The organism is uncultured Treponema sp. (assembly GCF_934725225.1).
Taxonomy (GTDB): domain Bacteria; phylum Spirochaetota; class Spirochaetia; order Treponematales; family Treponemataceae; genus Treponema_D.
Genome location: NZ_CAKVAM010000003.1, coordinates 228,331 through 286,001, shown reverse-complemented (window position 1 = coordinate 286,001; position 57,671 = coordinate 228,331). Strand labels below are relative to the sequence as shown.

52 protein-coding genes, 1 tRNA gene and 1 pseudogene are annotated in these 57,671 nt (G+C 37.8%); 18 read left to right on the top strand and 36 right to left on the bottom strand.

Features of this window, described 5'->3' with window-relative positions; translation table 11 throughout:
• Positions 1-23 precede the first annotated feature (23 nt).
• From Q0H92_RS06255 to Q0H92_RS06235, 5 genes are read left to right on the top strand one after another with little or no spacing between them, the layout of a single operon-like run.
• Positions 24-953 carry a metal ABC transporter substrate-binding protein gene (locus tag Q0H92_RS06255; RefSeq protein WP_296013005.1) on the top strand — a complete coding sequence of 310 codons (930 nt, stop codon included), beginning with the start codon at positions 24-26 and terminating at the stop codon, positions 951-953.
• Positions 953-1,786, top strand: a complete 834-nt coding sequence (locus Q0H92_RS06250) for a metal ABC transporter ATP-binding protein (RefSeq protein ID WP_296013003.1) — start codon at positions 953-955, stop codon at positions 1,784-1,786. Before Q0H92_RS06255 ends, Q0H92_RS06250 begins: the two co-directional genes overlap by 1 nt.
• 6 nt (positions 1,787-1,792) lie before the next feature.
• Positions 1,793-2,638 carry a metal ABC transporter permease gene (locus tag Q0H92_RS06245; protein WP_296013002.1) on the top strand — a complete coding sequence of 282 codons (846 nt, stop codon included), beginning with the start codon at positions 1,793-1,795 and terminating at the stop codon, positions 2,636-2,638.
• Between the two features lies 1 nt (position 2,639).
• Positions 2,640-3,287, top strand: a complete 648-nt coding sequence (locus tag Q0H92_RS06240; RefSeq protein ID WP_296013000.1) for an HAD-IA family hydrolase — start codon at positions 2,640-2,642, stop codon at positions 3,285-3,287.
• A complete protein-coding gene (locus Q0H92_RS06235; RefSeq protein ID WP_296012998.1) occupies positions 3,284-5,863 on the top strand; it encodes a Smr/MutS family protein in 2,580 nt (859 codons plus the stop codon). The genes Q0H92_RS06240 and Q0H92_RS06235 overlap by 4 nt, the downstream gene beginning before the upstream one ends.
• On the opposite strand, the gene Q0H92_RS06230 is transcribed toward Q0H92_RS06235, so the two are convergent.
• Positions 5,860-6,330, bottom strand: coding sequence for an ArgR family transcriptional regulator (locus Q0H92_RS06230; protein ID WP_295796983.1), 471 nt, complete (start codon positions 6,328-6,330; stop codon positions 5,860-5,862). The two genes, Q0H92_RS06235 and Q0H92_RS06230, sit on opposite strands and share 4 nt — an antisense overlap.
• Before the next feature lie 60 nt (positions 6,331-6,390).
• Positions 6,391-8,784: a hypothetical protein gene (locus Q0H92_RS06225; RefSeq protein WP_296012997.1), complete on the bottom strand. Its 2,394-nt coding sequence runs from the start codon at positions 8,782-8,784 to the stop codon at positions 6,391-6,393.
• A gap of 130 nt (positions 8,785-8,914) precedes the next feature.
• Here Q0H92_RS06225 and Q0H92_RS06220 point away from each other — a divergent pair, with 130 nt between their 5' ends.
• Complete coding sequence (locus Q0H92_RS06220) at positions 8,915-10,495, top strand: glucose-6-phosphate isomerase (RefSeq protein ID WP_296013223.1); 1,581 nt, start codon at positions 8,915-8,917, stop codon at positions 10,493-10,495.
• 61 nt (positions 10,496-10,556) lie between these two features.
• Here the strand turns inward: Q0H92_RS06220 and Q0H92_RS06215 are convergent, their stop codons facing one another.
• The 12 genes from Q0H92_RS06215 to rpsP all read right to left on the bottom strand — a co-directional run bounded on the left by Q0H92_RS06215 (position 10,557) and on the right by rpsP (position 16,517).
• Positions 10,557-11,450, bottom strand: a complete 894-nt coding sequence (locus Q0H92_RS06215; RefSeq protein ID WP_296012996.1) for a TatD family hydrolase — start codon at positions 11,448-11,450, stop codon at positions 10,557-10,559.
• A gap of 52 nt (positions 11,451-11,502) precedes the next feature.
• Positions 11,503-11,590 (bottom strand) — tRNA-Leu (locus Q0H92_RS06210).
• Between the two features lie 75 nt (positions 11,591-11,665).
• Positions 11,666-12,157, bottom strand: a complete 492-nt coding sequence (locus Q0H92_RS06205) for a hypothetical protein (RefSeq protein ID WP_296012994.1) — start codon at positions 12,155-12,157, stop codon at positions 11,666-11,668.
• A 19-nt stretch (positions 12,158-12,176) separates the two neighbouring features.
• On the bottom strand, positions 12,177-12,341 hold the full coding sequence (locus tag Q0H92_RS06200) for a hypothetical protein (protein ID WP_013701199.1): 165 nt from the start codon (positions 12,339-12,341) through the stop codon (positions 12,177-12,179).
• Positions 12,342-12,344: 3 nt separating this feature from the next.
• A complete protein-coding gene (locus Q0H92_RS06195; RefSeq protein ID WP_296012991.1) occupies positions 12,345-12,707 on the bottom strand; it encodes a YraN family protein in 363 nt (120 codons plus the stop codon).
• Positions 12,704-12,967: an EscU/YscU/HrcU family type III secretion system export apparatus switch protein gene (locus Q0H92_RS06190; protein WP_296012989.1), complete on the bottom strand. Its 264-nt coding sequence runs from the start codon at positions 12,965-12,967 to the stop codon at positions 12,704-12,706. Before Q0H92_RS06190 ends, Q0H92_RS06195 begins: the two co-directional genes overlap by 4 nt.
• Entirely contained in the window at positions 12,964-13,998 is a 1,035-nt protein-coding gene (locus tag Q0H92_RS06185; RefSeq protein ID WP_296012987.1) for a hypothetical protein, read from the bottom strand. Before Q0H92_RS06185 ends, Q0H92_RS06190 begins: the two co-directional genes overlap by 4 nt.
• Positions 13,999-14,093: 95 nt before the next feature.
• On the bottom strand, positions 14,094-14,567 hold the full coding sequence (gene rplS, locus Q0H92_RS06180; protein ID WP_294014909.1) for a 50S ribosomal protein L19: 474 nt from the start codon (positions 14,565-14,567) through the stop codon (positions 14,094-14,096).
• 9 nt (positions 14,568-14,576) lie between these two features.
• Positions 14,577-15,389, bottom strand: a complete 813-nt coding sequence (gene trmD / locus Q0H92_RS06175) for a tRNA (guanosine(37)-N1)-methyltransferase TrmD (RefSeq protein WP_296012985.1) — start codon at positions 15,387-15,389, stop codon at positions 14,577-14,579.
• Between the two features lie 5 nt (positions 15,390-15,394).
• Positions 15,395-16,000: a ribosome maturation factor RimM gene (rimM, locus tag Q0H92_RS06170; protein WP_296012984.1), complete on the bottom strand. Its 606-nt coding sequence runs from the start codon at positions 15,998-16,000 to the stop codon at positions 15,395-15,397.
• Positions 16,000-16,233, bottom strand: coding sequence for a KH domain-containing protein (locus tag Q0H92_RS06165; protein ID WP_013701206.1), 234 nt, complete (start codon positions 16,231-16,233; stop codon positions 16,000-16,002). The genes rimM and Q0H92_RS06165 overlap by 1 nt, the downstream gene beginning before the upstream one ends.
• A 17-nt stretch (positions 16,234-16,250) precedes the next feature.
• Entirely contained in the window at positions 16,251-16,517 is a 267-nt protein-coding gene (gene rpsP, locus Q0H92_RS06160; RefSeq protein ID WP_013701207.1) for a 30S ribosomal protein S16, read from the bottom strand.
• Between the two features lie 276 nt (positions 16,518-16,793).
• Between rpsP and Q0H92_RS06155 the strand changes: the two genes are divergently transcribed.
• The 3 genes from Q0H92_RS06155 (at position 16,794) to Q0H92_RS06145 (ending at position 21,017) form a co-directional block, all read left to right on the top strand.
• Positions 16,794-17,978 carry a galactokinase gene (locus Q0H92_RS06155; protein WP_296012982.1) on the top strand — a complete coding sequence of 395 codons (1,185 nt, stop codon included), beginning with the start codon at positions 16,794-16,796 and terminating at the stop codon, positions 17,976-17,978.
• 216 nt (positions 17,979-18,194) lie between these two features.
• Positions 18,195-19,724 carry a ribonuclease Y gene (gene rny / locus Q0H92_RS06150; protein WP_296013222.1) on the top strand — a complete coding sequence of 510 codons (1,530 nt, stop codon included), beginning with the start codon at positions 18,195-18,197 and terminating at the stop codon, positions 19,722-19,724.
• Between the two features lie 99 nt (positions 19,725-19,823).
• Entirely contained in the window at positions 19,824-21,017 is a 1,194-nt protein-coding gene (locus Q0H92_RS06145) for a hypothetical protein (protein WP_296012980.1), read from the top strand.
• A gap of 169 nt (positions 21,018-21,186) precedes the next feature.
• Here the strand turns inward: Q0H92_RS06145 and Q0H92_RS06140 are convergent, their stop codons facing one another.
• The 3 genes from Q0H92_RS06140 to aepX form a co-directional block, all read right to left on the bottom strand.
• Positions 21,187-23,022 carry a 2-aminoethylphosphonate aminotransferase gene (locus tag Q0H92_RS06140; protein WP_296012978.1) on the bottom strand — a complete coding sequence of 612 codons (1,836 nt, stop codon included), beginning with the start codon at positions 23,020-23,022 and terminating at the stop codon, positions 21,187-21,189.
• Positions 23,022-24,161 (bottom strand): phosphonopyruvate decarboxylase, encoded by a 1,140-nt coding sequence (gene aepY, locus Q0H92_RS06135; RefSeq protein ID WP_296012975.1) that lies wholly within the window; start codon positions 24,159-24,161, stop codon positions 23,022-23,024. Before aepY ends, Q0H92_RS06140 begins: the two co-directional genes overlap by 1 nt.
• A gap of 206 nt (positions 24,162-24,367) precedes the next feature.
• Positions 24,368-25,669 (bottom strand): phosphoenolpyruvate mutase, encoded by a 1,302-nt coding sequence (gene aepX, locus Q0H92_RS06130; RefSeq protein ID WP_296012974.1) that lies wholly within the window; start codon positions 25,667-25,669, stop codon positions 24,368-24,370.
• A gap of 322 nt (positions 25,670-25,991) precedes the next feature.
• On the opposite strand from aepX, the gene Q0H92_RS06125 reads away from it, so the two are divergent.
• From Q0H92_RS06125 to Q0H92_RS06110, 4 genes are all read left to right on the top strand, one after another.
• Positions 25,992-26,879, top strand: coding sequence for an NTP transferase domain-containing protein (locus Q0H92_RS06125; RefSeq protein ID WP_296012972.1), 888 nt, complete (start codon positions 25,992-25,994; stop codon positions 26,877-26,879).
• Positions 26,880-26,906: 27 nt separating this feature from the next.
• Entirely contained in the window at positions 26,907-27,650 is a 744-nt protein-coding gene (locus Q0H92_RS06120; protein ID WP_296012971.1) for an ABC transporter ATP-binding protein, read from the top strand.
• Positions 27,651-27,695: 45 nt separating this feature from the next.
• Entirely contained in the window at positions 27,696-29,336 is a 1,641-nt protein-coding gene (locus Q0H92_RS06115) for an ABC transporter permease subunit (RefSeq protein ID WP_296012968.1), read from the top strand.
• Positions 29,337-29,437: 101 nt separating this feature from the next.
• A complete protein-coding gene (locus Q0H92_RS06110; RefSeq protein WP_296012966.1) occupies positions 29,438-30,412 on the top strand; it encodes an extracellular solute-binding protein in 975 nt (324 codons plus the stop codon).
• A gap of 174 nt (positions 30,413-30,586) precedes the next feature.
• Here the strand turns inward: Q0H92_RS06110 and Q0H92_RS06105 are convergent, their stop codons facing one another.
• Positions 30,587-32,179 carry a hypothetical protein gene (locus Q0H92_RS06105; RefSeq protein WP_296012964.1) on the bottom strand — a complete coding sequence of 531 codons (1,593 nt, stop codon included), beginning with the start codon at positions 32,177-32,179 and terminating at the stop codon, positions 30,587-30,589.
• A 205-nt stretch (positions 32,180-32,384) separates the two neighbouring features.
• On the opposite strand from Q0H92_RS06105, the gene Q0H92_RS06100 reads away from it, so the two are divergent.
• Positions 32,385-32,675: a hypothetical protein gene (locus Q0H92_RS06100; protein ID WP_296012963.1), complete on the top strand. Its 291-nt coding sequence runs from the start codon at positions 32,385-32,387 to the stop codon at positions 32,673-32,675.
• Between the two features lie 14 nt (positions 32,676-32,689).
• On the opposite strand, the pseudogene Q0H92_RS11325 reads toward Q0H92_RS06100, so the two are convergent.
• From Q0H92_RS11325 to yidC (Q0H92_RS06085), 4 genes and pseudogenes are all read right to left on the bottom strand, one after another.
• Positions 32,690-32,863 (bottom strand): annotated as a pseudogene (locus Q0H92_RS11325) (hypothetical protein); the annotation flags it as partial.
• A gap of 38 nt (positions 32,864-32,901) precedes the next feature.
• Positions 32,902-33,309, bottom strand: a complete 408-nt coding sequence (locus Q0H92_RS06095) for a hypothetical protein (RefSeq protein ID WP_296012961.1) — start codon at positions 33,307-33,309, stop codon at positions 32,902-32,904.
• Positions 33,306-34,559: a CDP-glycerol glycerophosphotransferase family protein gene (locus tag Q0H92_RS06090; protein ID WP_296012960.1), complete on the bottom strand. Its 1,254-nt coding sequence runs from the start codon at positions 34,557-34,559 to the stop codon at positions 33,306-33,308. Before Q0H92_RS06090 ends, Q0H92_RS06095 begins: the two co-directional genes overlap by 4 nt.
• A 28-nt stretch (positions 34,560-34,587) precedes the next feature.
• Complete coding sequence (gene yidC / locus Q0H92_RS06085) at positions 34,588-37,296, bottom strand: membrane protein insertase YidC (protein ID WP_296012959.1); 2,709 nt, start codon at positions 37,294-37,296, stop codon at positions 34,588-34,590.
• Between the two features lie 176 nt (positions 37,297-37,472).
• Here yidC (Q0H92_RS06085) and Q0H92_RS06080 point away from each other — a divergent pair, with 176 nt between their 5' ends.
• The 3 genes from Q0H92_RS06080 to Q0H92_RS06070 all read left to right on the top strand — a co-directional run bounded on the left by Q0H92_RS06080 (position 37,473) and on the right by Q0H92_RS06070 (position 41,042).
• On the top strand, positions 37,473-38,423 hold the full coding sequence (locus Q0H92_RS06080) for a TAXI family TRAP transporter solute-binding subunit (protein ID WP_296012957.1): 951 nt from the start codon (positions 37,473-37,475) through the stop codon (positions 38,421-38,423).
• A gap of 137 nt (positions 38,424-38,560) precedes the next feature.
• Positions 38,561-38,953 (top strand): DUF1850 domain-containing protein, encoded by a 393-nt coding sequence (locus tag Q0H92_RS06075; RefSeq protein ID WP_296012954.1) that lies wholly within the window; start codon positions 38,561-38,563, stop codon positions 38,951-38,953.
• Positions 38,954-38,987: 34 nt separating this feature from the next.
• A complete protein-coding gene (locus Q0H92_RS06070; protein ID WP_296012952.1) occupies positions 38,988-41,042 on the top strand; it encodes a TRAP transporter permease in 2,055 nt (684 codons plus the stop codon).
• A 352-nt stretch (positions 41,043-41,394) separates the two neighbouring features.
• Here Q0H92_RS06070 and yidC (Q0H92_RS06065) read toward each other — a convergent pair whose 3' ends face one another.
• From yidC (Q0H92_RS06065) to Q0H92_RS06030, 8 genes are all read right to left on the bottom strand, one after another.
• Complete coding sequence (gene yidC / locus Q0H92_RS06065; protein ID WP_296012950.1) at positions 41,395-44,097, bottom strand: membrane protein insertase YidC; 2,703 nt, start codon at positions 44,095-44,097, stop codon at positions 41,395-41,397.
• Positions 44,098-44,197: 100 nt separating this feature from the next.
• On the bottom strand, positions 44,198-45,142 hold the full coding sequence (locus tag Q0H92_RS06060; RefSeq protein WP_296013220.1) for a glycosyltransferase: 945 nt from the start codon (positions 45,140-45,142) through the stop codon (positions 44,198-44,200).
• A gap of 115 nt (positions 45,143-45,257) precedes the next feature.
• Positions 45,258-45,602: an EamA family transporter gene (locus tag Q0H92_RS06055; RefSeq protein ID WP_296012948.1), complete on the bottom strand. Its 345-nt coding sequence runs from the start codon at positions 45,600-45,602 to the stop codon at positions 45,258-45,260.
• Positions 45,603-45,606: 4 nt separating this feature from the next.
• On the bottom strand, positions 45,607-45,969 hold the full coding sequence (locus Q0H92_RS06050; RefSeq protein ID WP_296012946.1) for an EamA family transporter: 363 nt from the start codon (positions 45,967-45,969) through the stop codon (positions 45,607-45,609).
• Positions 45,962-46,384 (bottom strand): FdtA/QdtA family cupin domain-containing protein, encoded by a 423-nt coding sequence (locus Q0H92_RS06045; RefSeq protein ID WP_296012944.1) that lies wholly within the window; start codon positions 46,382-46,384, stop codon positions 45,962-45,964. Before Q0H92_RS06045 ends, Q0H92_RS06050 begins: the two co-directional genes overlap by 8 nt.
• A gap of 4 nt (positions 46,385-46,388) precedes the next feature.
• Complete coding sequence (locus Q0H92_RS06040; RefSeq protein WP_296012941.1) at positions 46,389-47,318, bottom strand: glycosyltransferase family 2 protein; 930 nt, start codon at positions 47,316-47,318, stop codon at positions 46,389-46,391.
• Between the two features lie 9 nt (positions 47,319-47,327).
• Positions 47,328-48,461: a DegT/DnrJ/EryC1/StrS family aminotransferase gene (locus Q0H92_RS06035; protein ID WP_296012938.1), complete on the bottom strand. Its 1,134-nt coding sequence runs from the start codon at positions 48,459-48,461 to the stop codon at positions 47,328-47,330.
• Positions 48,446-49,093 carry a hypothetical protein gene (locus Q0H92_RS06030; RefSeq protein ID WP_296012936.1) on the bottom strand — a complete coding sequence of 216 codons (648 nt, stop codon included), beginning with the start codon at positions 49,091-49,093 and terminating at the stop codon, positions 48,446-48,448. Before Q0H92_RS06030 ends, Q0H92_RS06035 begins: the two co-directional genes overlap by 16 nt.
• Positions 49,094-50,365: 1,272 nt before the next feature.
• Between Q0H92_RS06030 and Q0H92_RS06025 the strand changes: the two genes are divergently transcribed.
• Positions 50,366-51,397 (top strand): acyltransferase family protein, encoded by a 1,032-nt coding sequence (locus Q0H92_RS06025; RefSeq protein ID WP_296013218.1) that lies wholly within the window; start codon positions 50,366-50,368, stop codon positions 51,395-51,397.
• Between the two features lie 100 nt (positions 51,398-51,497).
• Here Q0H92_RS06025 and Q0H92_RS06020 read toward each other — a convergent pair whose 3' ends face one another.
• The 6 genes from Q0H92_RS06020 to Q0H92_RS05995 all read right to left on the bottom strand — a co-directional run bounded on the left by Q0H92_RS06020 (position 51,498) and on the right by Q0H92_RS05995 (position 57,547).
• Positions 51,498-53,123 carry an AAA family ATPase gene (locus Q0H92_RS06020; RefSeq protein WP_296012934.1) on the bottom strand — a complete coding sequence of 542 codons (1,626 nt, stop codon included), beginning with the start codon at positions 53,121-53,123 and terminating at the stop codon, positions 51,498-51,500.
• 103 nt (positions 53,124-53,226) lie between these two features.
• The gene (locus Q0H92_RS06015; protein WP_296012931.1) at positions 53,227-54,363 is read right to left on the bottom strand and encodes a glycosyltransferase; all 1,137 of its coding nucleotides are present in this window, start codon (positions 54,361-54,363) and stop codon (positions 53,227-53,229) included.
• A 40-nt stretch (positions 54,364-54,403) separates the two neighbouring features.
• Positions 54,404-55,408 carry a capsular polysaccharide synthesis protein gene (locus Q0H92_RS06010; protein ID WP_296012929.1) on the bottom strand — a complete coding sequence of 335 codons (1,005 nt, stop codon included), beginning with the start codon at positions 55,406-55,408 and terminating at the stop codon, positions 54,404-54,406.
• 13 nt (positions 55,409-55,421) lie between these two features.
• A complete protein-coding gene (locus Q0H92_RS06005; protein WP_296012927.1) occupies positions 55,422-55,775 on the bottom strand; it encodes a DUF2442 domain-containing protein in 354 nt (117 codons plus the stop codon).
• Between the two features lie 16 nt (positions 55,776-55,791).
• The gene (locus tag Q0H92_RS06000) at positions 55,792-56,052 is read right to left on the bottom strand and encodes a DUF4160 domain-containing protein (protein WP_296012925.1); all 261 of its coding nucleotides are present in this window, start codon (positions 56,050-56,052) and stop codon (positions 55,792-55,794) included.
• A 49-nt stretch (positions 56,053-56,101) separates the two neighbouring features.
• Positions 56,102-57,547: a flippase gene (locus Q0H92_RS05995; protein WP_296012923.1), complete on the bottom strand. Its 1,446-nt coding sequence runs from the start codon at positions 57,545-57,547 to the stop codon at positions 56,102-56,104.
• Positions 57,548-57,671: the final 124 nt, after the last annotated feature.

Sequence of the window (57,671 nt, the reverse complement as noted above, 5' to 3'; positions counted from 1 at the left end):
TTAGTTCAGATAGAATATATTTTATGGAAGAAAAAAAATCTCTTAAAATAACCTTAATTTTTACAATCTGTTTTTTTGTGTTTATTGTTTCCTTTTTTTCAGTTTGGAAAATTTCTTTGTCGGAAAAACAGGCTTCTGCTTCAGCTGATTCTGAAAAAATAAAAATAACGGCGTCTTTTTATCCGATTTACATAATGCTTTTGAATTTGACAGACGGAATTGACGATGTTGAAGTTTCGCTTTTGGCTCCTGCTGAAACTGGCTGCTTGCATGATTATCAGCTTACAACTGGCGACATGAAGCTTATTGAAAAATGCGACATTCTTGTTGTGAACGGAAGCGGAATGGAAGATTTTTTTGACAAGGCTTTTTCCATGAAGAAAGGTTCTCTTATTGTTGCTTCTGATGGTTTTGAGCTTTTGGACGGAAATCCTCATGTCTGGGTGAGCGTTTCCGGCGCAATTTACGAAGTGCAAAAAATAACGGAAGGACTTTGTTCTCTTGATTCAAAAAATTCACAAAGCTACAAAAAAAATTCTTTGGCTTACATAGAAAAATTAAATGCTCTTGAACAAAAAATGAAAACTTTCCTTGCTCCTTTCGCCGGAAAAAAAATCATAACTTTCCATGAAGCGTTTCCTTATTTTGCAAAGGAATTCGGTTTTGAAATTTCGGCAGTTATTGAGCAGGAGCCGGGAACTGTTCCGAGCGCGAAGGAGCTGGCAAAAATAATTGAAAGCATAAAATCAGTTATAAATCGAGGTGAAGATGTTGTTCTTTTTGCTGAGCCTCAGTATTCTTCCGGCGCGGCGAAAATTATTGCCAATGAAACTGGACTTTCAGTTTATGAGCTTGATCCTTGCGTGAATGGTCAGCTGGAAAAAAATGCGTATATTGAGGGCATGGAAAAAAATCTTTCGGTTTTGATGAATGCTTTTTCAGAGGAAGAATAATGCCTTGTCTTGTTGGAAAATCTCACGTCTGCTGCACACGAATCGAAAATTTAAGTGTAAAAGCTGGCGGTGAATATATTTTAAAAGATATAAATCTTCATTTGCATTGCGGCGAGCTTACTGCGATTGTTGGAAGAAACGGCGCGGGAAAAACAACTTTTATAAAAGCGTTGCTGAACACAATTCCTCATTCAGGAAATATAATTTTTGAAGGCGAAAGGTGCGCAGGAAATTGCGGAAAGGATCACACAACTGACCATGACCGTTTTTGCACTTGCCGAAAAAGAATTCCGTACACTACAACTAAGCCTGTGTTTGGTTATGTTCCTCAGACACTTTCTGTTGAGCCGGGAAGTCCTGTCTGCGTTGAAGATTTAGTTTTGGCTTGCACATCAAAAAGACCTGTCTGGTTAAAGCACAGAAAAAAAGATATTGAAGCTGCTTCTGAAATTCTTTCATGTACAAATTCACATCAGCTTTTAAAGCGCAGAGTTTGTGATTTGTCTGGCGGAGAACTTCAGCGTGTTATGCTTGCGCTTGCGATAAATCCTGTGCCGGATATTTTGCTTTTAGATGAGCCTGTTAGCGGCGTTGACAGAGTAGGACTGAAATCTTTTTACGAGCTTGTTTCTTCTATTCGCCGAGATTTTGACATAACGATTCTTTTGATAAGCCATGATTTGGATTTGGTGGCGCGCCATGCTGACAGAGTTGTTTTTATAAATAATGCTAGTGCGGTCGTTGGAACTGTAAAAGACGTTTACCGCCAAAAAGATTTTATGGAAGTTTTCGGACATATTATGCTTCCTGATGAATATGAAAAATTGGAGTGAAAATTTATGCAGCTGATTTATTCTTTTTTGAATTTTGTTTTTCCTTTTGAATGGTTGTCTCCTGCGTTTATGAAAAATGCTCTGATTGCCGTTATTATTGCAGGTCCGCTTTTTGGCGCGTTGGGAACTTATGTTGTTTCAAACAGAATGAGTTTTTTTAGCGATGCGATTGGACATTCAGCTTTGACAGGAATTGCGATTGGCGTTCTTTTGGGAATTCGCGATGTTACAGTTTCTATGGTTTTATTTTCGATGCTGCTCGGATTTTCTATAATCATGGTGAAGTCAAAAGGAAAATCTTCCAGCGACACGATTATTGGAGTTTTTTCTTCAACCTCAGTTGCATTGGGAATTGTGCTTTTATCTGCCGGCGGAAATTTTTCAAAATATCAAAAATATCTTGTGGGCGACATTCTTAGCATTCAGCCAAACGAAATTCTTTTTTTGTTTTTTTGCGCAATTGCTCTTCTTCTTGTTTGGATTTTTTTCTACAACAAAATGCTGATTGTTTCGCTTCATTCATCATTTGCAAAAAGCCGTGGAATAAAAACAATTTTCATAGAACAAGTTTTTGCTTTGCTGACAGCTGCAATTGTTTCTGTTTGCATACGTTGGACCGGGCTTCTTGTGATTAACAGCATGCTTGTGCTTCCGGCAGCTTCTGCTAGATTTGTGAGCAAAACTTCAAGACGTTATTTGGTTGTTTCAAAATTGATTTCACTTGTCGGCGGAATTGCAGGACTTTGTTTTTCGTATTATACTGGCTCGGCTAGCGGAGCTTCGATTGTTTTAGTCAATGCCGCATTTTTTTTAATTTGCTTTATAATTTCATTTTTGAAGAAGAATAGTTAAAATGACAAAAGCTGTAATTTTTGATTTGGACGGAACTCTCCTTAATACTCTTGATGATTTGGCGGACAGCTGCAATGAAACTTTGCACCAGATGAATTTTCCTTTACGTTCGATAGATGAAGTCCGGCAATTTGTAGGAAATGGAATCGCAAAACTTATGGAGCTTGCAATTCCTGATGGAAAGAAAAATCCTGAATATGAAAAATCAGTTTTATTAATGAAGGAAAATTATGCAAAAAATTGGCAGAATAAAACTCGTCCTTATGATGGAATTTTAGATTTGATTTCAACTTTAAATGAAATGAAAATAAAAACAGGAATTGTTTCAAATAAGCCAGATGCTCAAGTTAAAGAACTTGCAGAATATTATTTTTCTTCTAGCATAAAACGCGAAACTGCGGTTGGCGATTTTGAAGGCAGAAATAGAAAGCCATCTCCAGATTCGGTTTTAGAAGTTATGCGAATTCTTGAAGTGAATAGAGATGAAACAATTTATGTGGGCGATTCTGATGTCGATATAAAAACTGCAAAAAATGCGGGAATTCCTTGCATAAGTGTAACTTGGGGATTTAGAGATAAAAATTTTCTCTTGAATTCTGGAGCGCAAAAACTTGCAGACAAACCTGAAGAAATTTTAAAATATTTATGAGCGGCGAAAAAGATATTTTTTTGAAAGGGCAGGTTGCCCGCGATTTTGATTTTTATAGAATAAGAGAAAAAGTTGCTTCTCTTGCGGCAAGTGAAGAAGGCAAACTTTTTTTGCTTTCAAGGGAAAGTTCTTTTGATGTTAATGAAGTTTCAAAACTGAAATCATTAGGACGTGAATGGAATAAATATTTAAATTCACGATTTCCTTCTGCATTGAAATCTTGGCCGCCTGTAAAAGAAATTTTTTCAATACTAAAAGTTGAAGGCGCGTCTCTTTTGCATGAGCAAATTTTTGCACTTGGACTTTTTTGCACTTACACTGATGAAACTTGCAGCTGCATAAAATCTGCTTCTCTTGAACTTGAAATTCCTGAGCTTTTAAAAATTGCGCAGTCAATGCCTTCCTTGGAAAATGCTAGAAATAAAATTTTTTCTGTTATAGATATTTCAACTGGCGAAGTAAAAGATTTGCCTTCCATCAAGGAAATCAGAAAAAAAATTGCCTCGCTTCATAAAGAAATTGAATCTGCATTAAAAAAATATACTTCTGATTCAACTTTGAATTCCGCATTGCAAAATAATGTTCCGGCGTTAAAAGCTGACCGTGAGCTTCTTGCAGTCCGCTCGGATCACAGAAATTCCATAAAGGGAATTGTGCATGAAGTGAGTGCTTCCGGGCAAACTCTTTATATTGAGCCTGAAGAAATTGTGCGTGCGAACAATCAGCTTGTTCAAGAAGAATTTAATTTGCAATCTGAACTTAATAAAATTTTTAAGGAACTTTCTGACAGTTTAAGGGAATATTGTTCTGATTTTATTTTGTGCCATGATTCAATGTTGCTGCTCGATTCAACTTGTGCCGCCGCAAAATATCAATCTGAAATACATGGAGTTTTTGCTGAAAATTGTGATACTGAAAAAGAGCCGCCGTTGATTTTAAATGCTCGACATCCACTTCTGGCAGAAAAAGCTGTTCCTGTAACAATTAATTTTATGTTTGGAAAAAAAATTATGATTATTACAGGACCGAACACAGGCGGAAAAACTGTAACTTTAAAAACTGTCGCGCTTTTTTCATTGATGAATCAGGCTGGTTTTCCTATTCCTGCTGATGAAGGCACAAGACTTCCTTTTTTCAATTCGATTTTTGCCGACATTGGAGATGAGCAATCAATTGATGAATCGTTGAGCACTTTTTCTAGCCGCATGAAAAATATTGCGCTTGCCTTGGAAAATGCTGACGAAAAAAGTCTTGTGCTGCTGGACGAGCTTGGAACAGGAACTGACCCTCTTGAAGGAGGAGCGATTGCGATGGCGGTTCTTGATTCTTTGCTTGAAAAAAATTCTTTTGTTCTCGTTACAACTCATCATGGAGTTTTAAAAAATTACGGATACACGAATTCAAAATGTGTTAATGCTTCTGTTGAATTCAATCCTGAATCTTTGCGTCCGACTTATAAGCTTCTTGTTGGAATGTCGGGAGAAAGCCACGCAATTGATATAGCTTTAAATTCCGGTTTGCCGCAAAAAGTTGTTGAACAGGCAAAAAGCTATATTTCAAATCAGCAGGCAGATGTAAGCTCTTTGATAAAAGGTTTGACGGAAAAACATCTTGAACTTGAAGAGCTTATAAAAAAGCAAAATGAAAAACAGGATGAACTTTCTATAAAGGAAGCAAAAATCCATTCACGTGAAATAAAAATGCTTCAAAAAGAAATTGAGCTTAATCAGCTTGAACATTCACAAAGCACTGCGTTTTTGCAGGAAATGAGAAGCAAACTTGAAAATCTAGTTCGTGTTTTAAGGGAAGGTGAAATTACCCGTGAAAAAACTTTGAGTGTTAGAAAATTTATTTCTGATACAACAAAAGAAATTGATGAGCAGGAAAAAAATATAGAAGAGAAAAAACTTCTTTTGGAAAAAGAAAATTCTGATCTTCAAAATGAAGAAAATAAAATTCTCCAAAACGGAATGCGGCTTTCATCTTTAAAAGAAAAAAAATCACTTTCTTCCAAAAACAAAAAAGCAAAAAACAGGCTTTCAAATTCTGAAGCACTAAAAAATGCCTCTGTTTTAAAAATTGAAAATTCAAATGAAAAAAAGTTCGAAAAGGAACAACTGTTAAAAGAGGGCGCAGAAGTTCTTGCAGGAAATGAAAAACGCAAAGGCATTCTTGTTAGAAAAGTTAAAAATGAAATTTGGCAAGTTCAGTTTGGCTCTATGAAAATGAATTTTCCGCAGAGCCAAATTGTTCCTTTGGAAAACAAAATTGTTGATAGAAGTGTTTCCGTTGTGATTGAGCGTGATTCTAAAACTGAAGAAAACAATGAGGTTCCAAAGTTTGAACTTAGGCTTTTAGGAATGAGAGCGGAAGAAGCTATAAAGGCTCTTGAACATCAACTTGATTTATGCATGATTAGCAGCTTTAAAAAATTCTCAGTTATACATGGAAAGGGAAATGGAATATTGCAGCAGGCTGTAGCTGACTGTTTAAACCATTGTCCTTCTGTAAAAGAATTTTATTTTGCAAGACCGGAAGAGGGAGGCACTGGAAAAACTTATGTCGAGCTTTTTTAAACTTCAAGTTCTGGAATTTTTTCTTTTAGTTTTTCAAGGAAATTTTTTGCCTGTATGCCTTCCCTAAGGCAAGCAAAAATACAGTTTTCTCCTGCTATAGTTCCGATTATTTCATTGAGGTTCATTGCGTCAAGCGCGTTTGCAACACTGTCTCCGTGTCCGCCAAAAGTTTTTATTACAATTATATTTCCGCTAGCTTCGATGCTTACATATCCGCGTAAAAAATCCCGGATGTAAATTTGCTCACTTTCTTTTTCAATTTCATCTTCCGGGATTGTATAGACATATCCATTGTGTCCGTCGCTTATTTTTCCAACTTTCATAAGCTTTAAATCTCTGGAAAGTGTTGCCTGCGTAACTTCAAAGCCTTCATTCTGTAAATGATTTAAAAGCTCATCTTGACTTTCTATTCTGTTGTTCTTTATTAATTTTCGGATTGTTTTTAGTCTCAAAAGTCTGTCTTTCAAAATATACCTCAGAATATGCATAAGTATGAATAAATATACATTTTATGTCAAGGCGTTTTTTTACAATGTTCCTTCAAATAAAATTTTTTTTCCTGATAGAATTTTGAGCGTTTTGCCATTCCATTCAATTGTTCCTTTTTTATTGGAAATCCTTTTGAATGCCTTGTTTTCTTTTAAATCGATTTCTGAAATTTCTTCGGAAATAAATTCAACATTAAGCACTAACGGTGATGTTGAAAAATTTTTCTTGTCATCTAAGAATTCTAAAATTTTTTTTGCGCTGTTTTTTAAAACTATAGTTACAACTGTTCCGTTTTTTGTTTTTAAATAATATGCCGGCAAATACGAAACGTCGTTGAATTGCTCAATTGCAATATGTTCCATCTTCATTTTTTTAGGAAGCGAAACTTCGTCAAAATATTCTGAAAAAGAATTTTTTAAATTCGGATTTAATGTGCTGAAAATTTCATTGTTGTCAAAATCTTGAATTATTTTTTCATAGTTTTCAATTCTAAGATCAATCAGCTCTATGACTTTTCTATAAACAAAATTTCTATATTGAACAAGTTCTTCAAACGAAGAAAAATTTGTCGCAAGCAAATCTGCTCCGTAAGTTGAAAGTTGCTTTATTTTTGGAAAATTTATTTTATTCAAAAAAGTTATTGTTGTTATAAAATCCAGCCCAGAATATCCCCATCTAGCATGCCGCGCAGTTTTTTTCAGTTCTTCAAATTGCTCTAAGTCTGAGTTTAAAAGCTCTCTGTATTTTTTGTTTTCATCTATTTTGCTTTGAACAAAACTTCTTTCCTTTATTGAATAAGTTCGTCCTTGTTCAAGCAGCAAGTTTTCATTTTTGAAATCTTTTAAAAGCGGCAATGCGAATTCTGAAATTTTTGGAATTTCTTCAATTCCTTCCCGAGTCATCATAAAAATATATTTTGCAGATTTTGATGAAAATGGCTTTTTGAGCAGCTTAGGTCTTTTTGTGTTTATGCCGATTTCAAAATATTCTTTTGTGCCTTCTCCAGTAAATGCGAAGAGATTGTGATTTTTATTTTTAAAAATTTCATCTATTATTTTTTTGAATTCCCCGGAATAATTTTCAAGTTTAGATTCATCAAATTCTGCGGTTATAAAATAGTTCCTTGGAGTTCCATCGAATCCCGGATTTTTCCTTTTTGGATAAGTCCATTTTTCTAAAGGAAAAAGTGTGCACGAAAATATTTGCTCTCCATCAGTGATTTCAAAAAGGCATTTGTCTTCGCTCATCAATGAAACGCCTTTTAAAGTGCATTTGAAATTTTCTTTTGTTGAATCGCTTATTACGAGATTTCCTGCGTATGAAAATTCAGCCTCTTCTCCAAGCTCGCTTTTTGTTAAATCAAGAAAATCACTTTCTTCTAAAAAAATTTCTTTTTCAACAAATTTCCATTCAGAATCGAAAATGCTTTTTTCATAAAAACCTGTGCTGCCGTTTTTATCTGTTCCCGCAACTCTTAAAATTCTAGCTCCGTTTCCTTGACCGTTTTGCGCAATGCTTATTATTTTTGAAAGTCTGCCTTTTCCTTCAATTTGAATTTTGGGCTGCTCAAGCCAGTCTTCTGCCGGCAATGCCCAGGGCGAATAATTTGAAAAATAATTTTTGCCTTTTTTCTTTTGCTCAAGTTTGTCATAAGTGTATTGAAACCACATTGGATCGCAGCCCATTGTGTCAAAGTCTACAAGCCTTGTGTACATTGTTCCTTTTGCGCCGATTAAAAAAATTGTATCTGCGGAAGCGCTTAAGCTTTCTGAAATAAATCTTCCATTTTGCGGAACTTGAAGCTGGCGGCTAAAATCAGCAGGAAGACCGCTGTCTGTAAATCTTATGTGCAGTCCGTCTTCTGTTAAAAAATAAATTGTTTCAAGTCCCATTGTTCCGTAGTGATGTTCGTTTCCATAAATGTCCGTGTGGTACAAAACATCTTTTCTGCGGCAGCCCATTGACCAGGCTCTTTTGTTTTTTGTGAATTCATCTTGCTTTAAAAATCCGTTTTCTCCTTTTGGAAATCCAAACGCTCTTTTCCATATAAAAGGAGATTCCGGCGCGCTTCTGTCAAGGAAAGTTGTGTAAAGAATTCCGTTATTGTCAAAAACATAAAGACTGTCTCCGTCTGCGGAAATTTCTGTAACTCGCTCTGGAATCGGAAATTCGTCAAGCCCGGTTGTTTCCATTTTTGAATAGGGCAGTCCGGTTTTTAGAAAAAGCTTCCATTTTTTTTCGCTTGGTTTCTTTGCGTAAATTCTTCCGTCTACAATTGCAAAATCAAAATACTTGCAGTAAGACTGCGTCATTGTTCTAAAAAAAATTTCATCAGGAAGAAATCCGCTTGCATCTTGCGAATTTATTTTTAAAGCTGAAACTAAAAAAATCGACGTGATAAAAAATACTTTTTTTATATTGAAGAAATTCATTTTTAACTAATTCTCCAGAATCGACAATTGTTTGTTGTGAATTAAGATTTTGCCATTCTAGCATATAATTTTTTTTTTTGGTATACTTGGATTCAAACCATTTTTTTAAGAGGCTATCATCATGTCAAATATCGCATGGAATAACTTAGACACATTGGAAAGTTTTAAAAAACTTCAAGCTTTAAAAGGCTGTGTTTCAGTTGCAAAAGAGCTTTCAGGGGCAGATGCTGCAAAGCGTGTCGCTGAATATTCAATTCAGATGGCAGACGGACTTGTTTACAATTATGCGGCAAAGCAAGTCAACTCAAAAATAATTTCGATTTTTGAAGAGCTTGTAAAAGAAAGCCAGCTTTTGGAAAAATTCGAAGCGTTGTACAACGGAGACGTAATCAATACTGGAGAAAAACGAATGGTTCTTCATCAGCTTCTTCGCGGACAGCTCGGAAACGATGTTGTTGCCGACGGTGTTAACAAGCGTGATTTTTATATAAATGAACAGAAAAAAATTGCTGACTTTGCTGAAAAAGTTCATTCTGGAAAAATCGTAAACGAGAAGGGCGAAAAATTTACTTCCGTTTGCCAGATTGGTATTGGCGGTTCAGACTTGGGACCTCGCGCAATTTACCTTGCTCTTGAAAACTGGGCAAAGAAAACTGGAAATTTCAAAATGGACGCGCACTTCATTTCAAATGTTGATCCTGATGACGCGGCTTCTGTTCTTCAGTCTATCGACCTTTCAAAGACAATTTTTATTCTTGTTTCAAAAAGCGGAACAACACTTGAAACTTTGACAAATGAATCGTTTGTAAAAGACTTCTTGAAAAATGCCGGTCTCGATCCAAGCAAGCACATGATTGCTGTAACAAGCGAAACTTCTCCGCTTGCAAAAAGCCCGGATTATCTTGAAGCGTTCTTTATGGATGATTATATCGGCGGACGCTATTCTTCTTCGTCTGGAGTTGGCGGAGCAATTTTGAGCCTTGCATTTGGTCCTGAAGTTTTTGACGATTTCTTGAAAGGCGCGGCAGAAGAAGATAAACTTGCAACAGAAAAAGATGTAAGAAAAAATGCCGCGTTGATGGACGCATTGATTGGAGTTTATGAGCGCAATGTTCAGGAATATCCTTCGACAGCAGTTCTTCCGTATTCTCAGGCTCTTTCAAGATTCCCGGCTCATCTTCAGCAGCTTGATATGGAATCCAACGGAAAAAGCGTGAACCGTTTTGGCGAAAAAATAAATTATGTAACAGGTCCTGTAATTTTCGGAGAGCCTGGCACAAACGGACAGCATTCTTTTTACCAGCTGCTTCATCAGGGAACAAGCATAATTCCGCTTCAGTTTATTGCATTTAAAGAAAATCAGACTGGAAAAGATGTTGTAATTCAGAATTCCACAAGCCAGACAAAACTTTGCGCGAATGTTGTAGCTCAGATTGTTGCCTTTGCCTGCGGAAAAAATGACGAAAATCCAAATAAATTCTTTGCCGGTGAACGTCCGTCCAGCTTGATTTACGGAAAGCAGGTCAGCCCGAAAACAATCGGCGCTCTTTTGGCTCATTACGAAAACAAAGTTATGTTCCAGGGATTTCTTTGGAATGTAAACAGTTTTGATCAGGAAGGCGTTCAGCTCGGAAAAACTCTTGCAAAGTCAGTTCTTTCAGGAAAAATGGAAGGCGCGCTGAAAGCTTATGCTGAGCTTCTTATAAAGTAAAAAGTTCTGCTTAAAATTTTTTTAATGCCGGAAAAATTCAATGCGATTCTTCCGGCGTTTTTTATTTTTTCAGCCTGAAAAGCTCGCTGCAGTTGTCGTCCACGATTTTATTCAGCTTGTCCACGCTAAGCCCGATTTTTTCAGAAATAAATTCGTAAGTGTATTTTATTAAAAGCGGATTATTTTCGCTTCCGCGCATCGGAACTGGCGCAAGATATGGAGAATCTGTTTCAAGAAGAATTCTGTCTTTGGGAACGTACTGCAAAAGTTCTATAAGCTCATCCATTTTTGCTTTTTTTGTGTATGTGGTTGCGCCTCCAAATGCAAGATACCAGCCCAAGTCAAGAAATGTTTTTGCTTCGTTCAGTCCGTAAGAAAAGCAGTGGATAATTCCCCTGTTGTAGTTTGCCGCGCGGAGCACATCGACTGTGTCTTCAAATCCGTCCCGCGAATGCACAATAAACGGAAGGTCAAGTTCCTTTGCAAGTTCCAGCTGCATTTCAAAAAGCTCTTTTTCGCCAAAAAACATTTCTTTGTCAAAGTCTGATTCGTTGCGTCCGTCTGGTCCGCTTGGATTCCAATGATGGTCAATTCCGCCTTCGCCAATCGCCGCAAGATGTGAAGAAAAGCAACTTGAACTTTCCTTGAATTCTTCAATGCTTTCCCTAAGCTCTTCCAGGCAGGCTTCACGTTCTTTTATTGAATCCGGATCAGGCCAAATTCCTGCGCTGAAAAAAATCGACTTTTTCAGTTTGCTTTGCAGATTCACATCCGGAATTTCTTCCAGGCAATCCTCAAGGATTTGCGCGCGCTCAGTCAAGTCCGAGCATTTTGTGCCAACATCAAGCCCGAAATAAATTCTGTTTTTTGCCATCTGCTCAAGAATTTCAGTTCCGAATTCTTGTGAATTATTTTCAACCAGATAATGAAAGTGAAAATGCGTGTCTGAAAACATTTTAAAACCTCGAAAAAAAAAGCAGCCTGAATTTTTCAAGCTGCCTGCTGTTTGCCGGGAACCAGAATCGAACTGGCACGGCAGGTTAAATTGCCGAGGGATTTTAAGTCCCTTGTGTCTACCTATTCCACCATCCCGGCGACGCAAAATATTATATAGAATTCTAAAAGTTCTTTCAACTGCAAAAACTGATTCCGGCTGAATATATTCAAAAATTATTTGATTTTGCTGTAAAGGTCAGCCATTTCGTTGCGCCATTCAGGTTTCTTGTCTTTTTCTTCCCAGTCGATTATTTTTTTTATAGAAAAATGCTTTGTGTCGCTTGGACTTGCAAAATGCACAATTCCGAATCTGCCTTGCCCGATGTATGTGAGCTTGTCGCCTGTTTCAATTTTTTCATTTTTTGAAATAAGCTCAATTGCGCAGTCAAAGTGAATTAAAGAGTCTTCGCCTTTTTTGTTTATTGCGGTCGAAATGTCCCGGATAATTTGCCCACAGACTGTGCATACAGGCTGGTTTGCCGACTTGAATTTTTTTATGGCTTCTTCATCATGCTGAATTTGCTCTGGCGACACAGATTTTATTGTAGGACGAAAAACTGGCTTTTGCGGCTGAAAATTTTTCCGCTCTTCAAAATCCCTTCTATTATTATTGCTGTTGTTTTTCCAGTTTCCGCTGTGTCTTCTTGAATGTCTGTCTCTTCGCATGAAATGAATTATAGTTCAATTACAATTTTTTTTCTATATGAAATTCTACAATATGGCGGCTCATTATAAGCGCAATTCTGTCTACGGCTGAATTTATATAGTTTTCATCCTGAATTTTTTTCTGTAGTTCCCTTATGCGGGGAGAAAGTGCTGAATTTGGCGTTGCATTGTTTACAGCCTGCATTATTTACTCCGAAAAAGCGTTTTCAATATGATAAACCGGATCCAGCCCCGGAACATCAATTGCTATGACATCATAGCGTATGAATCTGTTATTATATTGTCGATGTTTTTGCAGGTAACATTTAGAAGTTTTAATAATCTTTTTTCTTTTTATTGAATTGAGCTCGTGCGCAAGAATTTCAACATTCCCGAGCGGAAGACTTTTGACTTCCACAAAAACTATAAAATTCTGCTTTTCCGCTATTATGTCGATTTCGCCTTCCCTGATTCTGAAATTTCTGTCAAGAATCGAATATCCGTTTTTGATTAGAAATTCTCTGGCTTTTTCTTCGCCTGTTATTCCTTTTGTCCGCGTGGATTCTTTCACTGGGCTTTTTCCGTGTTTTTTATAAAGGCGAAAATTTCTGCAATCGCTTTCCAAGTGCTTTCTGGAATGCATTCTCCAATCTGCCGCATTGAAAGAACGTTTGCCGCAATGTCGTTTTCTACAACTGGAATGTTATTTTCTTCCGCGATTTCAACCATCTTTTTTGCGAGAATTCCGCTTTCTTTTGCTGAAATAAACGGCGCGTCTGCATTTTCAGGATATTTTAAGGAAACTGCGAAAAAATTTCTTGTCGTTTTCATACAGCAGAATCCTTGAATGGCAGGGAAAGTTCTGAATCAGTGCAAAGACTGTCAGAAAAAGCCAAGGTGGAATAGGTTACTGTCACAGAATCGCCGTTCATGCCGGAACAAAGCAATTCTCCAAGCCGCTCTTCCTCAAAATGAATGTTAGAGGTCAAAAGCGACGGTAATGTACAGAACCGCACTTCCGTAACCTTGCTCTTATTTAAATATAACACAAAAAAAAATTTTTTCCACTCAAATTCGCAATTTATTTGTATTTTTTCTGTTATTTTTTTGTTAAAATCAATTAAAATTCTGATTAAGCCTTTCGCTTCGTCTTTTTCAAGCTGCCACAAAAAGGGGAGGATTATCCAGTGCTTTCCGGTTCCGTCTTTTGACTTTAAGTGGTTTGCAAGCGTAAGAATTCCGTCTTTGTTTTCTGGAATTTCCTTGTAGATTTTTTTTAGGAAGTTTTCGCTGCTTTTCGCGCTGTTCTTTTCTTTGTTGCCGGAATTTTTCCATTTTGCGGGCTCTGTTAAAAGTAAAAACTTTTCTATTAAATTTTCTTCCGGCTCGATTCCTTTTTCCATTAGCATTGCTGAAATTTCCGCCGCCTGTTTTTCTTTTCCCGGAAACAAAGCTGAAACTGATTTTGCTTTTCTGATTATCGATTTGTCAAGTTTTACGCCGCTTTGAATCATCTGCTGGACAATTTTTAGAACAACGGAATCCGCTTCAATTCCCGCCGAATTTAAAAATTCCAATAGCGTGCGCGGAAAGAAATCCGCATTTTTTTGCTCCGAAACTGTTTTTAGAATGATTTTTGAATCTGCGCCGATTTCGAGCGTGGCTTTGAATGAGCTTCCTTCTGAAAGCGGGATTTTGCTTTTTACGCTGATTTTTGCGCCTTGCAGAAAAACTGTGTAGTTTCCGTTTCCAAGATTTTTTATGACTTTTACAGAAACTTCGTCTCCTGCGGCAAGTTTTTTCTGCGGAATGTTCTGGCTTTGAATGTATGCGTTTTTTATGCTGTCGATTGCTGCGGACATTTTGGTAATTTTATAAATATTGACAAAAAAAGGGAAGACACAAAATGTATCTTCCCTTGGATTAAGCTGTAAGAATACAGGATTTATTAAAAATCTTATTTCTTTGCTTTTGCTGCTGCAGATGCTGCGGCTTCTTCTGCCTTGTGCTCTGCGTTGATTGCGGCTTCTTTCTTGTCTTCTGCTGCGTTTGCTGCCTTAGCTGCTGCAAGTTTTGCGTTTGCTTTTGGTCCGAGAAGCTCCTTAATTTTTGCAGCTTTTCCAACTTTGTCGCGAACGTAGTAAATCTTTGAGCGGCGAACTTTTCCAAGGCGGACAATTTCAACCTTGATAATGCGCGGGCTGTTTACTGGGAATACACGCTCAACGCCAACACCGTAGCTAGTCTTGCGAACTGTGAATGTCTTTGAAATTCCTGAGTTCTTGAAGCAAATAACAAGGCCTTCGTAAATCTGAATACGCTTTGTTTTTCCTTCGATGATTTCAAAGTGAACTTTTACAGTGTCTCCTACGCTGAAGTATTCTGCGTTAGGTTTCTTCTGCTGTTCTTCAATAGTCTTTATAAGATCCATTTTTATCTCCTATTTGCCGCTGTCTTTTGTTCTTGACTGAACATAACGCAGCTTGCTTTTTTGCTTGCGGTCGTTCTTGTATGTTACAAAGTCCGTAAGCGTCCCGATCATTTTTTCTGCTTCTTCTGTAAGAGTACCGTCAGCTCTTGCCTTTTGAATCAGATCAGGCCTGTTCCGCAAGGTTTTCTGAAGGCTCTTAAAAAGCCGCCACTTTCGGATTTCTTCATGGTTTCCGCTGCTTAGAACAGCCGGCACTTCCATGCCTTTGTATACATTCGGCCTTGTATACTGGGGATATTCCAAAAGGCTGCCCGAAAAACTTTCCTCATCCAAAGATTCGCTGGTTATTACGCCGTCAACAAGTCTGTAAACTGTGTCTACAATAACTGTAGCGGCAACTTCTCCGCTGGACATTACGTAATCCCCTATGGAGATTTCCTCGTCAACGTAGGAGTCAATAATCCGCTGGTCGATACCTTCATATCTTCCGCAAATCAGGACAATTTCATCTTTCCGGCTGAGTTCCTGAGCTTTTTTCTGTGTAAAAGGCTTTCCGCTTGGCGTAACATAAATAACATGCTTCGTCTTTTTGTATGCTTCTACACTGTCCAATGCCAGTCCTAGAGGTTCCGGGAGCAAAAGCTGTCCAGCGCCTCCGCCGTAGGGAGCGTCATCACAAGTGTGGTGTCTATCAAAGGCAAAATCCCTGATATTGACCAAATCGTAGGCAATAATTCCTTTCTCTACCGCTTTCGCCATGATCGAGCTTGTAAAAAAAGCGCGCGGAATTTCAGGAAATAAGGTCAGCACAGTAAATTTCATAGGAATTACTCCAGAATCCAGAGGTGCATGAGCTGCATAGTTTTATTTTCAATATCGACTTTGCCGATAAACTGGTCTTTGAATGGAACAAAAACTTTTCTTGCTCCGCCATTCTTATTCAGCTTAACCGAATCGTCCAAAAAACTGCAAGCCTCGGACAGCAAAATCTCAACGAGATAATCTGATCCGCCTTCCATTACGTTTGTGACTGTTCCAACAACTGAATTTTCGTCAATTGCCGGTGCGGTATTGCCCGCCGTTTCCTTTTTATACCATACCGAGCATCCTTTTAAATCCTCGATATACCACTCATTTTTCTGCAGTTTATGAGCATTCTTGCGCGGAACTACGATTTTCCACCTGTTGTATCTTGCAGCTTCTTCAGGTGAATTTATTCCTGCTAGTTTCATGTACAGAGTGGACGCCGCTTCCTTGGTTGATTCAACTTTGAAAGTTTTTTCAGCTGTTCCGTCTGACAAAGCGACTTCTTCCATACTTGCAAAATGCCCGTACTCGCCGGAAGTGCTTTCTACTTTGAATTCGCCCGTTATTCCATGGGAACCGCGGACAATACCAACTACAAACCGCTCTGTCATCGCATTCGATGCCATCAGTCCAGAATTTCCAGGCTGTAATGCTTTCCGTCTTTATTTGACGTTGCGCTTAAAACAGTACGCAGAGCTTTTGCAATACGACCGTATTTGCCAATAACCTTGCCAATATCACCTTGTGCAACGCTTAACTGAAGAACAGGTCCGCGCTCGCCTTCGGTTTCCGTTACAGAGACTGCATTTGGATCATCGACCAATGACTTTGCAATAAATTCAATCAGGTCTTTTTCCATGTTGTGCTCCCTGTAAGTTATTTGGTGATTTTTGTTCCGTCAGCAGCCAATCCGCCCTGTCTGAAAATCTTTTTTACGATTTCTGTAGGCTGAGCTCCAACGCTGATCCAGTATTTGGCGCGTTCTTCATTGAAAGAAGTCTGGCTTCCCTCTGCAGCGATTGGATGGTACTGTCCGATTTCTTCGATTGTTGCGCCATCACGTGGTTTTGCTGCGTCAAGGACGACAATGCGGTAGTCTGGGCGTTTTTTTGTGCCCATCTTCTTTAGTCTGATTTTGACCAATTTTTTCCTCCGATATGAGTTTTGCACACTAAACAGTGTGAACCAATATTTTAGTGAAAAGATTCAGTAAATTCAAGAGATAAAAGGGTTTATGGGCTGTTAAAGTTGAAGAATTTTGTAGGCGACTTTTTGTTTTCGTGGAAAAAGTATTTTAGATTTTCTTTGCGCAACTGATTGCTCTTTGCTTTTTCTCTTAACTTGCTAACTGAAAAATTCTTTGTTATCATAAAGACATCTTTAAGAACTCACTTTAATTTTTGAATTGCGAGGTTTAAAATGGCTGAATTGTATAATCCAAATTCGCTTCCTGCTGATTTTGTAAAAGTTTACGGCGGAACAGAAGATTCTGTAAAGATTTTTTCTTCACCGGCAAGAATCAACATTATAGGCGAGCACATTGACTACAACGGCGGAAAAGTTTTCCCTGCTGCGATAAACCGCTATCTTTATGTTGCCATCAGAAAACGCAATGACACAAAAGTTGTTTACAATGATTTGAAATTCCCAGGAAGATATGAATTTGACATCAATGACGACTTTAAATATGCCAAGGAAAACGGATATGCGAACTATCTAAACGGAATTCTTTCCCAAATGAAGGAAAAAGGCTTTAAATTTGACTGCGGATTTGAAATTCTTATGGTAAGCAATGTTCCTGCTGCCGGCGGAATTTCATCGTCTTCTGCCCTTGAATGCGGATTTGCCTATGCCGTAAGCGAAACTTTTGGATTCGGAATCGACCGTGTTGAAATTGCCAAGCTTGGCCAGATGAGCGAGCATAATTTTATGAACGTAAACTGCGGAATTATGGATCAGTTTATAATTTCCACAGGAAAAAAGAATACAGCAATTGTCCTTGACTGCAATACGCTTGAATACGAATATGTTCCGCTTGAGCTTGGAGACTACAGATTTGTTGTCATGAACACAAACAAGCAGCGCCGCCTTGCAGACAGTAAGTACAATGAGCGCAGAAGCCAGTGCGAGGAAGCTTTGAAGATTCTTCAGGACGGAGGCGTGAAAATTTCCGCGTTGTGCGAGCTTTCTCCAGAACAGTGGGAAAATTCAAAATCTTTGATAAAAGATGAACTTCTTGTCCGTCGCGCAAAGCATTGTGTCTATGAAAATCAGCGTGTAAAAGATGCCGTGAACGCATTGAAAGCCGGAAATCTTGAGAAACTCGGCAAGCTCCTGAACGAAAGCCATGAATCGCTTAAAAACGACTATGAAGTTACAGGAATTGAGCTTGACACTCTTGCGGAAACTGCCCAGAAGCAGGACGGATGTATTGGAGCAAGAATGACTGGAGCTGGCTTTGGCGGCTGCGGAATCGCTCTTGTTCATAAAGATAAAATCAATCAGTTTGTTGAAAATGTCCAGACTGAATACAAGAAAGTTGTAGGATACGAAGCTTCATTCTTTGACTGCGAAAGCGGCGACGGAGTTTCTCACTTCAACTAAAATAGTTTTGAAATTTTCCCTTGTTTTTATGTGTTTCTTTTTCAGCATATAAAAGCAGGGGATTTTTTATATCTTTTGCTGACTTCAAAATTTATTTAGCATTCTAAAGTTATTTTCTTCTATATAATAAACTATACTATTTGACATTCTCTTTCTTATATATTACTATAATAAATCAATTATTCTAACTAAATGATAGGAGAAAATGAAATGTCAATGAATTTGATATTGTTCATTGTTCTCCCTGTAGCAGGAATACTTCTTGGATGGACAATTCGCTGGGTTTATGCCAGATTTCAACTTTCCGCCTCGGAGCAAAAAGCCGAGCGCGTTAAACAAGATGCAATAAAAGAAGCGGAAGCTCAGAAAAAAGAGATTCTTCTTCAGGCAAAAGAACAACTCATTCAGGACCGTAATCAGCAGGAAAGGGAGAACCGTGAACGCCGTACAGAACTGCAGCGTTATGAAAGCCGTGTAAACAAAAAAGAAGAGCTTTTGGAGCAACGGAATCAGGAGTTTGAAAAGCGCGACAAGGAATTTGCTTTAAATGTAGCGGAACTTCACAAGCGCGAGGCTGTTCTTTCGGAGGAAGAAGGAAAGCTTCGGGTTGAGCTTGAAAGAATTTCGGGGCTTACCGCGGAAGAAGCAAAGGCTCTTATAATCAAGAACCTTGAAAATGACGCCCGCCATGACGCTCAGTCTTTGCTGAACAAGATTGATCAGGAAGCTCAGCTTAATGCAGAAAAGAAAGCGCAGGAAATTCTTGTTTCCGCCATTCAGCGCATTGCCACAGAAACTACAAGCGAAATCACAGTCGCAACAGTTTCTCTTCCGAGCGATGAAATGAAGGGTCGCATTATTGGACGTGAAGGCCGCAATATCCGTTCTTTGGAAACTTTGACTGGCGTTGACATTATTATTGACGACACACCGGAAGCTGTTGTTATAAGCTGTTTCGATCCTGTAAGAAAAGAAATTGCGCGTGTGGCTTTGGAGCGTCTTATTATCGACGGAAGAATTCACCCGGCGCGAATTGAAGAGATTGTTCAGAAAGTTACACGCGAGATTCAGCAGAAGATTTATGAAGAAGGCGAAAAGGCTTTGTTTGAGCTTGGCTTGCATAGCATGAGCCAGGAAGCAATAAGAGCTATCGGTCGTCTTTACTTTAGGACAAGCTACGGACAGAATGTTCTTACTCATTCAAAGGAAGTTGCAGAGCTTGCAAGTCTTCTTGCCGCTGAAGTTGGAGCGAACAGGGAACTTGCAAAACGTGCGGCTTTGCTCCATGACATTGGAAAAGGCGCGGAAAATGACAGCGACCAGAACCATGCCGAAGTTGGTGCGGAAATGGCACGCAAGATGGGCGAAGATCCTCGTGTAGTCAATGCGATTGAAGCGCACCATAATGACTGCGAGCCTCAGACAATAGAAGCTGTTATTGTTCAGGTTGCCGATGCGATAAGCGCAGCCCGCCCTGGAGCAAGACGAGAAACTGTGGACAATTACGTTAAACGTCTTGAAAATCTTGAGGAAACTGCAAAGAAATTCCACGGAGTAGAGCAGGCCTATGCAATTCAAGCTGGACGTGAGCTTCGCATTCTTGTAAACAATGACAAAATCCCGGATGATCAGGTAAAAGATCTTGCAAAACAGATTGCAAAGCAGATTGAAACTGACTTGCGTTATCCTGGAAGAATCAAAATTACAATGATCCGCGAAACCCGCATTATTGAATACGCAAGATAATTTTTAAGCCCTGGAAAATTCCGGGGCTTTTTTCTTGTGTTCTTGAACGCTCAAAATAATTTGTTTGACAAAATGCGTTTTAGGGTACAGGATTTTATTATGACAGATGTTGAAAATCTTGAAAAAATAATCCGCGATATTTTTGGTATAAGAAAAATCATCAAGAAAAAACGGAACACAAACAAATGCATTCAGCCTCTTAATATTTATCCGCTTAATATGTTTGCTTTTAATTTTATAAATCGTCTGAGCCGGCTTAATGAAAAATTCAAGGACAACAAAACCGCGCTGAACACAATCTGCGAACGTGTAAAAAATCTTGGCGAGGCAAAATATTCAGGCTGGGCAGGACCTTACAGCGAACTTGTGGCTTTGGACTTTTATTCGCAGTTTTCAGAATTCCTTGGAATTTCTTATATAAATCTTCTTGAAATAAAGCGGCATAAGGAAAGCATTCCGGCTATAAACGGTCAGAAGGAAAAAATCGACATTGACTTGTGCCTTTCGCTTAAAAATGAAAAGCTTTTTACGGATGTCAAGTCGTTCAACTGCGTTCATCAGATTATTTTTGAGCGGATTTTTGAAGCAGTGGAAAATTATGCCGCAAAAGAATTTAAGAAAAACATTTTAATCGGAGTGGAAAACCTTTCAAGTCTTGATTATCTTGATGTGAAAAATTCTCTTGTTTCAAAGCGGCATGAAATTGAAAGGCTCTTGAAAAATGCAGTGAAGAAAAATCAGAATTTTGTTTCGTATTCTTCTGATTCAGGTCTGGCGTTTAATTTTAGAATCAGCTGGCCGGGCGAGATTTTGACTGTAAAAGACTATTCTCCGTTTGCAATGGCACAGGCTTACAGATATAAATTTCTTGACTACGGAAACAAGCTTGTTGACAACGAATATTCACTTATAACAATGGTAAAAAATCCCTGGTTTAATGAAGAAACTGTGGACTTTGGAAATTTCAACAATATGTTTTACCGTTCGTTGAGCCGCCGCACTTTTATGGAGCTTGCAAAAAATGATTTTCCTGCAAAAGATTACTCTTCCGCCTATAAAACTGAAAAAATAAAAGTCTATGATGTTTCAAAAAGCATTGCCGGAATCGTTTTTATTGATGACAACAGCGTGCGCTCAAAGTACTACAAAAGCCTTTATTCCGCTTACATTTATCTGAACCCGAATTACAAAAACAAAACGCCGCTTTCAATCCGCAACATAGAAAAATTTTTCCGCAACAAATACGAAGTTCAGATAAAAGACTTCGACGACTTCAAGTGGGATAATTATTAGAAATCGGGGCTGTCTAATAAGTTCTAAATGCCATTGTCGCACTTGATACTGCGATATTTGCATAGCAAACTCGGTTAGCAATCTCTAAATGATTGCAATATATGCATTTAGATTTTCGGGTCAAGCCCGAAAATGACAAAAAAGATGCTTTTGGACAGCCCCGACTTTTTTAGCACACGCCAATCGATTTCATGTATTCTTTGAGCACTTCTGTGAACCGCTGCATTTCTTCTGGCTTTATGTCACCCATGTTCGCGATTCTGAATGTGTCGATGTTTCCGAGTTTTCCCGGGTAAATTGTGAAGCCTTGCCCGCGCGCAAAATCATGCATTTTGTTAAAGTTGTATTCTGGCGTTTCTGGAATCAGGATTGCGGTTATAAAATGCGACTGGTTTTCTTCTTTTACAAGCATTTTCAGGCCGATTTCCTTTAGTGATTTTACTAAAATTTCCCAGCATCCGGTAAAGCGTTCAAAGCGTTTTTCGATTGTTTCCTGCTTTGTTTCGATTATTGCCTGGCGCAGAGCGTAGAAAGTCTGCACTGGCGGCGTGAATCTTGTCTGTTTTGTTTCCTGGAAATATTTGTACTGGTCATAAAGATTCAGATAGTAGTTGCGCATAGGCCAGTCTTTTTGCTTTAAAAGCTCGTCTTTTTTGCAAATAACAAAACCGATTCCTGCCATTCCGCCGATGTGCTTGTTTGAAGTCGCCGCCGCAAAATCAATCTGGAGCTTTTCAAGGTCAATCGGCATGCCGGCGTATGCGCTTACGATGTCGCAGACTGTTGTCATTCCGTATTTTTTTGCCATCGGGCAGATTTTTTCAAGCGGATTCAGAAGTCCTGTTGTTGTCTCGTGGTAGACAATTGCAAATGTCGTGTATTTTTTTGATTTCATCTGGTTTTCAAGAGCTTCAAGGTCGATTGGTTCGTATGTTGAAGATTTGAAAATATCTGTTTCGATTCCGTAGACTCCTGCGATTTTTGCAAGGCGCGCGCCATAAGAGCCGTTGTCAACCACAAGAAGTTTTCCGTCAGGCGGAACACAGCTTGAAATCATTGCTTCGTCTGCGCCAGTTCCAGAGCAGGCGAACATTACGGTTGTGTATTTTTCTGTGGAAGCCACAAATGAAGTCAAATCTTCTGAGACTTTTTCCATAAGATTTCCGAACTCAAGTTCACGCGGACAAATATCTTTTACAACCTGCGCATATTTTACGCTGTCTGTTGTTGTTGAAGGACCCGGATTCAAAAGAACTTCGCGCTGGACTTTTCTTAGCTCCTCGTTTTCCTTGATGCGCGGATAAATCAATGTGTTCGCGCGTGTAAGCATTGCTTCGTCATCGATTTCTGTCCAAGCATAATATTCAATTTTGTGCACGTAAATAGGGTCGTCTTTCGCAATTTTCTTGAAAACTGTCTCGTAGTCGATTTTTGCGTTTTCTGTGCGTGTTCTGCTGTAGAAATCCACCATTTTGTTCAGGAATTCTTTTGAGACCTTTGAGATTCCAACAAGTTCGCCAGCGACATTCTTTATTTCAGCCTTGTTTTTGCTTACGCCGCTAAGAACGCCGTTTTCATCGGTCTCAAGGTAAACTTCATCCTCGCTGTTTGTTTTTCCGGAAGCAAGGATTACGTTTTTTCGGCTGTCGTTGTCCAGTACAAAAAGCCCGATTGAATCGTATACAAGGTCGCTTTCAAGAAGAAGGGCAGTGCCTTTTACAAAAGGTGCGCAGACTTCAAGCGTTCCCATGCTGCTTGTGTTCTGGTAATTTTCGTTCCTGACAGTGCGGATGCAGTGATATTTTTTTGCAAGTTCATCGTAATATTCGTGGCAATGTCCCGTTCCGATGATGATTTCCTCAACGCCTGCCGCAATCAGTTTCTGGACTGAGCGTTCCACCATCGCAATTCCATCAATCTCAATAAATCCTTTTGGCATTGCTTTTGTGCGTCCACCGAATCTTGAGCCCAAACCGCCTGCCATTATAACCGCTTGTCTTATCATTATTTTAAAAACTCCATAAATGCTTTTTTGTTTTCCTGCGGAGTTGATTTTGGTCGTCCTAAATCTTTCCGCGCGCCTTTGCTTACTTTCACTTCAACAAATGTAAGCTCGTTTGTATTATCATCAAAGGAATTCTTGATTTTGGCAAGGACTTCGCTCAATTCTTTTTCATTTTTTGCTGAATAAATTCTTTTGTAGCAGCAGGCTTTCGCGATTTCCGGCAGTTTTATCTCAAGTCCGACTGTCGGTTGTCCGCCTACAGAATCGTGCGCGCCGTTGTTCATTACAAAGTGCACAAGATTTTTAGGGCTTCTTGTGCCGACTGTGGCAATTCCGCCCATCTGCATGATTGCAGCGCCATCACCGTCAATACAGAAAACCGGGCGATCAGGCTTTTGCATCGCGATTGAAAGCGCAATCTGCGAGGCGTGTCCCATTGAGCCGACTGTAAGAAAATCTTTTTCGTGGCCCATTCCGTGTTTTTCGCGTAGCTCGTAAAGTTCGCGGCTTGCCATTCCTGTTGTGGAAACAAAAGCTGCGTTTTCCGGCGCGGAAAGCATGATTTTTTCAATTGCCTGCTCGCGTTTCATTTCTGCGTTCACAGGAATATTGTTTTTCAGCGTGTATTCTTCAAAAGTTCCCTTGCGGATTACAAAAGCGTAAGGCGCACTGTTTGTTTTCATGTAATCGTATGCTTTTTTCAACTGGGCGGAAAGTTTTGATTCGTCTTCGGTTAAAATCTCGTAGGGAATCTGCATTGCGTCCAAAAGCGCACAGGTTACTTTGCCCTGTTTTACGTGTTGAGGCTCGTCGTGAACGCCAGGTTCTCCGCGCCAACCAATAAAAATTAAAAGCGGAACTGAATAAACGTCCGGGTCAACAAGCGAAAGAAGCGGATTTATCATGTTTCCTTCACCGGAATTCTGCATATAAATCAGCGGAATTTTTCCTGTGGCAAAATGGTAGCCGGAGGCAAGTGCGGTCGCGCTTCCTTCATTTGCGGAAATTATATGTTTTTCAGCAGGCGCATTGTCTGTAACATAAGCGCAAAAAGATTTTAATAGTGAGTCTGGAACACCGGCAAAAAAGTCAGTTCCATTTTTTAAAAGCTCGTTGTATAAGATTGAAGTTTTAATCATAATATTTCCTTATTACCCTTAATTTCAAGTTTTATAATTTAATGTCATTATCGGGCTTGACCCGATAATCCATTGAAAATTTCCAACAGATTACTGACCGAGTTTACTGCGTAAACATCGCAGTGTCGTAGCACGGGAATGACACTTAAATTACTGTTCTTATCAAAACTCGACATTTTGGCTATTAAAATTTTCTATTCCAATTCCTATTTTGTTCCCGGAATCAGCTCTAGGATTTCTTTGATTGGCATGCACATTCCGTCTGTTTCAAGAGAGCGTTCGGCTTCTAGTATTGTTTCTGCGCATTTTTTCATTGCCGGGTACGATGAACGCAGCATGTGGTTCGCGTAGATAATCACGTTTGCACCCCATTCGGCAAGTTCTTTTTCCTTGAACTGGTTGTAAGTTGTAGGAACAAGAACAATCGGGATTTTGTCATATTCTTTTCTGAATCGCTGGCAGAATTCTTTTATGTCCGCTCCGCTCTTGTCCTTTGAATGAATCATAATTCCATCTGCGCCCGCACGGACTGCGGCAAAAGCCTTTGTAAGAGCCTCGTCAACAGAATATCCTGCGATAATCTCTTCAATTCTCGCAATAATCATAAAATCTTTTGTAACTTGCGCGCGCTTTCCTGCGCTGATTTTCTCACAGAATTCCTCTTCTGTTGCAAGAACCTGCTTTGCTTCAGTTCCAAAAAGCGAATTCTTTTTAAGCCCTTTTTTGTCTTCAATAATTACCGCGCTAACACCGTTTCGTTCCAAAGTGCGGACTGTAAAGACAAAATGTTCAGGAATTCCGCCTGTGTCGCCATCGTAGATAATCGGCTTTGTTGTGCATTCAAGAATGTCTGTAAGGCTCTGCATTCGCGTTGTAAGGTCAACCGCCTCAATGTCTGGCTTTCCTTTGCTGGTTGAATCGGTCAGCGAAGAAGACCACATTCCGTCAAACTGGTGGATTCCGTCCTCTTTTGTAACGCTCGCATGCTCCGCAATAAGCCCGGAAAGTCCAGAATGAGCTTCTAGAATGCGAACAACCGGCTTTGCCGCAATCAGTCTGCGCAAAGTCGCACGGCGAATATCCGGCGTAGTTCCAATATCCTTTGCGTTTTCAGCAAGCGCGGTCGAGTTGATTCCCTTTGTGTACGGAATCTCGACAATCTGGCCGTTCCATTCCTTTATCACCGCAAAACATTCCTCGCGGATTTTTGAAAGATAATTCGTTTTCCAGTCGTCGCCGTGAATCATAAAATCAGGTTTGTATTTTTTCAGGTTCGGAACGTAGCTCCAGTCATCCTGCGGAACAACACGCTCAACACCTTTTATGTCTTCAACAACTTCTTTTCGCTGCTCGTAAGTCAAATACGGAAGTCTCTTGTGGCTAGCAATCGCGCTGTCAGTCAAAAGTCCAATCGTAAGCTCACCCAGTTTTGCGCCTTCCTTGATAATATTAATAATTCCCGGGTGAATAATATCGCCTGTGATTCCCAGATAAACTGTTTTTGGCATGAAATACCTCTCAAACTGATAAAAATAAGGGCGGTCCCAAAAGTTTCGCCTCCGCTCAACTTTCGGTCGCTACGGTCATGGTTTCGCTGTCGCTCCATTCCTCAACTTCGTTTCGGAAAAAGCCTCCGGCTTTCCATTCTCATCGCTACCGCATTTTTCCAAAATAGTTTGTTAATAAAAAAGTGTCAAGTTAACTTGTTCAAAAATTAAAATTTTTGTATATTATTTGAACAGAAAACAAAGAAATCTGTGTAAAAAATGTGTTAAAATACATAAAAAAACAGAATCTGTTGAACAAAAATTAAAGAAAACGGCGGTTTTTGTGCTTTCAAGAAAAGAATTCGACATTTTAAGTCTTGTCGAGGCAGAAAAAAAGAAACTTTCTCAGCGTCAGATTGCGAAACTTACAGGTTATTCTGTTGGAACTGTGAACACAACATTTTCTGAGCTTGTGGAAAAACATTTTATTGATGGCGACAAAATTTCAGAAAACGGCTTGAATGCGTTGGAGCCTTATAGGGTTCGGCGGGCGGTTTTTTTGGCGGCAGGGTTTGGTTCGCGTCTTGTGCCGATTACATTGAACACTCCAAAGCCTCTTATCCGCGTTCATGGAAAAATGATTATAGAATCTTTGCTGGACGCGGTTGTTTCCGCAGGAATAAAAGAAATTGTTCTTGTGCGCGGTTATCTTTCCGCCCAGTTTGATCAGCTTAAATACAAATATCCAGATATAAAATTTGTGGAAAATCCGGCCTACAACGAAGGAAACAATATTTCTTCACTTTTGGCTGCAAAAAATTATCTGGAAAACGCGTATATTCTGGAATCCGACATAATCCTGAAAAATCCGAGGCTTGTCTCAAAATATCAGTATCAGTCAAATTATTGCGGAGTTCCATGCGAGCGCACGGACGACTGGTGTCTTTCTGTTGAAAAAGGCAGAATCAGCGGAGTAAGCGTTGGTGGAACTGACGGTTTCAGGATGGTCGGAATTTCATACTGGACGGAAGAGGACGGAAAAAAACTTGGCGAGTGCCTTGAAAAAGTGTACAAAATGCCAGGCGGAAAAGAACGTTATTGGGATTCAGTTCCTTTAACATATTGCAACAAGGATTTTAATCTGGTTGTGCGCAGCTGCTCGTTTGAAGATTTTACAGAAATTGACACTTACAATGAACTTAAGGCAGTTGATGGCGCATACAATGTATAACGCAAAAATCGTAAATAAGGACGGAAAATGTTAGAAATCAGTGGAATAAAAAAATCTTTTGATGGAACTACGGTCTTGAATGACATTTCTCTTGAAATCGGTGATTCCCAGATTGTTTCAATTTTGGGGTCTTCTGGTGGCGGAAAAACAACACTTTTGAACATAATTCTTGGACTTCTTCAGCCTGATTCAGGAAAAATTGTCTTTAACGGAAGCGACATCACGAATACACCGATGGAACGACGCGGATTTAACATTGTTTTCCAGGATTATGCGCTTTTTCCGAATCTTACAGCATACAAGAACATTGTCTACGGTTTGCGCAATTATCCGGACCGCTCATCGAAAGAGGAAATTGAGGCCCTGATTGACCTTCTTGATTTGCGAGAGCATCTTAACAAAAAAATAGATCAGCTTTCAGGCGGACAGAAACAGCGCGTCGCTCTTGCTAGAACAATGGTTATGAAGCCGAGAATCCTGCTTCTGGACGAGCCGCTTTCTGCTCTTGACGGAGTAATCAAGGAATCAATAAAGGAAAAAATCGTTACAATCGCAAAAGAATTCCACCTTACAACAATTATTGTTACCCACGATCCGGAAGAAGCCCTTACAATCAGCGACAAAGTTCTTATCCTGAACAAGGGAAAAATCGAGCAGTTCGCTGAGCCTTCAGAAATAATCAAGAATCCGAAAAGCCAGTTTGTGAACGATTTTATCTTAAAGCAGCTTGAAGTTAAGAAGAACAACATCTACAAACTTTTCAGTCTTTAACACTTTGTGTGCGGCGGATTTTGGACTTCAAAAAAGGAATTTTCAATGACAAAAATAAAAGATATGTTCAAGGAAATAAGAAATAAGCAGATGCGCGCGGCTTTTTACGTTGTGCTTCTTTTCTTTTTCATTTTTATTTTCATTCCGGGAATTGTGCTTTTTAAGAATGCGTTCACGTTAAATTCCGGAGCGTTCAGTTTTAATAATGTGGCTTCTGTCTTTGCCGGCGGAAAATTGCGGACAGCTTTTGCTCACAGCGTGAATGTTTCTCTTTTAAGTGCGCTTATTACAACGATTCTTGCCTTTGTCCTTGCGTACACAGTTAATTTTACAAATATTCCAGTCTGGGCAAAAAAGACTTTGCGCACTCTTGCAGTTTTTCCAATGCTGATTCCTACAATCACCTATGGCTTTGCGATAATCTATTCATTTGGAAAAAACGGACTTCTTACAAAATTGATTGGAAAGCAGTTCTTTGATTTTTATGGATTCAAAGGATTGATTTTTGGCTACGTTATCTATACTTTTCCTATTTCATTCACGCTTTTGACAAACACAATGGCTTATATTGACAGACGATATATTGTTGTGTGCCGGCTTATGGGCGACAGCCGCCTGCGCAGTTTTTTTACTGCGGTAATCCAGCCGCTTTTGGGAACGATTGCGGTTTCTGTTGTGCAGAGTTTCTTTTTGGCGTTCACTGATTTTGGTATTCCAGCTTCTATCGGCGGCCGGTATACGGTTGTCGCGGGGCTTTTGTACAACACAATGCTTGGAAGTTTGCCGGATTTTCACCAGGGTTCTGTGATTGCGCTCTGTATGCTTTTCCCTTCAATTGTAAGCATTCTTCTTTTGAATTATCTCCAGCGTTTTAACGTTCGTTATAATAAAATCGCAATAAACGACAATCAGCCAGATGTTTTGCGCGATATTTTGTGGACATTTATTTCTGTTGTCATCTGCGTTCTGATTCTTTCATCGTTTGTTGTGGTTTTTGTGGCTCCATTTGTTGCAGAATGGCCGTATAACAACACTTTTACGTTGAATCATTTTGTTTCTGTTTTTAATGATAAATCTCTTGTGCGCGTGTTCAAAAATTCCCTTGTGATGAGTTTTTTCACCGCAGTTTTTGGAACTATTCTTGTTTACGCTAGCGCGCTGGTTTCAGCTCGGAACAAAGGTCTGATTCACGGCACAAAGATAATAGAAGCGATTGCCCAGGTTTCAAACACGATTCCGGGAATGGTTCTTGGTATCAGTTTTCTGCTTGCATTCAGAAAAACGCCGCTCCACAACACGCTTGCGATTCTTGTCTGCTGTAACTTGGTCCACTTTTTTGCGACTCCGTATCTTATGATGAAAGCGTCGCTGGACAAAATGAATATCTCATGGGAGACAACAGCGCGTATTCTTGGCGACAACTGGATAAAGACTGTTGCCCGGATTATTACGCCGAACGTTATGCGCACTCATCTTGAGATTTTCTGCTATCTTTTTATAAACGGAATGGTCACAGTAAGCGCGGTGGTTTTCCTTGCAGGAGCCAGAACAATGGTAATCACCACAAAAGTCCAGGAACTTCAGCATTTCGCGAAATTCAACGAGATTTTCATACTTTCTCTTCTGATTCTTGCGGTTAACCTTGTAATGAAAAGCGTTAAGGGGATTGTGAATAGAAAGCAGTAAATCCTAATTTGTAAACTGAATTTTACAAGAATGTGAATAAATCGTTACATTGATTTAACATTTTGCAGCAATAATAAAAAAATAATTATCATGGAGGAAAAATGAAAAAAATCAGACTTTTTACCGCGCTTTTTGCGTGTGTTGCATTGCTTTCTGGCTGTTCAAAGAAAAATCAGGCGGAAAAGCAGGTTATTATTTATTCAAATGCAGATGACGAGGCGGTTGTTTCCGTAAAAAAGGCGCTTGATGAAAACGGATTTGCTGGAAAATACATTTTTCAGTCGTTTGGAACAAGCGAGCTTGGAGGAAAGCTTTTTGCCGAAGGTTCAGACATTGAGGCGGATCTTGTTACAATGAGCTCTTTCTATATTGAAAGTGCCCAGCAGATGGACAATATGTTCAAGGATTTGACTTTTCAGGCAGATTCGACGGTTGCGCATCCTGCATTTTATACTCCGCTGCTTGCCCTTCAAGGTGCTGTGATTGTGAACACAAAACTTTTAAATGAAGACAAGATTCCTTGTCCAAAAAGCATAAAAGATTTGGGAAATCCCGAATATAAAAATCTTGTGAGCGTTGTTGATCCTATGGGAAGCACAACCGCATGGCTTATGGTTCAGGCTCTTATCTCTGAATATGGTGAAGACGACGCAAAAGAAGTCCTAAAGGAAATCTATAAGAACGCAGGTCCGCACCTTGAACTTTCAGGTTCCGGCCCGATAAAGAAAATCCGTTCCGGTGAAGTTGCAGTTGGATTTGGACTAAGACATCAGGCTGTGCGCGACAAAAAAGCCGGACTTCCTATTGATTTTGTTGACCCAGTTGAAGGAAATTTCTCACTTACAGAATCCGTTGCTGTAATCAACAAGAAAAAATACAATCCGCTTGCTATGGAAATGGCGGAATGTATCATCAAAAACGCGCGCGCAAATATCATCAAGGACTACCCGGTTGTTCTGTACAAAGGCGAAACCGTTGATGCCGAAAATCAGGCGACAAACAGCAAAGTTTTCCCGGAAACCCTCACAACAGAACTTCTTAGAAAGCACCAGGAACTCAGCGAAAGCTGCAAGTAATATTTAAAACTAGAAGGGCGAAGTCTCGCCCTACACCCGCACTTCGTTGCGGTCTACCCACTCACCTAGGGGCTTCGCCCCTAAACCCCAAAAAAAATCCCTGCAGACTTTTTAGTTGTCCGCAGGGATTTTTTATATTTTCTAATTTACGACCATAAAATCAACGCTATTTTTTCAGCGGCTTATTTCTTCCCAGCCGGAAATATCAAAAAATCCGTTCTTTATTCTATATCCGTCTTTCAGCGGCAAAGTATATCTTTTTTCTATTGGAATCAGGCTGTTATCATCATTTGCTTTGTTGTAACTCCAATAAACATTTACACCGTTGTCTTTGTCTTGTTTTAACTCTTTATTGAGGAATGGATTCTTAAGTTCTGGAATAATTCCGTCCGAAGCCAAAAATATTGTGTCTGCATTAGTCATAAACTTATTGTCAACTTTTATCTCTGAATTAGAGTTAAAATCTTTCACCATAAGAAGCGGATTGTAATAAAGCATTTTGTTATTGTAAAAATCTGTTTCTTTGTCTGAACCAGATTTTATCTTTTGATCATGTCCGTGGTCTGAAGTAATCACGATTCTTGTATTATTGAAACATCCATTTTCCTTTATTAAGTCAATCCAAAGACCGATTTGTTTTAATGTTGCAACAAAAACTTGATAACACATAATTGTTTCTTCATTGGTTGAACTCAGGATTTTTGAAACCTTATCTTTTTTAATTTTTTCTGTTGAGATTTCATTGTAATTTTCTGTATTAATATAAGCTGCATAATGAGTTGTTTCATTCCCTATAAAAATAAATTCTTTTTCAGTTGATGAAAAATCTGTGAGATTACGCAAAAAAAATAATCCTGAAAAACTATTCAAAAAAGATTCTGTGTGTTCAAAGTCATTGTTTTTTGTGATTACATAAAAATCGTATCTTGCTTTTGGTGCTAAAACCTGTAATATAGAAAAGTTACAAATAGCTTTTCGGCATATTTCATCAAAGTTTAAGCTTTGATTTTTTTCTTTTTCATATCTTCTTATAAATCTTTTGAAAATTCCATACGTTTTTATTTTGGGATGATTTTCAAAACCTCGAAAATCATTTTCTCCCCTAAACTCTGTAGCTGGAAGTCCTGAAATACTAACAGAAAATCCATTTTCGAGAAAATTCAATGGCATAACAAGCGCCGATTCATCGTATTTTTCTTGTAATGGAATTTTATCTCTGATGTTCATATTCTCTGGAGTATAATCATAGCCTCCTAGCATTGCAGGTGAGCCATATAGAGTTGCATGTCCAAAAGAAGTTGTGTTTGGAAAATAAGAAAATCCATTAAATTTTTCAGCAAGTTCAGGCATTTCTTTTTGCATGATTGGAAAAAATGCGGAGCAGGCTCTGTCCAAGAAAAAGACAACAACATTTTCTTTTGTTTTGCTTAAATGAAAAATCGGTTTGATGTCATCAGTCAAATTGTCTGCATTCTGTTTTGAGATGTTTTGTTTATAAACATCGAAGACTTTTTTTGTTTTTATTGCATTCTTTAATGAAATGGTAGAAAGTGAAATCAACAAAATTACAGAAACATAAAAGCATTGATTTTTTTTCTTTGCAGCAATAAGGGCAATGACAACAAAACTTGTCAAAGACAAAATATTTAGAAGAAAATGTGATTTTCTAAGAATATTGCTTTGAATATTAAAAAGAACATTTAAATTTCCATACTTAAATTTAAACACAAACGCATTTAAAACTGCCGAAACAAAAAGCGTGAACATAGCTTTTGTCATAAAAACTTTCGCATTTTTATCGAACATTTTGTATAGCAAGAGTGGCCAGACAACGCAAAGCCCTGTAAAAAGCAATGCAGAGGTTTTAACGTATGAAAATGGACTTTCCGTGTTTCCAATGAATGAAAATTCTGCGGCATCGGAAGAAATCACATTTAATGGAAGCGTAAGTCCAAGCAAAACTGCAAGTCCGATGCACGAAAATAAAAACAGTGGAAAATATTCTTTTGATTCTGTTTCTTTAATGACTCTGTCTTTTAATTTTTTTGAAAATTTAAAAAGAAATGGTAATGCCCACACAAAAATTGCAGTTAAAGTCAATAGGGTTTTCTTTGAGAAGTTTGCATCGGGTCTTAAAATCCAGAAAAGCAAAGACAATAAAATTGAAAATATTGAAATCAGGATATGGAGAATTTTTCCTGGATTTTTGCAGGATTTTACTATGTTCTTTGCAAATGAAAATAAGTTGTTAAAAATCCAGTAAATTACAAGTCCGCTTGGCGAGTTATACAAAAGAAAAAGAAACACAAGCGCAAGCCCATAGATTTGTATTTTTTCACGAAAGGATGATTGTTTTGAATATGAAATCCCGGAAAAGATGTTAATTACCGTCATTAAAATCGGCAAAATGTTTATAAAAAAAGTCCGTCCAAAAAGCTGAAAACTAAAAATCCGGTCAGGCTCAGAAAAAGAAGGTACTATACTTTTTATTAGTAGTGGGGGGGGGTAACTTTCAGCAACTCACTATTTGAAAGATAATGGTATGCCGCAATAAAGAATGGAATTTCAATTAAAATTGAAAGAGAACTTTTAAAAGTGTATATAGGATGATAATGATTTTCCCTGTAAAAAGTCTGCAGAATCATAAAACGCTCATCACCAAAGAAAACGGCTTTTATTCTCTGTATGCCAGGCTTTAGTTTTTGCTGAATTTTTCTTTCCTTGTCCTGCAGACTGTCTGCAATATTGTAGATAGGCAAGGCAAGAAAATTTATGGCAAGGCTAACGCTCACAATCGCTCCCAAGATTCCAAGGAACGGAAGTTTTCGTATAAAAAAATTGAAAACCCAATCAATTATCAGCTCGATTGGAGAGATAAAAATATTGTAAAAAATCATTTTTGACCTTCCTTGTTCGGCTGAGTTTCAACCTTGCTTAACATAAAATCAACAATATTTTTTCCGGCTTCGCCTTCGTGCATCCAGGCTTCGGCTTTTGCGGCGTGGCGGGCTTCTTCAAGTTCCTTGCTGTCGCTTACAGACTGAATGACTTCTTTTATGTTTGAAAATTGTTCTTCCTTTAATTCTGTTCCGAACTTTTTCAAAACTGAATACTGCCACAGTTCTTTTCCGTCCAAATCGTAAGCATCGTATGGGCGCAAGTCAATTCCGGCATTTACGTACATAACAGGCTTGTCGCAAAGGAATGTGTAGTCAAAAATAATTCCAGAAAAATCAGAAATCATAATGTCGGCTTTTTTGAGTGAGAAAATATTCTGGCGCTCATAGTCCCATACAATATTCGGATTGTCCTTGTAGCGCGCTGTAAGGCGTTCGAGCATTTCTGCCTCTGATTTTTTTGACTGCGGGTGAGGGCGCACAATAATTCTCCAGCCAGTTTTTGAAAGCGGATCAAGAAGTTTTTCTCCATATTTTTTAAGAAGCCCAACGTCGCCCCAGCTTGGAGAAACAAGAACTGTAAACGGATGGTTTTCTTCCACCGGAATATCCGCGATATTCTGTTTGTACACGTCAAGATAAGGACATCCAACTGTAACAAGCTCTTTTTTGGTGATTCCACGTTTTTCTTCAAGATAACGAAGGTCTGTCGCCTGGTAGTCGCCGGTAAGAAGAACTGAGTCAAAAAAATCCAAGCCAAAAAGTCTGTAGGTTGTGGCATCGTTCGGCATGTGAAGAATGTGCGAATAGTGCTTTACGTTTTTACTTCTTTTTAATTGATAAACTTGAAGTCCTGGAGTTGTCATAAGAACAATTCCTGCGCTTAGCATATTTAATTTTGCAAAAGCAGTATTTCCTTCACCGATAAATTCGGCTTTTACATAATTGTATTTTTGCTCAAAAATCGGGTCTGTCTTTGAAGAAGTAAGATATTCAAGCGGAATTTTTCTTTTTTCAAATTCCTCCACAACTGGTTTGAAAGTATTCCAGTACTGGTTTCCTTCGTTGTAAATTACATACGGCTTGTAAGAAGAGTCAAGTTGAATTTTGCCGTCTTTTTTTCCTGACAAAAAAAGCTTGATTTTTAAAAGAAGTGCTTTTGCCAAGAAAAATAGTGTTGCGGCTGCTCCAATTAAAATGCTAAAAAGCATTGAGCCCGTGCCTGGATCAATATAAAGTGGTAGAATCATTTTTATCTCCTAATAAAAATTTACAAAACTATTTAATTCCTTTCTGCCAGTTTTTGGCTTCAAAGAGATTTTCTGAAATTGTGTACCAGTCATCTTCTGGAACTGTGAATGTGTTCAGTCCGTTTTTGCCAGGATGCCAGTTATGTGTAAGAACTACGCCGGAAGCCTTTTTTTCTGCTGGCGGAATTTCCTTGATTTCTTTGCCTGTAGCCGGATTTTTTGGATTTTCGATTATTCCTTTTGTCGCAATTGCCGGAACATCTGCGTTGGTCATAAAATCTTCGTTTACAGAAAGTTTACCTTTTGCGTTAAAATCCTTTACCAGAAGCAGCGGATGGTTGTGGTCAGGATTGTAGCCTTTCGGGAATTCTGTCTGCTCAAAGTCCAGCTTGAATCCTTCATCTGTTCCGATTCCGTGGTCAGCAACAAAAATAATGCGCGAATTGTCGTAGCAGTCGTTTTCCTTTAAATATTGAATCCATTCTCCGAACCGTTTTAGCGCGGCAATATTTCCAGAAGCACAACTGTATTTTTCAACTTTTGAATGAGTTTTGTCTTCAATGTTGATTGCCGGAATGTAATCCGGTGCCTGGAGTTTCTGCCCGGAATGAGTTGTGTCGTTTACAATTGCAAAGAATTTGTTTCCTTCGGCTGTAAAATCTGTAAGTTCTGGCATATAGTCAAGCGCCGAATAATAATCAATAAATTCCATTATGTCAGAAGTCTGTTCGTCGGAAGACCACCATGCGCCATCATCATATACACTGTCGCGCGCAAAAAGCGGAACTGCCTTAAAAAGACTGAACCATACAAGGTTTCGTTTAAGGCATGTGCTTGTTATGTTCGGGCGAACTTTGTCCGGGTTTTGCTTTACCCAAAGGTCAGTGTATTTTCGCTCAACATTAAAGCCCTCTATCTTCTTGTAAGGTGAACAGATTGACATATCAGGAATCCAGCTGTAGTTTGCCCAGCTCAAGTCCGAAACTTGCGCTGTAAAATCTGCTTGTTCAGTAAAGATTCGTGGAAGCGTTAGAAGCGCTTCATTCTGTTTGTCAACAAGACGTTCTGTTTTGCGTTTGTTTATTTCAACTGGAGTATATTCGTAGCCGCCAAAAAGTGGAGGAGCACCAAGTAATGTTCCTTGGTTCCAAGAGGCTGTGTTGTGGTAAAGCGTGAATCCGTCGTAAATGTCATACAATTCTGGGAAGGCTTCAAAAATCGGTTGAACATAAGAATTTTCCGCGCGGTCAAGCATGATTACGAACACATTTTTTCCTGTCTTTGAGACGTGATACAGCGGACTTATTGTGTCAACTTCCTGCACATCATCGGCAACAGTTCTTTTGTATTCTAAATATCCGTTTTGAATCTGCACAATATGAACAAGCGAAAGTCCTGTTTCTGCAATAAGAATTACGGCAAGAATTCCGTTCAAAACTTTTTCTTTTTTGAATTTAAGAAGAAGAAAAGGAATGCAGACCGCGAAAATTATGCATAACAAATTAATGGTTATCTGCCATAGCGGAGCTGAATCAATGCTTTCCGCAAAAGTTATAAGACGCGAAAGAGTTCCATAGTCGCCTGAAAAAACAAATACATCAATCAAGGCAACAAAAAGCAGAACTGGCATTACAACTGCGAATCCAGCCTGAATGCGTTCGTTGAACAAGAAGTAAACACAACTCATCCAGAACACAAAAAGCCCGAAAGTCTGTGTTGTGGAATTGTAGATAAAATAAAGCGGTGAGCCATGTCCGTCAATATTTGAAAATTCAACAGGGGAAGAACCTATTATAAACGAAGGAATTACAGTTCCTGCGAAAAGGCAAAGCGCAATGCTTGAAACAAAGAAAATTCCAAACCGTGCTTTTTTGTTTTCTGTGAGCGGTTTTAAAGTTGTGTCCAAAAGATGCGAGATTAATTTTACAACAAAAGGTACTGCCAAAATCAAAGTTGCAACTGTTGCAAGCAGAATTCGCTTGTGCAAAAATCCATGATGAACAAAAAGAACGTAGCCGTCCAAACCGAAAATTGCGGCCGCAAAAACAACATATAGAACTTTTGCAGGATTTTTAATCTTATAGAAGATATTTTTTACAAGAGAGAAAACATTGTTCATCGTCCAATAAAGAACGAGTCCTGCTGGAGATGAATAAAGAATTACAAGGAAAATCAAAGCCATTGCGTAAATTGTGATCTTGTCCTTGAATTTGAATCCTTTTGTGTAAACCGCACCAGCAACAATATTTATGAGCGTCATCGCGATTGGAAGCACATTGATTGGAAATCCACCGATTGAAAAAAGCGCGTCCTGTGCGCCCATGTCTTTTATAAAAAGGAACGAATAGCCGCGCAAAGATTCAAGGTTTGAAAGAAAGGAATATGCCGCCATAAAAAACGGAATCTGAATCAAAAGTCCGAATGATGAGCGCAATGCCATAAGCGGATGGTAATGATTTTCTTTGTAGAAAGTTGTAAGAATCATGTACTGCTCATCGCCTTTAAAAACAGACTTGATTCGCTGGATTCCCGGATCAAGTTTTTTTTCCGTGTCACGCTGAATCTGCTGCCAATGCTCGGCCACAATATAAAGCGGGAGGCAAAGAATAGAAACCGCAAGGCTTACACCGATAACTGCAATTCCTTCGTTCTTAAAAACGCTGTCAAAAAGTACAAAGGAAAACTCGATTATCTGAATAAGCGGATAAATTATTACTGTGTAAAGAAAATTTAACATAAAGAAAAACCTTTAATTAAAGATTTGAAAAAAAATTATAATGAATAATTTCTTTTTAGACTAGATGATGTGTTTTTTTTGTTACACTGATATTAAAGTTTTTTCAAGCTAATTGAAAAAAACTCAATTATATAGTATAATTCAGCGTATTTTTTGTTGATTTTTTGGAGGTTTCTATGAAGAAAATTGTAAAATGTGGCGCGCTGTTGATTTGCGCGGGGCTTGTGCTTTCAGGCTGCTCTAATGCTAAAAAAGACTACATCCTTGCGACCGGCGGAACTGGAGGAACGTACTATCCGTTCGGCGGCGCAATTGCAAATATCTGGAATACAAAAATTGAGAATATGAACGTTACGGCTCAGGCGACCGGAGCTTCCGCAGAAAATCTTCGTCTTATAAACAAAGGCGAAGCTGAATATGCGATTGTTCAGAACGATGTAATGGACTACGCTTACAACGGAACAGATCTTTTTGAAGGCGAAAAGCTTGAAAACATCATGACAATCGGAACTCTTTATCCTGAGGTTGTCCAGATTGCGGTCTCAAAAGACAGCGGAATAAAATCAGTTGCAGACTTCAAGGGAAAACGTATTTCTGTTGGAGACGCCGGCTCTGGAGTTGAATTCAACGCAAAGCAGATTATGGAAGGCTACGGACTCACATTCGACGACATCAAGAAGAGCAACCTTTCATTCAAGGAATCCGCGGAAGGAATTCAGAACGGAACTTTGGACGGCTGCTTTATCACTGCCGGTGTTCCAAACGCGGCATTGCAGGAGCTTGCATTCACGGCAGGACTTACTCTTGTTCCTGTTGACGGAGAAGCTGCAAAGGAAATCTGCGAAAAATACGGATACTACACTCAGACAACAATTCCTGGCGGAACATACAAAGGAACTGATTCCGACACCCAGGCGCTTGCAATCAAGGCGACACTTGCTGTAAGCGCAAAACTCGATGAGGAAATTGTCTACGAGATGACAAAGGCCTTGTTTGAAAATCTTTCGGACCTTGCGACTGCCCACGCAAAAGGTAAAGAAGTTTCCGCTCAATCTGCTGTAACAGGAGTTTCTGTTCCCTTCCATCCGGGCGCAAAAAGATATTTCAGCGAGCTTGGCTTGAACTAATCCGGCGGAAATATTTGTCTAAAAGGCTTTTTGCAGTTCTTATTTTAATTTTTTTGGCAGGGGGAATTTTTCTTTTCCCTGCATTTCCCGTTCTTTCAGTCAGCAATAGAAAAAAAACATCGCAAAGATTTTATTCTATGAACGGCTTTAGGAACGGCTTTGCGATTTCCTATACACATTCTGTTAACAAAGGCCGCGTAAAAGATTTTTACAAGGCGAAAGGGCGCAATCTTGTTTGCGACAGAACAGTTTTTGTTTCTTACGGGGCAGGAATTCCTGAGCCACAGGAAATGCCCGGCGCGGTTTTTTCATCAACTGACGAAGGCTACGAGATTTCAAATATAAACAGAACAGTCGAAAGGCTTGTGATGGCTGTAGGAATTGTTGCGAACCATGCGCTTTCTATTGAAGATAAAAATGGGAAATACACAGATTATTTTCTTGCTGATTTTTTTGAGCCGCAGACAAGCATAGTCTTTCAGACAAAAAACGTCTCGATTGCTGATTATATTTTTCATCATATAAAATAAAAATTTTCTCATTGCCTTTTTATAGGAGGTTTGAATGGCAAACGACAAAAACAAAAACTCTAATGACTACATCGAGCAGATTCTTCCTACTTCAAACGAAGAAGAAATGAAAAGAATGATGAAGGAGCTTGACCGCGAGCAGTCTTACCGTGAGCATAAATGCTGGCGTCAGTATATTACAGTTTTTATTTCTGTTATTTTTGTGATTTTTCAGTTATATGCGACTTTGTCCGGAGCAATTACAGCTCAGGTTCTTCGCGCGACTCACTTGGCTTTTGTGCAGCTTCTGGCGTTTCTCCTTTTTCCGCCTACAAAAAACAGCCCCCGGAACACGCTTCCTTGGTACGACATTGCGCTTGGTCTGATTGGAGCGGCGTGCTGGCTTTACATTGTCGTGAATTTTGACTCGCTCGTAAGACGCTCCGGAAACAACACGCCGTTGGATGTGGCAGTCGGAATTGTCGGAATCCTTGTGCTTTTTGAGAGCTGCAGAAGAATTGTAGGGCTTCCTATTATGATTATAGCCGGCTCGTTCATCGTGTTTGCGTTCGCCGGAAAATATCTTCCGGGATTTTTGCATCACAGGGGATATTCGCTTCAGCGTGTCGTATGCCATCTTTTTTACAACACAGAAGGAATCATGGGAACTCCAATCGGAGCCTGCTCTACATTTATTTTCCTTTTTATTCTGTTTGGTGCTCTTCTTGAAAAAACCGGAATCGGACACTTTTTTATTGATGTTTGCAATGCGCTTGCAGGAGGAGCGAGCGGCGGACCTGCGAAAGTTGCGGTCTTGTCTTCAGCTCTTTTGGGAACAGTTTCAGGCTCGTCTGTCTCAAACACTGTAGGCTCAGGCTCGTTCACAATTCCGATGATGAAAAAACTTGGCTACAAGGGCGAATTTGCAGGCGCAGTTGAGGCAGCCGCTTCCACAGGAGGACAGATAATGCCGCCAATCATGGGAGCCGCAGCGTTCCTTATGGCGGAAAGCCTTGGACTTCCATACATCACGATTGTAAAGGCTGCTATTGTTCCTGCGATTCTTTACTTTACCGGAATCTTTATAACAGTTCACCTTGAGGCGAAAAAGCTCGGATTAAAAGGGCTTCCAAAAGATCAGCTTCCGCGCTTTATGCCGCTTCTTCTGAAAAAAGGCTATATGATTCTTCCGCTCGTTGTGATTATCTATTTTCTCTGCGCCGGAAAGACTGCGGTTTTTGCGGCGTTAATGGGAATCATCGCCTGCGTTCTGGTCGGATTCGGAGTTTCTGTCTCTGACTTGGCGCATGGACGCAAGCCTTCTTTCGGCGGAAAAGACATTGTTGAAATCATGTGCACTGCCGCAAGAAACATCATCAGCGTGGCGATTGCCTGCGGAATGGCTGGAATCATAATCGGAATCGTAACGCTTACAGGGCTTGGACTTAGGCTTGGAAACGGGCTTGTCATGCTGGCGCACGGAAAACTTTTGCTGACTTTGGTATTTACAATGGTTGCCTCCATAATTCTTGGAATGGGAGCGCCTACAACTGCGAACTACCTTATTACTTCCACAATTACAGCAGGAGCAATCATAAGCCTTGGAATAGAGCCTCTTGCTGCGCACATGTTCGCATTCTACTTTGGAATCATCGCCGATGTTACGCCTCCTGTAGCGCTTGCCGCAATAGCCGGAGCCGCAATCGCAAAAGCCAAGCCAATGAAAACCGCTATAAATGCAACCAAGCTTGCCATAGGCGCGTTTATAATTCCTTACATGTTTGTCTACAACAGCAAAATGCTTATGATAAACGCATCTGCTCTTTCTGTTGTCATGATAATTGTAACCGCGATACTCGGAATGTTTGGAATCAGTGTTGCGCTTGAAGGATACGGATTTAACAACACAGGTTTCTTCTACAATTCAAGGAAAGACAAGGCGACTATAATCACATTTGATGTGCTTGAAAGGATTCTGTTCGCCATCGCAGGCTTGTTCTGTGTAATCCCGGAAGCAAAAACTGACATCATAGGTGTAAGCCTGCTTGCAGCCCTCATTGCATATCAGCTGATTCTGAAAAAAGTGCGCAGCGCAAAAGCAATAGCATAAAGTCTGAAGAGATGAGCATATCCCATGTTTGCTAGAAAGATATGGGATACTTTTGAAAGTAAAAGATAAAAAGAAAATGGGGAAAAGGAAAAATCCATAAAAGTTATAAAAAAAGCGGTACTAAAACATTTTCAATGTACCGTTTTTTTTATTTGTCTTTAATAGGCTCAATTTCGAGTTTTAATAAAAACAGCTACTAAACAGTTATTCCTATGCTAACAAGGTTGTCATTGCCGTGCTTGGACACTGCGATGTTTGCACAGCAAACTCGGTTGGCAATCTTTCCAACGGATTATCAAACGAGTTTCTTTCAGAAACATCGCAGGGGCAAGCCCGATAATGACACTAAAATTTAAAACTCGACATTCGACCTAACAATATAATGCGACCAATTTTTGTCATCAAAAATATTATCTTTTACGGTGTACCATTCATCATCTTTTATGTTAAAGCGTGTGTTTTTCCTGATTCTTGTACTTTCAGCAGGGGCGTTTGACATTTTTATAAAGTCGTTCTTTGTTATTCCCCCCCCCACGGAATTTACATCAAGAGGATTTTTTGTGAACGGATTTACTGCTTTTCCGTCAATGTCTTTTAATGCAAGGGCAGGAGTGTCGGCATTTGTCATAAAAGTGTAGTCTTCTTTTAAGTTTCCTCGGCTAGAAAAATCCTTTACAAGTAATGTGGCAGTCATATTCTCTTTGTAGAATGGAAAGTTTTGAGTTTTATTATCAAAAACTCCTGTATCGTGACTCATTCCATGGTCAGAAACAATGATGATTTTTGTATTATCGTACAAATTGTTTTCTTTTAGGAAATCTATAAAGTCTGCAAAACGCTTTAAGACTCCAACCATAGAAGAATAGGTTTCATCTTTTCCGCCTGGACCGAAATCTGTAACATTTTCCACAGGAATATAATCTGGTGCCTGCAAAAGAATTGATTCATGGTTTGCCTCGTTGTCCAACAGGAAGAATGCATTTTTTTCAGAGGAAGAATCAAACAGTTCTGGAAATAAGTCAATTTCTGAATAATTATCAATGAATTTCGCATTGTCTTCAAATTTGTTGTAAGAAATCCAGTATTTCTTGTGGTAAATAATCTGGCGCATGAAAGGTGGAACAATCTTTAAAACGCTGAACCAGATAAAATTTCGTTTGATTCCTTCGCTCATGAACGGAGATTTTTTCATATTGTTACGCGAATACCAGATGTCGGAATATGCACCATGTGTTGTGACCCGATTTATAAAGTCATAACCTTTATACATATCCGTAACTGGCTGCTCAAGATAATTTTCGTAAGGAAGGTCTGCAACTGTAACATTCCAATTATTCTGGTTAAAAACAATTGGCATTGTAAGAATTGCCTCGTTGTGTTTCTGCTGAAGAGTTTTATCCGTTCTTCGGTTCATCTCAAAAGGAGTGTAGTCATAGCCGCCAAAAATTCCAGGGGTTCCAATCATAGTAAGTTTTCCAAATGATACCGTATTTGGATACCATATAAAACCATCAAGCCGTTTCCTTAGCTCAGGATTGTTTTCAAGTATTTTTGGAATCAGTGGAGAAAAAAATCTGTCCTGCATAAGAACAATCACATTTTTCCCAGTCTTAGAAAGATGAAAGATAGGCTCGATTTTTTTTGAAAGGTCAGGTGCTTCCATTTTTTTGAACGAATTTTGCACAGAAATGATATTCTTTCCAGAAATTGCCACAAGAGAAATCAAGAAAATTGTACAGAGCGAATTTAAAATCTTTGCCTTAAAGGAAAAAGCCACGGCAAGCAAAGACAATATTACCGCCATGCACAGAATATTTACAAGAGCAATTTTTATTCCAGGCATAAAATGCTGTGGAGTCATAAAAAGAAGGTTAGGATTTACAGGCCCGTAGTTTCCTGAAAAAGCAAAACAGTTCAGCAGTGCGGAAAAAGCCACAAAAGTGAATAGGAATGTAAGGACTTTTTTTGTCTTTGAAGAAAATAACGCATAAAAACAAAATGACCATACAACAAAAAATCCAAGTGCCTGAAAAAATGTGTGCCAAACAAAATAAAGCGGAGAAGCGTAGGAATCAACATAGCTGTACTGTTCCGGCTCAGACTGCATTAGTATAGAAGGAATTGCAAGCCCTGTAAGAACTGCAAGTATAAACGCCGAAATCAAAAATATCGAAAGACGTAGCTTTGGATTCTCATCAAGAATATTAAAGTGTTTTTCAAAGAATGAAGCCAAAAACTTGATTGCGAACGGAGCAAGCGGAATCAAAATTCCAGCAAAAATAAGCATGATTCTGAAAATTGCTTTCGTATGTCTGAACAAAACCGCTCCGCATAAAATCAGGCAAATACTAATGATACAAGCAATGATATATAAAACTTTCTTAGGATTTCTTATCTTGTAAAAAATATTTTTAACAAGGGAGAGAATGTTGTTCATTGTCCAGTAAACAACAAGTCCCGCCGGAGAATTATAGAGCAGAAGCAGAAAAACTGCCGCACAACCGTAAATCTGTATCTTTTCAGAAATAGGATGACCTTTTGAGTAAATAAAACCCGCTACACAATTTATGATTGTCATTGCAATCGGCAGAATATTTACGGCAAAAGAACCAATGTGAAAAGTTGCATCCGGTTCACCAAAACTTTTTATGAACAGAAAAGAATAACTTTTTAAAGGCTCAAGGTTTGAAAGAAAATTATACGCCGCAATAAAAAACGGAATCTGAATCAAAAGACTGAAAGATGAACGCAAAGCATAAATAGGATGATAATGGTTTTCCCTGTAAAAAGTAGAAAGAACCATATACTGCTCGTCACCCTTGAATGTGCTTTTAATCCGCTCAACGCCAGGCTTCAGTTTTTTCTGGATATTTCTTTCGGTTTCCTGCCATTGTTCTGCAACCATATAAAGCGGAAGCGTGAAAATTGTGACAACAAAACTTAGACCGATTACCGCAATTCCCTGATTGCCGGTTACTTCAAAAAATAATGAATAAAAAAATTCCGTTAACTGAACTAACGGTGTTATAAAAATCTGATAAAGAGCTGAAAACATAATTTTTATTATAGTAAATTATTGGTTTTAATACTAGATATTTCGAATCTCTAAAGTTTTAGATTATTCCAAAAGGTGAACTTAAGATTGGAAATTTACACTATTTCTTTTTCTTTAATTTTTTAGCAAAATTTCTAGAATTTCTGCAAATACTTTCCAGAATATTAAAAAGCCACGGTATTTTTATTTTTATGTCTGCAATTGTAAAAATAATTGCAGACTGCATTATGCTTACAATTCTTTTGTCGTTTATAAGATGAACTTTGTTGAACTGAAATTTAGGATTTAATATCATCTGGGAAACATCTGATGGAATTCCACCAAAATCTTTTACTTTTTGCTGTATATTTTTTTCTGCAAGTTTGTAGTATGGAATGTAATTTTTACCACCTTCGCTTGAAAAATAATGTATAATTTTTGCATTTTCAAGGTATGCAAGTCCACCTTGACTTAACTGGCAGTTCCAAATTCCGTCAAGTTCTTTTATTATTGCACCACACTCAAGACTTGCCTCATTAAATGCTGGCTGGTCATGATGGTCATGCTTTTCTGTGAAACACCATGTCCATAGTTCATTCCACTTTTTAAAAAATTCTCTGCTTTCTGGACAATCTTTAAAAAGCATAACACCGCTATTATAGTGTTTGCCAGTTTTTTCGCTTGCAGAAAAGCCAAGTTTTTTTTCACGCTTTATAAAGTAGTCTTTGTGCTTGTGTTCTGATAAAGGAACATGACCGTCCAAAACGGCTGAAATTTTTGTGTCTTGAAGATTCTTTTCGATTGAAGATAAATCATCACAGATGATTGTGTCGCAGTCTATAAAAAGGAAATCGCCCGATACATGTTCTGGAATTGTAGTTTTTAGAATTCTTGAGCGTTGTGTATTTGATACAGAGTCATCAAAGTTCACTGTTATGATTGTTGCGCCTTGGTTTATCAAGCCAAGCCTTTTATTTGACGCAGAAAAGGAACTGCTAGTCTTATTATCAGTCAAAATGACTATCTGTGCATCGGGAGTATGATGTCTTAGTGAAAAAACTGACATAAGGCACTGTTCATAATAGAAATCATTTGGTGTGGAAGTTAAAACGTAAACATATTTCATCATATATACTTATATCACTTATTATTGAATTTGACCATTCATAGAGAGTAAAATTCTATACTAAGTAAATTCCGATTCCTAGCAGAATTGCTGATATTGCAATTGTTTTTCGCCTGTTTATTTTTTCGCCTAAGAATATCCTGCTGAAAATTATTATAAATACATAGCTTGAGCTTTCTATAATAGGAATATAAGATACAGGAACTTTTCTTAGTCCAAGCATATCAAGAAAAATTGCTATAAAGAATATTCCGTATCCGCATATGACGTAGGGATTTATATATTCTTTGAAAAAACTTTTGTATGTTTTTTGGGCAGATTTTTTTAGGAGAATTTGGGAATACGCGCTTATTATAACGGAAATAAAAAGGAAACTAATATAAGGAATCATTTCTAGCATATTTTTACTCTTTGCTTTGTGTTTCAATGCTTAAAACCAAAATGCCTGCCAAAATAATTGCTCCGCCAATAATCATATTAGGAGTTATTTTTTCTCCAAAAAAAAGACGCCCGAATAATATTCCCCATATAATAGTTATGGTTTTATTGGCAGTAGCTATGATAAGCGGAATTTTTTTAAGGACTTGCTGCCATATAATCGCATAAATTATAAGGACTAGAAAAACCGCACAGTAAATTCCAATAAAAGTGGGAGAAAATATTTGTTTTGCAGCGGCAATTTTACCCAGCACCGCATAGAAAGCATAGATTAAAAAACCTGCATGCATGAGGATAAAGTAGAATAGGTGAGAGAGTTTTTTATTCATTTTTATTTTCGGTCATTATTTTCCTATATTCTTCAAAATCTCTGATATATTCTTTTCCATCATAATGAGTATTTGAAAGAACAAGAAGAACTGAATCTTCTGAAAAATCATACATTTCTTTCCAAATCATTTTTGGAATATAAACGGCTTCCATAGGTTTTGAAAGTTCTACAATTTTTTTATCATATCCATCGGTTATCATTACTTTTGACTTTCCAGCGACATTAACCAGTACAAATTCAGAATTACGATTTGCATGTTTTCCGCGTATAATATCAGAATCAGAGCCATAAATGTAAAAAACACGCGCTATTTCGAATGGTATATCATGATTTCCTTCAATGACAACCAGTTTGCCTCTTTCATCGCCTAGATCTTTAAAATTTATCATTCTAAAAAGTTCTTTTGCTGCCATCTATTTAATCCTTTATTTCCTTTGATTTAAAAACTTCTTTTACAGTCCATTGAGGTGTTCCGTTTTGGTCTAAATAATTTTTTCCAATGTATTCTCCTATAAGACCTAAGAAAATTGTCTGAAGCCCACCGATAAACAATATTATACAAACCAGCGATGTCCAGCCACTTGCCACATCTGGATGAAGAATTTTATCCACTATAAAATAAACTGCAAATGCAAGCGATGCAAGTAACACAAATGTTCCTATCGACATCATCATTCGCATAGGCTTTATAGAAAAATTTACAAACATGCTAAGCCAAAGATGGATAAGTTTTCCAAGAGTATAATTTGAATGTCCAGAAGTTCTTGATTTATGCTCAACATAGACAGAACTGATATTATCCGTTGCCCTCAAAATAAGTCCGTCTATATAAGGAAATGGCCCTTTATATTTAATGATTTCATTTATAATGGCTCTGTTTATTATCTTGAAACTGCAAAGATAAAGGTTTTTTGGCTTTCCTATAAGCCAGGTTGCAAAAATATCATTTATTTTGCTTCCAAAGTTTCTAAAAATGTTATGCTTTTTATGGCGATATTTTGCATATACGACATCATAGCCTTTTTTTATTTCGTTCCAAAGCTTAAAGATTTCTTCTGGAGGATTTTGAAGGTCATCATCTATAATGACAGCATAATCTCCGGTACAATAGTTTAAACAACACATTACGGCATTGTGTTCGCCATAGTTTCGTCTTAAATTTATAAAACGAATATTGCCATATTTTTCTATAAGTTCTTTACAAACTTTTGAACTGTTGTCATGACTTCCATCATTTGTCATAACAATTTCAAAATCTGTTTCTGCAAAGACTTTTTGAAGCTCACTTACCAATTCTGCAACTGTATCAGCGCCATTGTAAACTGGAATACAAATTGAAAGTTTCATTTTTCTTCCTTAAAATTTATTCATAACATCAATAACATACTTGACTTCGTCTTCTGTTGCTCCAAACGATATTGGAAGACTTAAAACTGAATTTGCAATTTTTTCTGCAATCTCTGTCTTTTCTTTCTGGGCATTGAGAATTTCTTTATATCCTTCTTGACTTATCGGCGCAATAGGATAATGTATTTCTGTTTTTATTCCATTGTCTTGTAAATAACTTTTTAACTCATCTCTTCTGTTTGCTTGAATTTGAAAAATATGGTAAACATCAAAATATTTATCATCAACAACAGGAAGCTGGAATTTGTTTATATCTAATCCCTCAAGATACAAACTTGCGAGCCTACGTTTTTTTTCTGTTATTTCATCAATATGCCTAAGTTTTATTCTAAGAAAAGCTGCTTGAATTTCATCTAGCCTGGAATTTAAACCTGTGTATTTGTTGTGGTAATGTTTTTCAGACCCATAATTACGCCATGCTCTTGCCATATCTGCCAATTCTTTATCATTTGTACAAATTGCACCAGCGTCACCTAATGCTCCAAGATTTTTTGTAGGATAAAAACTAAATGCGCCTGCATCGCCAAAAGAACCAGTCATTTTTTGACAAAATTTTGCGCCATGAGATTGAGCGCAGTCTTCAACAAGTTTTAGATTATGTTTTTTACAAAAATTGCAGATTTTATCCATTTCACAGGATTTTCCATACAGATGAACAACAAGTACGGCTTTTGTCTTAGGTGTAAGTTTTGACTCAAGTAAGTCAGGATTTATATTGCATGTCTTTTCATCAGGCTCAATAAGAACTGGATGAAGACCTGCTTTTACTATCGCTAGAATTGAAGCTATATAGGTGTTTGATGGAACAAGAACGTCACTTCCTTTAGGAAGCTTTAAACACTCAAGGCTTATTATAAGTGCATCAAGTCCAGATGCAACGCCTATGCAGTATTTGGTTCCTATAAATGAAGCAAATTCTTCTTCAAAAGATTTTACCTGTTCACCAAGTACATACCAGCCTTTTTCTACAAAATCGGAAAAAGCTCTTTTGTAGTCCGACATAAATATGGCATTAGATTTTGCTAAATTTTCATATGCAACATTCATGTATAAGTCTCCTTTTTTTTCTATCTTTTTTCCCAAAGCGTGCCGCAGTCTACTTCTGTTGAATCATAATTTCTTCTTTCTAATTCTTTTATTAAGTATGAGTTTTTTTCAATTTCATTATTTTTATTGTCCCTAATGTTTTTATTTAAAATAAGGATATGCTCTGGAAAGCGGTGTCCGAACTCTTCAAAAAATGGTTTTAAACGCAAATCATTTGCAGAAACTCGCCAAGCTGTCATTGAAAATGGCTTTAAATTGCTGTTTACAAGATATGCCCAGGGACAAAGCTTTAAGACCATAAAATAATCATCTTTGTCTGATTTTATATTTTTTACAATTGAATATATAGAGTCATATTGTTTTTTATTTTTATTATGAGTCCATAATCCTTTTGCAGGTCCCTTGTCTATTTTTTCAATGTTTTTTTCAATAGACGGAATAAAAACATAGTGCGGAGAAATTCGTTCATCTCTATATGTCATGTTTACCCTGTAATAAAGAGTCCCCAAAACTAAAAGACATAATGGAATTGCAAAAAAATATTTTTCTGTTTTGCCTAAAGATTTTGAGCAGAGCGTGTCAAAATAAAGACTTGCTGCAAATGGGGTGCAGGCGGCAATTCCTATTGAAAATACTCCAAAACCTGTGTCGGAAGCCAGGCATTCCATAAAGCTTAAGGACAGGCCGGGAACAAGGAAGTATAAAATTTCTTTTTTGAAGTCTTTAAGTTTTTTACCATTGAACAGGATTAAACTTAAAATGGAAAAAGCAAAGAAACCTGCTACCGTTACATTGTCTTTATCTATCAAGAATATCTGTGCGGTATAGTTTAGAACAAGCAAAATTACAAGAACTGTTTTTGCAGTTTTTGAGCTGTTTATTCTATCCTTTATGTTTTGCTTAAATAAAGAGACAGCCGCAAGCACAGTGAATGGCAAAAAGTATATAAACTGAGTTACAAGCAGGCGTGGGAATTTTAATAGCCATTTTATTTTTTGCAGTATTGTTTTTGAGGAGTATTCAGGACTTGAAAAAAAACAGGTTAGTGCGGCTGGAAATTCATTTGTGTTTCCGTTTTTTAAAACAAAAAAAAGAAAAACCGCTCCAACAAGAACAGTTCCTGCCCAAATAAGGATATATTTTTTTATATATTTCCGTAATGACGGCAAAACAACGCAACATAATGAAAATACAACATACGGCAGCACAAGGTACGGATTGCACAAGATTGCAAATCCATGAAAAATTCCAGAGACAAAAAGCCAAGCTGATTTTGCATTTAGCTCAAAGACGTAGAATATAAGAATGTTTGCTATTGTAAAATTTATTAGCACAAAAGTATAATAAGAAGGACCAAAAAGCTGTGCCCTTGAGAATATAAGCAGCACCAATGAAGATACAAGAGATATTGCTCTGCTGTATTTTTTTGAAAGAACATAATATAAAAAAAGACTTGATGCAAACTGCAATATTAAAGTTGCAATCCGCATAAAAAGATAAATACCATCGGTAGAACCTGTCAATTTTACAAAAATGTAAAATAGCGGATAAACTAGTACAGAGTATATCTGTGTCGGTTCAAATATATCAAAAAACAGTCTGTTTCCATGATAAAGGCTGTTTGCTGTTGCCGTATATAATGCTTCATCAGTCCATCCAAAGCCGTAAAATGCGTTGTTCACAAGCACAATAAAAAACAGGATAAGAAAACTTATATGAAAAAAAGAATTCTTCTTTAGATAATAAAACATAATTAAATAAGTATATTCCAAAAATTGATATAAGTAAATATAATGATATGCATCCACTATACTAGATATTATAGGAGTTTTTATGAATTCAAAGATTAGGGAAAGAAATTCAAATTTCGAGTTATTGAGAATTATTGCGATGTTTATGATTGTGCTTTTGCACAGTGTTTATTTTGGAGTGCAGTTTAAATTCCACGGGGGGGGGGGACGTTTAATGAATTCTTTTCAATTTTTATAGGTGCTTTTTGTGGAGGCGTGGGAAATTACCTTTTTGTTTTTATTTCTGCATGGTTTTTGTGTGAAGAATCATTTTCGTTAAAAAAACTTTTAAAAATTTGGAAGCAGGTTTTATTTTATTCGATAATAATAGGAGTTTTCTTTTTTATCAAAAAAATCCCAACTATAGGTTTTTATGATAGAGACTTATATGATTCTGTAGGCTTTTTTAATGCTGCAAAGCCTATTGGAAAAATAGACCTTATTCGTTCTTTTCTTCCTGTTCTAATGGGAAACAATTGGTTTGCAACTTGTTATATAGTTTTTTACCTTTTTATTCCGATTCTAAATGATTTGGCATCTGTGATTGAAAGAAAAAAACATTTTTATTTAATTGTGCTTATGGTAATATTGGGCACTGTTGTTTCTTTTGTTCCAGGGCAGGGAATGTTGCATCCAAGCAATCTTTACTATTTCATTACTGCTTATTTTATAGCAAGTTATATAAAAAAATATGATCCGGCAATATTCAGCAATCCTGTCAAAAATATTCTGATTGGATTTTTAATATGCGTTTTTTGTGGTTTATGGAACTGCGCATTGAATTATTTTTCGGAAAGTTATAAAGCTGTTGATTTTTTAAGGAAATGGCTTTTCCTTGGAAATATTAACAAATTTCCTATTCTTCTTGCTGCTGTATTTATTTTTTGCGGATTTGTAAAACTGAGACCGTTTTCTAATAGAATAATAAACCTTATAGCGTCAACAACTTTTGGTGTTTATCTTATACACGTTAATGGATTTTTGAAAATTTTTATTTGGCATAAAATTTTGCTATGTGATTCTTTTGCGGATTCCGCTGCATATCCATTGTATTTATTGGCTTCTAGCTTGGTTGTCTTTATTTGTTGTTCTCTAATAGATTTATTTATAAGACAGCCGTTAAATATCTTTGCTGGCTATGTTAGAAACTGCTTATCAAGACGCTTTTGTCGTGCAGAATGAAAGACTGTATATATGATTCATTCTTCATAAAAATATATATTTTTTTGCACAGCTTTCCTTGTTATAACATTCTGAAAGCTGTACTTCTGTCTCAGAGCGTTTATTTTTTAAATTTTTCTATTTTACATTTGTGTTTTTTAGTCTTTTCATTGTAATTTATTCCAACAAAAAGCAAATTTCCTGAATATTGCTCAAGAGATGAAAAATATTTTTTTTCTTTTATCTGGTTCAGGGCAGTATGCTCGTCTTTATCATGCTTTAATTCAACAATAATCGCAGGCATATTTTGTGCGAGCGGAATAAATGTGACATCTGCAAAACCTTTTCCGGATGTCATTTCTTTTACAATTGTATATTTGTTCAGGGCATAGATATATGAAATGTAAATGGCGCATTGAAGCGCATCTTCGTTATTGTAGCTTCTGTTTGATGTTACATGAATGTGGCTTTCATCTAGGGCTTTTTCAACTATTTCTTCTTCGCCGTCCAGCGTTGCCTGCAGCAGTTCCCTTGAATGTTTTATTATTTTGTCAGTTGCCTTGTATTCATCGCAGTCTCCAATAGCCCTTTGCCATTCATCCCTTATTTCGCCATTTGGAATCCTGCATTTTTTCTCGTCTTTGTCATAGGAAAGATAACCAAGATGGATTAGATATGTCATTACATCATCGGCATTTTTGAAATCTGTCATTGTGTTAAGATAAGAGCCGGCATCCACCTCCACGCTTTCGCCGCCCAGCATTCTGATTACAGCATCTTTTGTTCCGTCAAAATTTTGTCTAAGCCTATCTGAAATCACCTGGTAGCTTGAAGTTTTTGACCAGTAGTTGCCGAATTCCTTTGTTTCCAAAGTCAGGACAACTGATTCCGGATTATAGACTTCATATTTGATTGCTAAAACATTTCCGTTTTTATCAGTCACATTTCTTGAAAGCTTGTATCCGTCATACCATCTTCTGCACTCTGAAAAATCAATCTTGTGTTCTTTGCACAATGCCTCAACCTCGTCCGAATTAAAACCGACAAATTCTGACAAGTCAAATGCATTTAGCATTGTATATTCTCTGAAGTTATTAAGTTTTGATTGGACTTTATCGCGGACTACAGGCAAGATTCCTGTAAGATAGGCGAGCGCTATGGCAGGCTTCAAAGTGTCGCTCTTGAACAAACCATTCAAAAAGTCCAGATATTCTGTAAAAAGATTGTCAGAAACAGAACCATTTATCTGTTCGCGAACAAGGACATCATATTCATCAATAAGAATGATAAACTGTTCGCCTGTCTTGTCGAAAACTTTTTGTATGGTCTGTGCAACAGAAAGTCCACTACTGATTTTTATCGACGGGAACTGTTCCTGAAATTCTTCTATTATAAAATCCTGTAAAGTATTAAGGACATTGTTCTTTATCCGGCAATTTCTGAATTCACTGTTAAGGTCAATTTTTATAAAATTATATTTGTTCAGCTTTGAGTAAAAACTTTTGTCCCTGCTGATTTTTAATCCTGAAAAAAGTTCTTTGGAATCACAGCCTTTTGAATAGTATGAGGCAATAATATTCGATGCGACAGTCTTCCCAAACCGCCGTGGCCGCGAAACGCAGATATAATGATTGTCAGAGTCAATAAACTTATTTAATTCTCTTAAAATCATTGTCTTGTCAACAAAAATTGGACGTTTAAGAGTTTCTGTGAAATTCGCATTGTTTGGATTTAAGTATATGCCCATAGCTATATAAACAATAGCACATTTTTGTTGTTTATACTATCAAAACTGTTTACTTGAATCAAATAAAATTATATTGATTCAAGCCTTGCACATCGTGGTGCTGTCAGACATAGGAGCGGAAACTAAGTATGTACAGCTTACCGCAGTTTTCTTTTTTGTAACGTTCTTCGAGTTTTTGTGCGATTTTTATGAGTTTATTTTCTGACTCTGGATTTTCTATTATATTCAGTATGAGTTCTGCCAGTTCCTTTTCATCTGTCGCGTTTTCTACATAATTGCATAATCCTTGTGTTGCCTCAAAAAGGGATGTTTCTTTTGTTGAGATTACTGGAATTTTGCATATTGCGGCTTCTACAGGCGTGCGGCCGAATCCTTCAAATAAAGACGGAGTTACAAACAGCGCCGCATTTGCCAGTAGCCAGTTTCTCTCTTCGTCTTTTACACGGAACAGCAGCTTTACACGGCTTGAAATTTGGTTAGCCTGCATGTATTCTTGCATTCCATTCCAAATGCTATCTTCTCTGTATCCGCCGCAAAATACTAGATTTAGGTCTGTCTTGTCCTTTATCAGATTGAAGGCCTTTAATAAGGTCATTGGATTTTTCTTTTCAATATATGCATTCAAATCAAGAATATATTTTTTTTGTTCAAGCCCAGGAACTTTCTGCTGTCTTGAAACATCAAACACAATAGAGTTTGGAATTACAGGAATATCTTTTTTGCATCCTGTTGTGTTTATAATGTCGTTTTTTGTGTAATTGCTTATTGTTATAAGGGAAGTTGTTTTGTCATTTATGAACTCTGTGAATTTTGCTGCTTCCTTTTGTGTGCCGTGGTGAATTCTGTAAATATCATGTATAGTTGCGAATGTCTTCAGCTTTGTCCGCACAAAAGTCTCGTTCATAGCATAAGGAAACCATATTGCTTTTGCTCCGCTTTTTTCTGCAATTTTTCTGAAAGCGCCGCATTTTTTTATAAGTTTTGTTGCGGTCTTTTTGCCCCTTGTAAGTTTATAAAGAAGAGTTACCGGCCACCATTTTGCAGCAACAATTTTGTAAGCCGGGAATCGTTCTTTAAAAAAGTCTACATGGTTAAAATTTACAATAAGGCAGAAGTTGCCTGCCGCTCCAAGCTGGACAAAAGCGTCCAGCAAATCAGCCGTGAAGATTGAAGTGGAGTAGGTAAGTTTTCTGCTCTTTGCTTCTGAATGGGCAAAAAAAGTTGTGTCTATTGCAATCATGCGCATTCTCCTTTATGGGAGAACGCCTTAGACACAAAAATTACTCTACTTTTGTACCCCCCCCGTTGATTTTTACAACACTGCTTTTATCAGCTTGAGTTTTATATTCCTCAATTATTTTCTTGTAAATTGTATTTTCTTTTTGAAGGTCAGAGTCTTTCTTGAATTTATAAGTGAGCTTATGTATGTCGGACATTCGTTTTAGCTGTTCCATGCGTTCTTCTGAATATTCTGAAAAAAGCTCGCGTTGCATAATATGAGGCGGAACATCTGAAAAGAACAGAATTGAATTCCAATCTTCTTTATATTTTTCTGCAGCGAGTTTCATAAAGAAATAGAAAATAAAATAGTGGATTGTTGAATTATTGACTTTCCAATATTGAAAAAGTAAATCTCTTGTAAGAAGCAGAATCGGATTGTTCTTTTCTGCTGACATAAACCAATTTTGTGCAGCTGTTGCCGGGTCGTTTTTTTCATTTGTCTTAAATGCAAACAGAGGAATGTTAAAGGCATATTTTGGTGCTGCTGTACATAAAACTGTCGAGTCAATCCAAGTTCCGCCGTAATTTATCAAAAGCTCAAGCCTGAGCAAGTCCGAAAAATGCGTTCGCGAAATAATTCCTTTTTTATATTTTTCTTTTATAAAGTCAGGCATGGAAACATAATCCCACATATTTGATTCGGTGATTACATTTATTTTTTTATCCGGCATATTCCTGCGGACGCTTTCAAGGCAGGCTTTTACAATATCAGGAGCGTTTTCCTCTCCCTGAAACCAGCACCACCAGACTATATCCGAATATTCGTGCGAATTATTTTTCTTTATCTCATATTTCTTTAGAAAATTTGAATACTTATGCTTTAGGTACGTGTAAATAATCCAGTTCTTGTTTACCTTTTTTAGTTCTGGAGCTGTCTCCTTTAAAGTGCATTTAAACCATATAGAAAGAAATATATAGCGAATGTATGCTGCTAATTTATCAAAGAATTCTTTCTGCTTATTTTCTTTTAATAAATCTTTTGCCTTTGTTATTATACTCAGCATTTTTCATTCCTTGTTAGCATTTTAGCGGCAGACTTTCAATGTATAAGCTGTCTGTGCTTAGGTCTATTTTGTTATTCCAAAAGATATTGCTGTCAACAGAGCTGTCTTTGTCCCAGCAGACAGTTCCGTCAGAGTCCAAATATACCTGCTTGAATTTATTCCAGTCTAATAAAGTTTCAAAAACAGTGTTTTTCTTTATAAGAGGTTTTACATTGAAAATTCGCTTCTCTCCGTTATCGAATGTTAAAAGGAGTGTGAAATCATTATTTGGTTGAACATATGCAATTTTCCTTCTTCCTTTTATGAAGTACTCTGCCATTTTTTTTGAGACCCCTTTTTTTATATACCAATCAATAGTGTGTTCCATAATTGATTTTAAGAACTCAATTTAGTGGAGCGATAGGAAATAATTCTTGCCTTTGAGCTGCAAGTTCCCAATCTTCTTCTAATTCTGTTTGATGAAAAGCTGCCCAGCCAAGAACCATTTTTTCCTGCTTCGACGGAAGTTCTCCTTCAAGGATCTCAATATCATGTATAGATACTAAAATCTCTTTTCCGCCATATGTTGCATGAAAATGAGGCGGCATATGGTCATTCCAATTTATATATATTTTTATTCCACGGAAAAAACTTATCGTAGGCATTTTTTATCCTCCTATTTTATTTAAATTATACCATATATATAGCCAGCAGTCATCTTTTAATTCGCTTCTTGATAGTTTCTGTCAGCATCAAGGCCGTGTCTGTTCTCAATAAAAGTGTACATACGGCATATATCATAGCACCAAGTGTAACTCCTGCTGCAATCTGAATAAAGACATTTTTTATGAAATAAAGAATTGCTAGCACTGCAAGAGACATAAGAGTACAAGAGAATATAATTTTTAATAGGTTTTGTATAAGACCATTGCATTTTATGTACTTAATACTAAAAAGAATTTTATATATGGTTATAATTCCTTCCACTATAAAAGTAGAGAAGGCCGCTCCGAAAACTCCCCATATAGGAATAAGTGTGTAATTCAAGACTATATTTACAATGCAGCCAATTATTTGAGACTGCAAAGATACCTTTTCCAGTCTTTGAGGCAAAAGAATCATGTTGTCTGCAAAAGACGCCACCGCTATAAACACTATCACAGGCGACATTATAAGCATTGCCGGAAGTGCGGCTAAAAATTCTTCTCCGCTGAAAAGAAGTATAAGAGGTTTTGCCAGAAGCATTATTCCAATTGCGGACGGAAGTGAAAAGAATAGTGAAAAATTCAAAGCCTTTGAAACAATTTTCTGGTATTCGTCATTTTTGTTTTGTCCAAGATAATAAGAAGAGCGTGGCAGCAGTGTTGCAAGAATTGCTGTAATAAGACCGACCACAAGCCCTTTTATCTTGTTCGCGGCAGAATAATAACCTACCGCGCTGTCGCTTAACATAAATCCGAGCATTACAGAGTCAAGTGCTGTATGAATCTTTGAGGCAACTGACATTCCAAAAAAAGTAAATATCGGTTTTAAGTGCCTTTTGATTTCTATCGCTGTTTTTTCAAAAAAGTTTACAAACTTTCGTGCATAGAAGATATTGCAGATGTTTGAGCCTACGCTTGAGAACACTCCCATAAAAGCATAGGCGACATAGTCATCAGGAGTGCGTACAAAAACAAAAAGCAGCACAAGGCTTATAATTTGGAAGATTACAGAACGTATTGTTACATATTTGTATTCTTCTTGCACATTGAAAATCCAGTCTACGCCAATTGTGGTAAATAGAATTTTTGTTGAACAGACAATAAGAAGAACCCTGTATTCAGAAAATTTGCTGACGAATACAAGTGAAATGAAAAGGAGAATGTAAGAAAATGCAGTAGAGATAAGATTTATAGTAAGAATTTCGCGGAATATCTTGTTCAAGGCATGCCTGTCATCACGGACACGTACAGCCTCCCGTGCCGCATAAGAAAAAATTCCAAGGCTTGCGGCAAGCGTGAAGTATTCTATTACAGAATTTGCGAAATTCACTTTTCCTATTCCAGCTGGAAGAAGAATTCTTGATGCATATGGAAACGATATTAGCGGAAATGCAAGGTTCATAAGCGCTTTTATAAAACTGTAGACAGCATTCTTTTTTAGAGATTTTTGCACCATTTTACTATTATTATTTTACTCCATTTTCTTATACTTCTATCGATTCTGTCGTTTTATCGGATAAAACAGACTGTTTTTCCCAATAAAACACTTTGTTTTACCAAGAAAAACACTCTGTTTCTTT

Bases quoted from the DNA above. Each gene is read 5' to 3' on its own strand.
- Q0H92_RS06005 (WP_296012927.1), bottom strand. From the start codon at position 55,775: ATGGAACACACTATTGATTGGTATATAAAAAAAGGGGTCTCAAAAAAA.
- Q0H92_RS06205 (WP_296012994.1), bottom strand. From the start codon at position 12,157: ATGCGAAGAGACAGACATTCAAGAAGACACAGCGGAAACTGGAAAAAC.
- Q0H92_RS06200 (WP_013701199.1), bottom strand. From the start codon at position 12,341: ATGCAGGCTGTAAACAATGCAACGCCAAATTCAGCACTTTCTCCCCGC.
- Q0H92_RS06055 (WP_296012948.1), bottom strand. From the start codon at position 45,602: ATGCTAGAAATGATTCCTTATATTAGTTTCCTTTTTATTTCCGTTATA.
- Q0H92_RS06190 (WP_296012989.1), bottom strand. From the start codon at position 12,967: ATGAAAACGACAAGAAATTTTTTCGCAGTTTCCTTAAAATATCCTGAA.
- Q0H92_RS06120 (WP_296012971.1), top strand. From the start codon at position 26,907: ATGTTAGAAATCAGTGGAATAAAAAAATCTTTTGATGGAACTACGGTC.
- Q0H92_RS06020 (WP_296012934.1), bottom strand. From the start codon at position 53,123: ATGGGCATATACTTAAATCCAAACAATGCGAATTTCACAGAAACTCTT.
- Q0H92_RS06075 (WP_296012954.1), top strand. From the start codon at position 38,561: ATGAACGGCTTTAGGAACGGCTTTGCGATTTCCTATACACATTCTGTT.
- Q0H92_RS05995 (WP_296012923.1), bottom strand. From the start codon at position 57,547: ATGGTGCAAAAATCTCTAAAAAAGAATGCTGTCTACAGTTTTATAAAA.
- aepX (WP_296012974.1), bottom strand. From the start codon at position 25,669: ATGCCAAAAACAGTTTATCTGGGAATCACAGGCGATATTATTCACCCG.
- Q0H92_RS06080 (WP_296012957.1), top strand. From the start codon at position 37,473: ATGAAGAAAATTGTAAAATGTGGCGCGCTGTTGATTTGCGCGGGGCTT.
- Q0H92_RS06095 (WP_296012961.1), bottom strand. From the start codon at position 33,309: ATGATTTTTTACAATATTTTTATCTCTCCAATCGAGCTGATAATTGAT.
- Q0H92_RS06090 (WP_296012960.1), bottom strand. From the start codon at position 34,559: ATGATTCTACCACTTTATATTGATCCAGGCACGGGCTCAATGCTTTTT.
- Q0H92_RS06250 (WP_296013003.1), top strand. From the start codon at position 953: ATGCCTTGTCTTGTTGGAAAATCTCACGTCTGCTGCACACGAATCGAA.
- rny (WP_296013222.1), top strand. From the start codon at position 18,195: ATGAATTTGATATTGTTCATTGTTCTCCCTGTAGCAGGAATACTTCTT.
- Q0H92_RS06215 (WP_296012996.1), bottom strand. From the start codon at position 11,450: ATGTTTTCAGACACGCATTTTCACTTTCATTATCTGGTTGAAAATAAT.
- yidC (WP_296012959.1), bottom strand. From the start codon at position 37,296: ATGTTAAATTTTCTTTACACAGTAATAATTTATCCGCTTATTCAGATA.
- Q0H92_RS06255 (WP_296013005.1), top strand. From the start codon at position 24: ATGGAAGAAAAAAAATCTCTTAAAATAACCTTAATTTTTACAATCTGT.
- Q0H92_RS06140 (WP_296012978.1), bottom strand. From the start codon at position 23,022: ATGATAAGACAAGCGGTTATAATGGCAGGCGGTTTGGGCTCAAGATTC.
- Q0H92_RS06040 (WP_296012941.1), bottom strand. From the start codon at position 47,318: ATGAAACTTTCAATTTGTATTCCAGTTTACAATGGCGCTGATACAGTT.
- yidC (WP_296012950.1), bottom strand. From the start codon at position 44,097: ATGTTTTCAGCTCTTTATCAGATTTTTATAACACCGTTAGTTCAGTTA.
- Q0H92_RS06115 (WP_296012968.1), top strand. From the start codon at position 27,696: ATGACAAAAATAAAAGATATGTTCAAGGAAATAAGAAATAAGCAGATG.
- Q0H92_RS06060 (WP_296013220.1), bottom strand. From the start codon at position 45,142: ATGTCAGTTTTTTCACTAAGACATCATACTCCCGATGCACAGATAGTC.
- Q0H92_RS06045 (WP_296012944.1), bottom strand. From the start codon at position 46,384: ATGGCAGCAAAAGAACTTTTTAGAATGATAAATTTTAAAGATCTAGGC.
- Q0H92_RS06240 (WP_296013000.1), top strand. From the start codon at position 2,640: ATGACAAAAGCTGTAATTTTTGATTTGGACGGAACTCTCCTTAATACT.
- Q0H92_RS06070 (WP_296012952.1), top strand. From the start codon at position 38,988: ATGGCAAACGACAAAAACAAAAACTCTAATGACTACATCGAGCAGATT.
- Q0H92_RS06235 (WP_296012998.1), top strand. From the start codon at position 3,284: ATGAGCGGCGAAAAAGATATTTTTTTGAAAGGGCAGGTTGCCCGCGAT.
- Q0H92_RS06030 (WP_296012936.1), bottom strand. From the start codon at position 49,093: ATGGAATGCCTGGCTTCCGACACAGGTTTTGGAGTATTTTCAATAGGA.
- rimM (WP_296012984.1), bottom strand. From the start codon at position 16,000: ATGGCATCGAATGCGATGACAGAGCGGTTTGTAGTTGGTATTGTCCGC.
- Q0H92_RS06245 (WP_296013002.1), top strand. From the start codon at position 1,793: ATGCAGCTGATTTATTCTTTTTTGAATTTTGTTTTTCCTTTTGAATGG.
- Q0H92_RS06010 (WP_296012929.1), bottom strand. From the start codon at position 55,408: ATGCTGAGTATAATAACAAAGGCAAAAGATTTATTAAAAGAAAATAAG.
- Q0H92_RS06225 (WP_296012997.1), bottom strand. From the start codon at position 8,784: ATGAATTTCTTCAATATAAAAAAAGTATTTTTTATCACGTCGATTTTT.
- trmD (WP_296012985.1), bottom strand. From the start codon at position 15,389: ATGAAATTTACTGTGCTGACCTTATTTCCTGAAATTCCGCGCGCTTTT.
- Q0H92_RS06100 (WP_296012963.1), top strand. From the start codon at position 32,385: ATGCACGAAAATAAAAACAGTGGAAAATATTCTTTTGATTCTGTTTCT.
- Q0H92_RS06185 (WP_296012987.1), bottom strand. From the start codon at position 13,998: ATGTCCGCAGCAATCGACAGCATAAAAAACGCATACATTCAAAGCCAG.
- Q0H92_RS06015 (WP_296012931.1), bottom strand. From the start codon at position 54,363: ATGATTGCAATAGACACAACTTTTTTTGCCCATTCAGAAGCAAAGAGC.
- rplS (WP_294014909.1), bottom strand. From the start codon at position 14,567: ATGGATCTTATAAAGACTATTGAAGAACAGCAGAAGAAACCTAACGCA.
- Q0H92_RS06000 (WP_296012925.1), bottom strand. From the start codon at position 56,052: ATGCCTACGATAAGTTTTTTCCGTGGAATAAAAATATATATAAATTGG.
- aepY (WP_296012975.1), bottom strand. From the start codon at position 24,161: ATGATTAAAACTTCAATCTTATACAACGAGCTTTTAAAAAATGGAACT.
- Q0H92_RS06105 (WP_296012964.1), bottom strand. From the start codon at position 32,179: ATGTTCACGCTTTTTGTTTCGGCAGTTTTAAATGCGTTTGTGTTTAAA.
- Q0H92_RS06050 (WP_296012946.1), bottom strand. From the start codon at position 45,969: ATGAATAAAAAACTCTCTCACCTATTCTACTTTATCCTCATGCATGCA.
- Q0H92_RS06110 (WP_296012966.1), top strand. From the start codon at position 29,438: ATGAAAAAAATCAGACTTTTTACCGCGCTTTTTGCGTGTGTTGCATTG.
- Q0H92_RS06145 (WP_296012980.1), top strand. From the start codon at position 19,824: ATGACAGATGTTGAAAATCTTGAAAAAATAATCCGCGATATTTTTGGT.
- Q0H92_RS06155 (WP_296012982.1), top strand. From the start codon at position 16,794: ATGGCTGAATTGTATAATCCAAATTCGCTTCCTGCTGATTTTGTAAAA.
- Q0H92_RS06165 (WP_013701206.1), bottom strand. From the start codon at position 16,233: ATGGAAAAAGACCTGATTGAATTTATTGCAAAGTCATTGGTCGATGAT.